The following is a 57,671-nucleotide window of genomic DNA, read 5'->3' on the forward strand; positions in this document are numbered from 1 at the left end:
AAAAGCAGAGACGGTAGATGGCCGCTGGTATCCTGAGTTCTTCCGCATCAACTTCTCACGCTGCATCTTCTGTGGTCTGTGTGAAGAAGCGTGCCCAACCACGGCGATTCAGCTGACTCCAGACTTCGAACTGGGTGAGTACAAACGTCAGGATCTGGTGTACGAGAAAGAGGATCTGCTGATTTCCGGTCCGGGCAAATACCCGGAATATAACTTCTACCGGATGGCGGGTATGGCAATCGACGGCAAAGATAAGGGCGAAGCAGAGAACGAAGCTAAGCCTATCGACGTCAAGAGCCTGTTACCGTAAGGAGAGGGCAATGGAATTCGCTTTTTATATCTGTGGCCTTATCGCCATCCTGGCTACGCTGCGAGTGATCACGCACACCAACCCGGTGCATGCGCTGCTGTACTTAATCATTTCGCTGCTGGCCATTTCCGGGGTGTTCTTTGCATTGGGCGCGCACTTCGCCGGTGCACTGGAAATCATCGTCTACGCCGGGGCCATTATGGTTCTGTTCGTGTTCGTGGTGATGATGCTGAACCTGGGCGGCTCTGAAATTGAGCAGGAACGTCAGTGGTTAAAACCGCAGGTGTGGATTGGCCCGGCAATTTTGTCGGCCATCATGCTGGTGGTGATTGTTTACGCCATTCTGGGTGTTAACGATCAGGGCATCGACGGCACGCCGATCAGCGCGAAAGAGGTCGGCATTACACTCTTTGGCCCATACGTTCTGGCGGTGGAACTGGCGTCGATGCTGCTGCTGGCTGGTCTGGTTGTTGCCTTCCACGTTGGCCGCGAAGAGCGTGCTGGCGAGGTGCTGAGCAACCGCACTGACGACCGCGCGAAAAGAAAAACGGAGGAGCGCGCATGATCCCCTTAACACATGGACTGATCCTCGCTGCGATTTTATTCGTTCTGGGTCTGACCGGTCTGGTTATCCGCCGCAATCTGCTGTTTATGCTGATCGGCCTGGAAATCATGATTAACGCCTCCGCGCTGGCCTTCGTGGTCGCCGGAAGCTACTGGGGCCAGACCGATGGTCAGGTGATGTACATTCTCGCCATCAGCCTCGCGGCTGCCGAAGCGAGTATTGGCCTGGCGCTGTTACTGCAGCTCCATCGTCGCCGCCAGAACCTGAACATCGATTCAGTAAGTGAGTTGCGTGGATGAACATGCTTGCCTTAACCATTATTTTTCCGCTGATTGGCTTCGTGCTGCTGGCGTTTTCTCGTGGCCGCTGGTCTGAGAATCTGTCTGCGACCGTAGGCATTGGCTCTATCGGTCTGGCTGCGCTGGTGACGGCGTACGCGGGTATCGACTTCTTCAATAACGGACGTCAGCCTTTCAGCGTACCGCTGTGGACCTGGATGTCGGTCGGTGATTTCAACATCGGTTTCAACCTGGTGCTGGATGGTCTCTCGCTGACCATGCTCTCCGTGGTGACCGGTGTGGGCTTCCTGATCCACATGTTCGCCTCCTGGTATATGCGCGGTGAAGAGGGTTACTCCCGCTTCTTCGCCTACACCAACCTGTTTATCGCCAGCATGGTGGTTCTGGTGCTGGCCGATAACCTGCTGCTGATGTATCTGGGCTGGGAAGGTGTGGGTCTGTGTTCTTACCTGCTGATCGGTTTCTACTACACCGATCCGAAGAATGGCGCAGCGGCGATGAAAGCGTTCATCGTGACCCGTGTGGGTGACGTGTTCCTCGCTTTCGCGCTGTTCATTCTTTACAACGAATTGGGCACGCTGAACTTCCGCGAAATGGTGGAACTGGCGCCGGCGCACTTCGCTGCAGGCAACAACATGCTGTGGTGGGCAACGCTGATGCTGCTGGGTGGTGCTGTAGGTAAATCCGCACAGCTGCCGTTGCAAACATGGCTGGCCGACGCGATGGCGGGTCCAACCCCTGTCTCCGCGCTGATCCACGCTGCGACCATGGTTACCGCTGGTGTTTACCTGATTGCACGTACCCACGGCCTGTTCCTGATGACCCCGGAAATTCTGCATCTGGTGGGTATCGTCGGTGCGGTTACGCTGGTGCTGGCAGGCTTTGCCGCGCTGGTGCAGACCGACATCAAACGCGTTCTCGCGTACTCCACCATGAGCCAGATTGGTTACATGTTCCTGGCGCTGGGTGTTCAGGCGTGGGACGCAGCCATTTTCCACCTGATGACGCACGCGTTCTTTAAAGCGCTGCTGTTCCTCTCATCCGGTTCCGTGATCCTGGCCTGCCACCACGAGCAGAACATCTTCAAGATGGGCGGACTGCGTAAGTCCATCCCGCTGGTATATGTTTGCTTCCTGGTGGGCGGCGCGGCGCTGGCGGCACTGCCGCTGATCACCGCGGGCTTCTTCAGTAAGGACGAAATCCTTGCGGGTGCCATGGCGAATGGTCATATCAATCTGATGGTTGCAGGTCTGGTCGGTGCGTTCATGACCTCCCTGTATACCTTCCGTATGATTTTCATCGTATTCCACGGTAAAGAACAAATTCACGCTCACGCAGGGAAGGGGATTACCCATCACCTGCCGCTGATTGTGCTGCTGGTACTCTCCACCTTCGTTGGCGCAATGATTGTGCCACCGCTGCAGGGCGTACTGCCGGACACCACCGAGCTTGAGCACGGTCGCGTTCTGACGCTTGAAATCACCTCCGGTGTGGTCGCTATCGCGGGCATCCTGATCGCTGCATGGCTGTGGCTGGGTAAACGTACGCTGGTGACGTCTGTTGCCAACAGTGCGCCTGGCCGTCTGCTGGGCACCTGGTGGTACAACGCATGGGGCTTCGACTGGCTGTACGATATGATTTTCGTCAAACCGTTCCTGGGTGTTGCGTGGCTGGTGAAACGCGATCCACTGAACAGCATGATGAATATCCCGGCGATCCTTTCCCGCTTTGCAGGTAAAGGCCTGCTGTTCAGCGAGAACGGTTACCTGCGCTGGTATGTGGCGTCCATGAGCATCGGTGCGGTTGTCGTGCTGGCGCTGCTGATGGTGTTGCGTTGATCGTTAAGTGAATTTTATTCGAATTCGTTGAAAATCAGGCCCCTGCTGGGGGCCTTTAAAAGGAATGTAAATCGCCATGTTACTACCCTGGCTAATATTAATTCCCTTCATCGGCGGCTTCCTGTGCTGGCAGACTGAACGCTTTGGCGTGAAGATGCCGCGCTGGATCGCGCTGATCACCATGGGATTGACGCTCGCGCTTGGTCTGCAACTGTGGTTGCAGGGTGGCTACTCTCTGACCCAGTCTGCGGGTATTCCGCAGTGGCAGTCTGAGTTTATCCTGCCGTGGATCCCACGTTTCGGCATTACGATCCACCTGGCCATCGACGGTTTGTCGCTGCTGATGGTGGTGCTGACCGGTCTGCTCGGCGTTCTGGCGGTACTTTGCTCCTGGCGAGAAATTGAAAAATACCAGGGCTTCTTCCACCTGAACCTGATGTGGATCCTGGGCGGCGTTATCGGCGTGTTCCTTGCCATCGACATGTTCCTGTTCTTCTTCTTCTGGGAGATGATGCTGGTGCCGATGTACTTCCTGATCGCGCTGTGGGGCCACAAGGCGTCCGACGGTAAAACGCGTATCACGGCGGCAACCAAGTTCTTCATCTATACCCAGGCGAGTGGTCTGGTGATGTTGATTGCCATTCTGGCGCTGGTGTTTGTTCACCACGATGCGACCGGGGTCTGGACGTTCAACTATGAAGACCTGCTGAAGACGCCAATGTCTCACGGCGTTGAATACCTGCTGATGCTGGGCTTCTTCATCGCCTTCGCGGTAAAAATGCCTGTGGTTCCGCTGCACGGCTGGCTGCCAGACGCGCACTCCCAGGCACCAACGGCGGGTTCCGTTGACCTGGCGGGCATCTTGCTGAAAACCGCAGCCTACGGTCTGCTGCGTTTCGCGCTGCCGCTGTTCCCGAATGCGTCCGCTGAGTTCGCGCCAATTGCCATGTGGCTGGGTGTGATCGGTATCTTCTACGGTGCCTGGATGGCCTTCACGCAGTACGACATTAAGCGTCTGATTGCTTACACCTCCGTTTCCCACATGGGCTTCGTTCTGATTGCTATCTACACTGGCAGCCAGCTCGCATACCAGGGTGCGGTGATCCAGATGATTGCGCACGGTCTGTCCGCAGCCGGCCTCTTCATCCTGTGTGGTCAGCTGTACGAACGTCTGCACACTCGCGATATGCGTATGATGGGCGGTCTGTGGAGCAAAATTAAATGGCTGCCAGCGCTGTCCATGTTCTTCGCGGTGGCTACTCTGGGTATGCCTGGCACCGGTAACTTCGTCGGCGAATTTATGATTCTGTTCGGCAGCTTCAAAGTGGTTCCGGTCATTACCGTGGTTTCGACTTTCGGTCTGGTGTTCGCTTCCGTTTACTCGCTGGCGATGCTGCACCGTGCCTACTTCGGTAAAGCGAAGAGCGAAATTGCTGCACAAGAACTGCCGGGGATGTCGCTGCGTGAGCTGTTCATCATCCTGCTGCTGGTCGTACTGCTGGTGCTGTTGGGCTTCTATCCGCAGCCGATTCTGGATACCTCGCACTCCGCGATGGGCAATATCCAGCAGTGGTTTGTTAATTCTGCTTCTACTACAAGGCCGTAATTCGCCATGACAATAACTCCACAACAACTGATCGCGCTGCTACCGCTGCTGATCGTCGGATTGACGGTGGTGGTTGTGATGCTCTCCATTGCGTGGCGACGCAATCACTTCCTGAATGCGACCCTGTCCGTTCTGGGTCTGAACGCTGCGTTGGTTTCCCTCTGGTTTGTTGGCCAGGCGGGCGCGATGGATGTCACCCCGCTGATGCGCGTTGACGGCTATGCCATGCTGTACACGGGTCTGGTTCTGCTGGCGAGCCTGGCAACCTGTACCTTTGCGTATCCGTGGCTTGAAGGCTACAACGACAACAAAGAAGAGTTTTACCTGCTGGTACTGATTGCCGCACTGGGCGGTATTCTGCTGGCGAATGCGAACCACCTGGCCGCGTTGTTCCTCGGTATTGAGCTGATCTCTCTGCCGCTGTTCGGTCTGATTGGTTATGCCTTCCGCCAGAAGCGCTCACTGGAAGCGAGTATCAAGTACACCATTCTGTCTGCTGCTGCATCGTCCTTCCTGCTGTTCGGTATCGCGCTGCTGTATGCACAGTCTGGTAACCTCTCCTTCGTTGCGCTCGGTAAGAGCCTCGGCGACGGCATGCTGCATGAGCCGCTGCTGCTGGCGGGTCTGGGCATGATGATTGTGGGCCTCGGCTTCAAACTGTCTCTGGTTCCGTTCCACCTGTGGACGCCAGACGTATACCAGGGTGCTCCGGCACCGGTTTCCACCTTCCTGGCGACAGCGAGTAAAATCGCTATCTTCGGTGTGGTCATGCGTCTGTTCCTGTATGCACCGGTGGGTGATAGTGAAGCGGTTCGCGTTGTGCTCGGCATTATCGCGTTCGTATCCATCATCTTCGGTAACCTGATGGCACTGAGCCAGACCAATATCAAACGTCTGCTGGGCTACTCGTCTATCTCCCATCTGGGTTACCTGCTGGTGGCACTGATTGCGCTGCAGAGCGGTGAGATGTCGATGGAAACCGTGGGCGTGTATCTGGCAGGTTACCTGTTCAGCAGCCTCGGCGCGTTCGGTGTGGTGAGCCTGATGTCCAGCCCATACCGTGGCCCGGATGCGGATTCACTGTTCTCCTACCGTGGTCTGTTCTGGCACCGTCCGATTCTCTCTGCCGTGATGACAGTGATGATGCTCTCTCTGGCGGGTATCCCGATGACACTGGGCTTTATCGGTAAGTTCTACGTGCTGGCCGTCGGTGTGCAGGCGCACCTGTGGTGGCTGACTGCGGGTGTGGTTATCGGCTCTGCAATCGGTCTGTATTACTACCTGCGTGTGGCGGTGAGTCTGTATCTGAGTGCACCTCAGCAACTCAACCGTGATGCCCCAACCAACTGGCAGTACAGTGCCGGTGGTATTGTGGTACTCATCTCCGCGCTGCTGGTGCTGATCTTCGGTATCTATCCGCAGCCGCTGATTGATATCGTGCAGCATGCGATGCCACTGATGTAAAAACAAAAAACCCGCCTCGGCGGGTTTTTTTATGGTTTCTCCCTCTCCCCGTGGGAGAGGGCTGGGGTGAGGGCACCAGCCCGCACCATGCTTAAGCCAACTGCTTCCGGCTAATCAATGGCCCATCAATCTTCTTCATCGAACGATCCAGCACTTCCTCAATCACCGACGACAGCTCGTTCAGTTCAAATTTCGCCACATACCCGTCAGCTTTCACTTTACGAATATGATCTTCGTTGGCGTTACCAGAAAGTGACGAGTGGATCACCACCGGAATATCTTTCAGTACCGGGTCGGTTTTGATTTTGCGCGTCAGCGTAAAACCGTCCATCTCTGGCATTTCGAGGTCGGTCAGCACCAGGGCAATTTTATCAGTGATCGGGACCCCTTCTGCCTGCGCCTGAGCAGCGAGAACGCCAATTTTTTCCCACGCATCTTTACCGGTGATATGTAGCTGCGCCGGGATCTCCATCGCCTGCAAACCTTTTTCCAGCATGGAGCGTGCGACTTTGGAATCTTCCGCGACAATTGCGACAGCACCCGGCTTGATATGGAATTTTGTGGTTTGCAGATTAGTGGCGTGCAGATCGTGGTTAGCTGGGGTGATGTCATACAGAATCTGCTCAACATCAAGTACCATCGCCAGTTCGTTGGTATCAGTCTTCTCGTCCAGACAGGCGATACTGGTGATGTAACGTCCGCTGACGGCGGTTTCCGCCGCGTGTACCTGTTTCCAGTCGAGGCGCATGATGTTCTCAACGGATTCCACGGCAAACGCCTGCACGCTGCGGGCATATTCTGTGATCAGCAGGATGTTGAGCCCCGTTGTCGGTTTACAACCCGCTACGGCGGCCAGGTCAATCACCGGAATCACCTGATCGCGAATATTTACCATACCCATCAGCGGTGATTTCATCCCGGCGGGTTTCGTGAACTCTGGCATCGGCACAATTTCACGCAACTTGAAAACGTTAATGCCAAAAAGCTCTGATTTGTTTTCGTTCAGAGACGTGCCCAGCCGGAATAACAACAGTTCAAAACGGTTCGACAGGGTCAGATTCGCCCTGTCATCAATATCTTTCTGGAAATTATCCATTCTACCCTCGAGAGAAATGCTGACCTTTTAATCGTTATCGGCATCCTGAGGGAAAAATGAAGGACTAAACGCTGACTTGAGTGAAATCTTCTGCCAGCTCACATTTCGCGAACACTGCGCGGCACTCTGCCAGCAGGCCTTCACATCCCCGAGCATCGTAACGCGAGCTGACATGGGTAACGATCAGTTTCCCGACGCCCGCGTCACGGGCAAGTTGTGCCGCCTGACGCGTTGAGCTATGCCCGCGGCTGTTGGCTTTCTCTTCCATGGCCGTTTCAAGCGTTGCTTCATGTACCATGACATCCACGCCCTGAGCCAGTCTCAATGCTGTCGGGCACGGGGCGGTGTCGCCAAAAATCGCCAGTTTTTTGCCGGGCTGGGGTGCCGCGAGATAATCCTGACCGTTAATCACACGCCCATCCTCCAGCGTGACCGTCTCTCCCTGCTTCAGACGCTGGAACAGCGGCCCGGCCTTTACCCCCGCGGCAATTAACGCGGCGGCATCCAGTGCACCGGGTTTGTCATGCGCTTCAATGCGGTAACCATAGCACTCTACCGGGTGGTTAAGAGGGTGAGCGGTGACGACATAATCCTCATCATCGAAAACCAGCCCGCCTGTGATCTCAACGACCTCCAGCGGATAATCAGTCCAGGACCCACTGAGGCGTAGCGTGGTTTCAACAAACTCATGGATACCCGCTGGCCCGTAAATCGTCAGCGGGTTAGCGTTCCCGGCCATTGAACGGCTGCACAGCAGACCAGGCAGGCCAAACAGATGGTCACCATGCAGATGAGTGATAAAAATTTTATCCAGCTTGCCTGGGTGATAAGCAGTATGTAACAGCTGATGCTGTGTCCCTTCACCGCAGTCAAACAGCCATAGCCCACCCCGGGTTGGGTGTTTAAGATCCAGCAGAATCGCGGTCACATTTCGTGAGCGAGTTGGTACGCCAGCGGACGTACCCAGAAAAATCAGTTCCATAACGCAATCAGCCCTTTGCCGAACGGGGAGGGGTTTAGTATAACGTGATGAACCCCAGGAAGGAGACTGACATGATCCAGTGGCAAGATTTACACCATAGCGAGCTCACCGTTAATTCACTGTATGCACTGCTCAAACTGCGTTGCGAAGTGTTTGTGGTAGAACAGACCTGCCCGTATCAGGATATTGATGGTGATGACCTGGTAGGAGAAAACCGCCACATCCTCGGCTGGCGTAATAATGAACTGGTGGCGTATGCGAGGATTCTGAAAAGCGAAGACGATTTCGAGCCTGTGGTGATTGGTCGCGTCATCATAAGTGGTAACGCGCGCGGTGAAAAACTGGGCTATCAGCTGATGGAAAAAACGCTGGAGGCGTGCCAGAAACAGTGGCCGGACAAGGCGTTATACCTGGGCGCGCAGGCGCACCTGCAATCTTTCTACGGCTATTTTGGCTTCACGCCGGTCACTGACGTATATGACGAAGACGGTATTCCGCACATTGGCATGGCGCGGGAGGTGAAGCAGGCGTAATGAGGCGTCGTTGGCTATAGTTAGCGGACTGGTGTACTAACATGGAGAAAAATATGTCATTTCAATCCTGGGATACCCGTATCGATGACGACCTGACGTTATTGAGAGAAACGCTGGAAGAAGTATTACGTTCGTCGGGCGACCCTGCCGATCAGAAATATATTGAGCTGAAAGAACGTGCAGAACAGGCGCTAAATGACGTTAAAAACCGCGTCAGCCATGCGTCCGACACGTACTACTACCGCGCCAAAAAGGCGGTTTATCGTGCCGATGACTACGTTCACGAAAAACCGTGGAGAGGCATTGGTGTGGGCGCAGCTGTCGGGTTAGTGTTTGGGTTGCTGCTGGCTCGGCGTTAATTTTATGTTTAACGCTTAACCACTCCCTATACGTGGGTACTGCTATTTATAACCAGTACCCCGTATAATATGAGGTTTCAACAGGGAGAGGTTCGCGTGAATTCGATTTTCCTCGCGCTGGAGCATCTGCGTAGTCAGCTTACGCAAGCGTTACCCGCAACACCCGGTTTACGTCATTTCGACGTCACTTTCCCGTTAAACGACGCTTTCGATCCGCTTGCCTGGCTTGGCGCGCAGCAGTGCTATCCCCAGTTTTACTGGCAACAGCGTAATGGTGATGAGGAACTGGCTGCTCTGGGGGCTGTCACCCAATTCTCTTCGCTGGCGTTAGCCTCGCAGTTTTTGCGTGAGCAGAATGCGGCAAATGATACCCGTATTTGCGGCCTGAATGCGTTTAACCCGGAGCAGGGCTGTCTCTTTTTACCTCGTCTGCTCTGGCGACGTTCCGCCGGAAATGCCACGTTGCGCCTGCAACTGTGGAGCGATGTCTCTCTTCAGAACGATGCCCGCATCGCGTTGGATTTTCTGCAGCAACTCCATGCCGCCAGACTTATCCGCCCGCTGTCTGTGCAGGTTGAGCGCGAAACCCATCATCCGCAAAAGCAGGAATGGCTGGAGCTTATCCGCAAGGCAACAGAGACTATCGCGCGCGGTGAATTTGAAAAGGTAGTTCTCGCCAGGGCAACTGATCTGCAGTTTAAACAGCGCGTTAACCCTGTCGCACTGATGGCCGCCAGCCGCGCCCTGAATTTAAATTGCTATCATTTCTGCATGGTTTTCGACGCCAGCAATGCGTTTCTCGGCTCAACGCCCGAGCGTCTCTGGCGGCGGCGGGGAAAATTGCTTCGTACCGAAGCGCTGGCGGGTACGGTCGCCAGTCATGTTGATGATAAACAAGCCCAGCATCTGGGCGAATGGCTGCTGAATGATGATAAAAACCAACGCGAAAATATGTTGGTAGTGGAAGATATCTGTCAGCGCCTTCAGCACTTTACCCAGACGCTTGATGTGTTGCCTGCTCAGGTTGTGCGCCTGCGCAAAGTGCAACATTTGCGCCGCTGTATCTGGACCGAGCTGAAACAGGCCAGTGATGAGCAGTGTTTGCATATTCTGCAGCCTACGGCGGCCGTTGCCGGGTTGCCGCGTCAACCTGCGCGAGCGTTTATCGAGAATGTAGAACCCTTTAACCGCGAGTGGTACGCCGGGTCGGCCGGGTATTTATCACCCGAACAAAGCGAGTTCTGCGTGGCGTTGCGCTCTGCACGTGTCCAGGATGAGGCCCTGCGGCTGTACGCCGGAGCCGGAATTGTCAGCGGGTCTGACCCGGAGCAGGAGTGGCAGGAGATAGAAAACAAAGCCGCAGGGTTGCGTTCTCTGCTCCTTAGGGATTAATACTGATTCGTGCATTCCCGATTCATATCAAAATTCCAAATTTTTCTATTATTTATACTGTGTCGTATTCTTGATTCCGGACAATCTCATGTCAGTAAGTTCTTTTAACCGGCGCTGGGCGGCGGTGATCCTTGAAGCCCTGACGCGCCATGGCGTCAGGCACGTGTGTATTGCGCCGGGTTCTCGCTCAACGCCGCTGACACTGGCGGCCGCTGAAAACCGGGCTTTCATTCACCATACCCATTTTGATGAACGTGGTCTTGGCCATCTGGCACTGGGGCTGGCGAAGGTCAGCAAAGAGCCTGTAGCGGTGATTGTCACCTCCGGTACTGCCGTGGCGAACCTCTATCCGGCACTGATTGAAGCCGGTTTAACCGGTGAAAAACTGATCCTGCTGACGGCCGACCGCCCACCTGAGCTTATCGACTGTGGCGCCAATCAGGCTATTCGTCAGCCGGGACTCTTTTCCTCGCATCCTTCGCAGACAATCTCGTTGCCTCGTCCCACGCAGGATATCCCGGCAAGCTGGCTGGTATCCACCGTCGATCACGCCATGGAGACATTGCGCAGTGGGGCGTTGCATATCAACTGCCCGTTTGCCGAACCCTTGTACGGCGAACTGGACAACACCGGTCTTGAGTGGCAGCACGCCCTCGGTGATTGGTGGGAAAGCGAAAAACCGTGGCTGAGTGAGCAGACACAGCTTGAGAGTGCTAAACAACGCGACTGGTTCTTCTGGCGGCAAAAACGCGGCGTGGTTATCGCCGGGCGCATGAGCGCTGCCGAAGGCAAATTGGTTGCTGAATGGGCGCAAACACTTGGCTGGCCGCTGATTGGTGACGTGCTCTCCCAGACCGGTCAGCCGCTACCTTGTGCCGATCTCTGGTTGGGGAATGCGAAAGCCGTCACTGAGCTTTCACAGGCGCAGATTGTTGTCCAGCTTGGTTCAAGTTTAACCGGTAAGCGATTACTGCAATGGCAAGCAACGTGCACCCCGGAAGAATACTGGCTGGTGGATCCGCTGGAAGGACGGCTCGACCCGGCACACCATCGCGGGCGTCGTCTGGTCAGCAGTATCGACACCTGGCTTACGCTCCATCCGGCGGAAAAACGCAAGCCCTGGGCCGTTGAAATACCGGAGCTTTCGCGTCAGGCGTGGGAGCTCACCAAAGCGCACTGTGAAGCATTGAGTGAAGCCGGGCTGGCGCACCGTATTCGCCAGTATCTGCCTGAGCAGGGACAACTGTTTGTCGGGAATAGCCTCGTTGTACGCCTGATTGACGCGTTTTCGAAGCTGCCTGCGGGTTACCCGGTTTACAGCAACCGTGGTGCGAGCGGCATTGATGGGCTGATCTCAACGGCAGCTGGCGTGCAGCGTGCCAGCGCGAAATCGACGCTGGCAATCGTGGGCGATCTCTCCGCACTCTACGATCTCAACGCGCTGGCGCTGCTACGACAGGCGTCGGCCCCGTTTGTGCTGATAGTGGTCAACAACAACGGTGGGCAGATCTTCTCTCTCTTGCCAACGCCGCAAAGCGAGCGTGAGCGCTTTTACCTGATGCCGCAGAATGTCCAGTTTGAACACGCCGCGGCGATGTTCAGCCTGAAATACCATCGCCCGGAAAACTGGGAACAGCTTGATATGGCGCTGAGCAACGCCTGGAAACAGCCGGGAGCAACGCTGATTGAGCTGGTGGTGAATGATGCTGACGGCGCGAAGATGCTGCAAAGCCTGCTGGCACAGGTGAGCCAGCTGTGATCCTCTCGGGTGTGCAAAAGGCTGGAAATCCAGGTTATCCCTGGCTGGTCTTTTTGCACGGTTTCTCCGGGGATTGCCACGAGTGGCTGGTGGTTGGCGAGAAACTCAGCAATTATCCCCGGCTGTACCTGGATCTTCCGGGGCACGGTGGATCCGGGAATATTGGCGTGACCGGGTTTAACGAGATGAGCACAATGCTCACCCGAACCTTGCTTAGTTACAACATACTTAACTTCTGGCTTATCGGGTACTCCCTCGGCGGCCGCATTGCGATGTTCCATGCCTGCCAGCAGCCACAGGGGCTGCAGGGGGTGATTGTGGAAGGTGGGCATCCGGGTCTGCAGGATGACGAAGAGCGCAACACGCGGCGGGTATCTGATCACCGCTGGGCACTGCGTTTTCGTACTGAACCGCTGGATAAAGTCTTTACTGACTGGTATCAACAGCCCGTCTTTGCCTCCCTGACGGATAGCCAGCGTAAAGCGCTGATTACTTTGCGCAGCCTGAACAATGGCCTGAATCTGGCGATGATGCTGGAGGCGACGTCGCTGGCCGTGCAGCCTGATTTGCGTGCCGCGCTCAGCGCCCGCAATTTCCCATTTGAATATTTATATGGTGAACATGATGAGAAGTTTGCGGCCCTTGCCGCGGAACTGAACGCCGTTCGCCATGCAATTCCCAACGCCGGACACAACGCCCACCGGGAAAACCCGGGTGCAGTTGCTGCGTGTCTGGCTCAGATACTGCGTCTTCGAATAAAGGACTCTCTATGATCTATCCTGATGAACACATGCTCTATGCTCCGGTTGAATGGCAAGACTGCTCCGAAGGTTATACCGATATCCGTTACCACAAATCCGCAGACGGCATTGCCAAAATCACCATCAACCGTCCACAGGTGCGTAACGCCTTTCGTCCGCTGACCGTGAAAGAGATGATCCAGGCGCTGGCAGATGCGCGCTATGACGACAACATCGGTGTGATTGTTCTGACCGGCGAAGGTGACAAAGCGTTTTGCTCCGGTGGCGATCAGAAAGTGCGCGGTGACTACGGCGGATACCAGGATGATGCGGGTACACACCATCTGAACGTGCTCGATTTCCAGCGTCAAATCCGTACCTGTCCAAAACCGGTCGTGGCGATGGTGGCAGGCTATTCCATCGGTGGCGGTCATGTGCTGCACATGATGTGCGATCTGACTATTGCCGCAGAGAACGCGATCTTCGGTCAGACTGGTCCAAAAGTGGGTTCTTTCGACGGTGGTTGGGGTGCCTCTTACATGGCGCGCATTGTCGGGCAGAAAAAAGCCCGCGAAATCTGGTTCCTGTGCCGTCAGTACAATGCTCAGGAAGCGCTGGACATGGGGCTGGTCAACACAGTCGTACCGATTGCCGATCTCGAAAAAGAGACCGTGCGTTGGTGTCGTGAAATGCTGCAAAACAGCCCAATGGCACTGCGCTGCCTGAAAGCAGCCCTGAACGCTGACTGTGACGGTCAGGCGGGTCTGCAGGAGCTGGCGGGCAACGCCACGATGCTGTTCTACATGACCGAAGAGGGTCAGGAAGGGCGCAACGCGTTTAACGAAAAACGCCAGCCAGATTTCAGCAAATACAAACGGAACCCGTAATGCGTCGCGCGCAGGTTTACCGCTGGCAGATACCGATGGACGCGGGTGTGGTACTGCGTGAACGGCGGTTAAAAACCCGTGACGGCTTCTTCGTTCATCTGCAGCAGGGTGAGCGGGAAGGCTGGGGGGAGATTTCACCTCTGCCAGGCTTTAGCCTTGAGTCGCTGGATGACGCGCAGTCTGCAATACTTGCGTGGGCCGGAGAGTGGCGTGATGGGGCAGATCCGGCGTTGCCGGACGTTCCTTCCGTGGCTTTTGGCATTAGCTGTGCGCTGGCTGAGCTCGACGGTAGTTTGCCTCAAGAGGCTAATTACCGCGCGGCACCGCTTTGCACCGGCGATCCGGACGAACTGTTCGCCCTGCTTTCCGCTATGCCCGGTGAGAAAGTGGCGAAAATCAAAGTTGGCCTGTACGAAGCGGTGCGAGATGGAATGGTCGCTAACCTCCTGCTGGAAGCGATCCCGGATCTGCATCTGCGTCTGGATGCTAACCGCGCGTGGACGCCACTTAAGGCGCAGCAATTCGCGAAGTACGTCAATCCGGCTTACCGCAGTCGCATTGCCTTCCTGGAAGAACCGTGTAAAACCCGCGATGATTCGCGTGCGTTTGCCCGGGAAACGGGGATTGCTATCGCCTGGGATGAAAGCCTGCGCGAAGCGGATTTCGAATTTGTCGCCGAGCCCGGCGTCAGCGCGGTAGTGATTAAGCCAACGTTGACTGGCACTCTGGCGAAAGTGCGTGAGCAGGTCGCAGCAGCACATGCGTTGGGGTTGACGGCGGTGATCAGCTCCTCCATAGAAACCAGCCTTGGGTTGACCCAACTGGCACGCATCTCTGCCTGGTTAACGCCAGACACGATCCCGGGTCTCGACACGCTAAACCTGATGCAGGCTCAGCTTATTCGCCAATGGCCGGACAGTTCGCTGCCGTGTCTTGATATTGAGGCGCTGGAGCCATTGCTATGAGTTTTACCGACTGGCCCTGGCGGCACTGGTGTGCGCAGGCTGCCGATAAGCCGGCGCTGAGGCTGAACGATGAGGTGCTTACCTGGCAACAGCTATGTGCACGTGTCGACCGCCTTGCGGCAGGTTTTCAGCAGCAGGGCGTCGGAGAGGGCGACGGTGTGCTGCTGCTGGCCCATAATCATCCGCAAACCTTGATGGCGTGGTTGGCACTGCTCCAGTGCGGGGCACGTATTCTTCCCGTTAACCCGCAGTTGCCGCGTCATCTGCTGGAGGTGTTGTTTCCGCAGATGACACTGCGCTTTGCGCTGGTGTTGAATGGCACCTACGATGGTCTTCCTGCCCTGAACATGCGCGAGCACGCTGGTGAATATCGTGTTACGTGGCAGCCCACACGGCTGGCCTCCATGACGCTGACCTCCGGCTCTACCGGGCTGCCTAAGGCTGCGGTTCATACCTGCGCCGCCCATCTTGCCAGTGCGCGAGGCGTCCTGTCACTTATGCCCTACGGTGATGACGATGACTGGCTACTTTCGCTACCGCTGTTTCATGTTTCCGGTCAGGGAATTTTATGGCGCTGGTTGCTGACCGGGGCACGTTTAACCGTTCGCGAAAAGCAGCCGCTTGAGCAGGCACTGCAGGGCTGTACCCACGCATCTCTGGTACCGACACAGCTCTGGCGTCTGCTTAACACTCAGCAACATATTGCGCTGAAAGCCGTTCTGCTCGGTGGAGCGGCAATTCCTGTTGAACTGACAGAGGAAGCACGAAAACAGGGCGTTCGCACCTTCTGTGGCTATGGCCTGACGGAGTTTGCTTCAACTGTCTGTGCGAAAGAGGCTGACGGCGAGCCGGATGTAGGCCGTGTGTTGCCGGGCAGAGAAGTGCAGGTGGTTGATGGTGAAGTCTGGATCAAAGCGCAAAGCATGGCCTCAGGCTACTGGCGTGACGGGGCGTTGATCCCGCTGACGAATGAGCAGGGCTGGTTCGCTACCCGCGATCGCGGTGAATGGCATGATGACCGGCTGACAATTCTGGGGCGTATGGACAACCTCTTTTTTAGCGGTGGAGAAGGGATCCAGCCTGAAAGTCTTGAACGGGTTATCGCCCGTCATCCGCAAATTAACCAGGTGTTTATCGTCCCGCTGGACGATGCTGAGTTTGGGCAGCGCCCGGTGGCAGTGGTGGAGTGCAAACCGGGAACGGATATTACCCATTTCCCTAACTGGGTACAGGACAAACTGGCTCGCTTTGAGCAGCCAGCTCACTGGCTGGTGTTGCCGACAGCGCTAAAAAATGGCGGGATTAAGATCTCCCGCCAGGCGTTGAAACAGTGGGTCACGACGTTGTTAAAAGGATAATCAACCGATATCCGACGCAGGTTTACGCTGGCGGCGACGCAGCAGGCGTAATACCGGTGGTACGACAATGACCATGATAGCCATCGCTAACAGGACCTTCGCCACGCTGCTGCCCCACAGGATGGACATATTGCCATTACTGATGGACAGGGCGCGGCGCAGGTTCTGCTCCAGCATCTCTCCCAGCACAAAGCCTAAAATCAGCGGCGACATCGGGAAGTGCATTTTACGTAAGATGTAGCCGAACACCCCCAGTACCACCATCAGAATCAGGTCGAAGGTGGTGCTGTGTACCGCATACACCCCAACCGCCGAGACGGCCGCAATGGCAGGTACCAGGAACCAAAGCGGGATCGTCAGCATGCGGGTGAAGAGCCCAATCAGCGGGATATTCATCACCAGCAACATCACGTTGGCGATCAACAGCGCTGCAATCAGCCCCCAGACGATGTCAGGCTGCTCGGTAAACATGGCCGGCCCCGGAGTGATGTTATAGAGCGTCAGAGCCCCCATCATCACCGCCGTGGTACCGGAGCCGGGAACACCGAGCGTCAGCATGGGAATAAACGAGCCGCAGGCCGAAGCGTTATTGGCTGCCTCAGGCGCAGCAACGCCGCGAATATCCCCTTTGCCGAAGCTGTCGCTGTTGCCACTGAGCTTTTTCTCGGTCATGTAGGTAATGGCGCTGGCAATCGTGGCACCGGCCCCCGGCAGAATACCGACAAAGAAGCCAATTACTGAGGAGCGCAGCGTGGTGCCGATACACTGTGCACCTTCTTTGGCACTAAAGAGCATGCGGCCGGTTTTACGCACCAGCGTCTGTCCGCTGCTGGTATGTTCCAGCATCAGTAAGATCTCAGAGACAGAGAACAGGCCAATAACGACCACGATAAACTGCACGCCGTCGGACAGGTGAACACTATCGAAGGTAAAGCGATACACCCCGGTGTTGGCATCCACGCCGACAGTGGCTAACCCTAAGCCAATCAGCGCAGACAAAAACGACTTCAGCGGATTTTGCGCCATCATGCTGCCGAGGCAGGCGATAGCAAACACCATCAGGGCAAAATATTCTGCCGGGCCAAACGCCAGCGACCATTGCGCCAGTGCAGGGGCGAACAGAATGATGCCGCCAATGGCAATCAGCGAGCCAAAGAACGAACTGACCGCAGAGATAGAAAGCGCCACACCACCGCGCCCTTGTCGCGCCATCGGGTAACCATCCAGTGCGGTCATAATCGCCGCAGCATCTCCGGGCACGTTGAGCAATATTGACGAAATACGTCCGCCATATTCGCAGCCAATATAGACCGTCGCGAGCAGGATCAGTGCTGATTCCGCAGGTAAATGAAGGGCAAATGCCAGCGGGAGTAAAATGGCTACACCGTTGATCGGCCCAAGACCAGGAAGCAGGCCGACAATGGTCCCGACGAAGCAGCCGATCAGGGCGATCACCAGGTTTTCCGGGGTCATCGCCACGGCGAACCCCTGTGAGAGATAAATCCAGGTATCCATAGCGTGCTCCGTTAATTAAGCCATGCACCGAGGGGTAACGTCACGTCCAGCAGGCGGTCAAAGGCGTACCACAGTAAAATCCCCATCACGGCGCCTGAGATCCCCGCAGCGGGGAGGGTGGCGTTGAACAGCATGCCAATCACCATTGTCAGGATGGCGGTGGCAACCGGGAAACCGAGCCACTCAAAACCCCAGGCATACATCAGCAGCACTATTACCATCACCAGCAGACGTTGAAGAATGCGGCGTGGTGGCCACTCCACCGTATCCGGGTGGCGGAGCAGCAGGGCCACTGAGCAGAGTAGCATCAGGCCGACAATGCCCATTGGAAAAGGGCGTGGCCCCACGGGTTCATAACTGTATTCGCTGTGGATCTGCCAGGCGACGAACAGTCCGCCAATGCAGAGCAGCAGCCATATTCCGGCAAAAATACGATCGCTCATATCCCCTCCGGTTATTTGGCAAGGCCAAAGGCTTTCGCCTGTTCGCGATAGTCATTGACCTGTTTTTTGACATACTCGTCCAGCGGTTTACCTGTCAGGTTGAACTCAAACAGTCCGCGCAGATCGCGCTGCTTTTTAAACTCTTCGGTCTGCTGGAGTTTGTTGAAGCTTTCGACCCACCACTGATATTCCGCGTCGGTCACTTTTGGCCCGACGAAGAATCCACGGATAATCGGCCAGACCAGGTTATAACCCTGTTCTTTGGCGGTTGGGACGTTCGCCAGCTGCCCCGGCAGACGGTTTTCGGAGAAGACCGCCAGCACGCGAATTTTATCCCCGCTCAGATACGGCACCATTTCGCTGAGATCACCGGAAACCGCCTGAACGTGATTCCCCATCAGCGCCGTGACCGGCTCACCGCCACCTTCAAAGGCCACGTAACGCATCTTGTGCGGATCCACTTTGGCCTGCTGCGCCAGCAGGGCGGCTTTCATCCAGTCCTGGCTGCCGATAGACGCACCTGCGCCAATTACCACGCTGTTTGGATCTTTTTCCATGGCGGTCAGCAGATCTTTCAGGGATTTCCATGGGGAGTCCGCGCGCACGGCAATCATGCCGTAGTCGGTACCGACGGTGGCCAGCCAGCGCACATCATCCACGCCGTAGCGGCCAAATTTACCCTGAGACAAATTCAGCAGTGAGCCACCAGAGAAGGCCACCACCGTGCCCGCTTCCGCAGGACGTTGCGCCACGATGGCGTTATAAGCCACAGCGCCCACACCGCCAGGCATGTAGGTCACGCGCATCGGTTTCTCGATGGCCTTTGTCTCCAGCAGACTGACCTGAATCAGTTTACAGGTGAGATCAAAGCCGCCGCCCGGCTTGGCTGGTGCGATGCACTCGGTGCGGGATGGCGCATCCTGCGCCTGAACGACAGAGGCACTCATCATCAACACGCTTACAGCAAGGGTCGAAAGTAATTGTTTTTTCATTGTTTATCCTCACGCCGGGGTACGGGTATCGGTTTTTTTCTGATTATGTGAACCACCTTGTAGCGGTTCCGTTGCGTGATTGTTAAAACAATAACCTTTCATTTCCCTTTCAATGGGACACCAACTTTACAGGATGTGACATGCGTCTCTTACTGGCGGAAGATAACCGTGAGCTGGCTCACTGGCTGGAGAAGGCGCTGGTGCAGGAAGGCTTTGCCGTGGACTGCGTCTCCGACGGGCGTGCCGCCGACCATCTGCTGCAGAGTGAAAACTACGCGGTTGCTATTCTGGATATCGGCATGCCCGGCTTTGATGGTCTCGAAGTGGTCCACCGCCTCAGAAAGCGGGGGCAGACGCTACCAGTCCTGTTCCTCACCGCGCGCAGCAATGTGGCGGACCGGGTAAAGGGCCTGAACGCCGGGGCGGATGACTATCTGCCAAAACCGTTTGAGCTGGAGGAGCTTGACGCTCGACTACGCGCTCTGCTGCGCAGAAGCGAGGGGCGCACCCAGGAGCGTCAGCGTCTGGGGGAGCTGGAGTATGATGATGAGGGCTTTTTTCTGCTGCGCGATGAGCCGCTTTCGCTCACTCCGCGTGAACTTTCGCTGCTGAAGGTGCTAATGCTTCGCCGAACCCGTCCTGTCTCACGGCAGCAGCTTTTCGACCAGGTGTTCAGTCTGAACGATGATGTCAGCCCGGAGAGCATCGATCTCTACATCCATCGTCTGCGCAAAAAGCTGAGCGGCAGCGGCGTGCGGGTAACGACCCTGCGGGGACTCGGTTATGTGCTGGAGAGCGGTGATGAAGTGGGCTAAACCGCAGTCGCTTTACCTGCAACTCTTGCTTTTTCTCGGTCTGCCACTGCTGTTACTGTGGGGGCTCTCAGCCTTTAACAGCTATGTCAGCGCATTGCAGGCGGCTACGCAGGCTTACGACCGCACGCTGTTGTCCTCTGCCCGCACCATATCGGAACGGCTGGTCGTTCATGACGGTAAGCTGGGGGTAAATGTGCCCTGGGTGGTTCTCGACAGCTTTGAACTCAATATGAACGATCGGCTCTACTATAAAGTGGTCGACCCTGACGGACGGGTGATCTCAGGTTATGACGATCTGCCGAAGATGCCGCCAGCGACATCACGTACTACGCTCTACCCGGCACTGGCATGGTTTTACCATACCGAATATCGTGGGCAGGCGATTCGGGTGGCGCGTCTGCTGCAGCCCGTCAATGAAGGTAATATCATGGGTATGGCCGAGATTTACGTCGCGGAGACGCTCCAGTCCCGCCGTTATCTTGCCAGCCAGTTGCTTTTTTCATCATGGGTTTCCCAGGGGCTGCTGGTGCTGCTGACCCTGGTGCTAACTGCGTGGATGTTGCGTCGCGTACTGCGCCCGATGCGCCAGCTTTCGTCGCTGATGGTACGCCGTGAGCCGGGCTTGCTCACGCCGCTACCGGAATTATTACCCTGGTCTGAGACCCGGCTGTTGATCGTGGCCTTTAACCGCTATATCGACAGGCTGCGTGGTGTGCTTTCGCGTCAGGAACGCTTCAATGCGGATGCTTCGCATCAGCTCAAAACCCCGTTGGCGGTACTCAAAACCCAGGTCTCTGTCGCCTTGACTCGCCAGGATCCTGCGCTGTGGCAGGAGAGTCTGCGGGCGATGAATGCGACTCTGGATGACACTATTGTACTCACAGAGCGGTTGTTACAGCTTTCGGCAGTGAAACGTAAAGAGCAGGGGGAGCGTCATTTTACGCCTGTGGATTTGGTGCAGGTGGTACAAAGTTGCTGTTTCTCACGGCTGGCCCAGGCGCGCAGCAAGGCGATCGATCTGGGTTATGAGGGTGTACAACAGGCGGTAATGGTTGAAGGCGATGAGGTTCTGCTGGGAGAACTGTGTGCCAATCTGCTGGAGAACGCGATTAAATATACCCCGTCGGGAGGGATGGTGACCGTTTCCCTGCGAATAGATGCGGGCACCGTTGAGCTGAGCGTGGAAGACAGTGGCCCCGGTATTGAAGAGGATCAGATCCACCAGGCGATGCTGCCGTTCCATCGGCTGGATAATGTCGGAGAGGCTGCCGGGTCCGGGATCGGTCTGGCGCTGGTGAGCGATATCGCCCGGCTGCACCGCAGCCCCCTTCAACTAACCCGCAGCGAAACATTAGGCGGACTGAGCGTAAAAATGCGCTTTCCGCTGCTCACGTAAAAAAACCGCGGTATTAATTCGTTACAATCTACCTGTCCGCCGCACGCAGAGTGCTTGATCCCCGGGAGACTCCGGTTAAAATCTCGCGTTTTTGGGACTTCTCTATAAATTGTGCGGGATCACGACAATGAAAAAAGTGGCATTACTGGGCTTCGGCCTGATGGTTGTTTCTGCGGCGGCAAACGCCATTAGCATTAACGGCTCGGCGGGTGAGGATTACACCCACCTGGGCTTTGGCGTAGGCACCGAGACGTCCGGTCTGGCAATGACCGGTGGCTGGACGCATAACGATGACGACGGCGACGCAGCCAGCCTTGGCCTGGGTCTGAACATTCCTCTTGGTCCATTCCTGGCCACTGTCGGCGGTAAAGGTATTTATACCAACCCGAATGACGGTGATGAAGGTTACGCGGCCGCGGTGGGTGGTGGCCTGCAGTGGAAAATTGGCGACAGCTTCGGTCTGTTTGGTGAGTATTACTATTCCCCGGACTCGCTCTCCAGCGGTATTGAAAGCTATGAAGAAGCCAACGCCGGCGCGCGCTGGACCATCATGCGTCCAATTACCATCGAAGCAGGCTATCGCTATCTGAACCTGGCTGGTAAAGACGGCAACCGCGACAACGCGCTGGCCGACGGCCCGTACGTGGGCGTCAGCGCAGGTTTCTAATCACTCCGGTGCGGCATTCTGTCGCGCCAGTTTCTCTCTTCTCCATCCCGCGTTTGCGTTATAGTGTTTTGACTATTTAAGCGGGAGAACATAATGATTAACGTGGAGATGTTATCCACCGGCGACGAAGTGCTGCATGGACAGATTATCGACACCAATGCTGCCTGGCTTGCCGATCTTTTCTTTGAGCAAGGATTACCGTTAACGCGACGCAACACGGTGGGCGACAATCTTGAGTCACTGGTCAATATCCTGCGTGAGCGCAGCGAACAGTGTGACGTGCTGATTGTGAATGGCGGACTTGGCCCCACCAGTGACGATCTCAGCGCACTGGCCGCCGCCACAGCAAAAGGTGAAGGGCTGGTATTGCATGAGGCGTGGTTGGCGCAGATGGAACGCTTTTTCTCCGAACGCGGCCGTGTCATGGCACCCAGCAACCGCAAACAAGCTGAAATTCCCGCCAGCGCTGAGTTGGTTGATAACCCGGTCGGCACCGCATGTGGATTTGCCATGCAACTGAACCGCTGTCTGATGTTCTTCACGCCAGGCGTACCCTCAGAATTCAAAGTGATGGTTGAGCAGCAGATCCTGCCGCGCCTTCGCGACCGTTTTACCCTGCCTGAACCCCCGATTTGCCTACGGTTGACTACTTTTGGCCGCTCTGAAAGCGATCTGGCCCAGAGTCTTGATCACCTTCAACTGCCGCCAGACGTATCAATGGGGTATCGGTCCTCCATGCCGATCATTGAACTCAAGCTGACGGGGCCTGCAGAGCAGAAAGCGGCGATGCTGGCACTCTGGCCTGAGGTGCAGCGTGTGGCGGGTGAAAGCCTGATCTTTGAAGGAACGGAGGGGCTGCCTGCACAAATTGCGAAGCATCTGCAGTCTCGCCAGTTGAGTGTGACCTTAAGCGAGCAATTCACCGGCGGCCTGCTGGCGCTGCAGTTATCGCGCGTCAATGCACCGTTGCTGGCCAGCGAAGTGGTACCGTTCCAGCAGGAGACGCTGGCACAGACTGCCCGTTGGGCTTCTGAGCGTAGGGTGAAACATTTTGCCGGGCTGGCACTGTTTGTCGGTGGGCTGGATGAGGAATACCTTAACTTTGCGCTGGCGACACCGGAAGGCACGTATGCCCTGAGGGTAAAAATGAGTATCACCCGACACAGTCTGGCGATACGGCAGGAAGTTTGCGCCATGATGGCGCTGAACATGCTACGCCGCTGGTTGAATGGCAAAGAGGTTGCCAGCGAGCACGGCTGGATAAACGTTGTCGAGTCGCTGTTCGTTGAGTAAAACGTTGGCCGGGGCTTCTCGCCCCGGTCATGTTCAGCCCAGAGCCTTCGCCAGTAAGGTGATGGGATGTTCACAGCGCTTGCTGGTGGACATCTCTATTTGCCACTTGCAGGTTTCGCAGTCGGTTACCACAATATCCGCGCCGCTTTCCTCAATCTGACGGAACAGTGGGGCGCCAATCGCCTGTGACGTTTCGTAGTTTTCACTTTTGAAACCGTAGGTTCCCGCAATACCGCAGCAGCGGGAATCCAGCACCGTCAGCTCAAGCCCTGGAATTAAGCGTAGCAGTTCAAGCGTATAGAGCGACCAGCCCATTTTTTCCATGTGGCAGGGCGTGTGATACACCACTTTCAGCGGCAATTTCCCCAGCGGTAACGTCTGCCCGCTATCCAGTTTGCGCCACAGGAAGCGTGTTGCCAGTTCAATGTGCTCACGCAGCCCGGTGTTATCCACGTCCAGCAGATGCGGGTACTCATCGCGCAGGGTGAAGGTACAGGTAGACGAGGTGGCCAGCACCGGAATCCCCTTGTCGACGATGGCTTCACGCAGTGAGGTGACATTGCTTTTGGCCTGCTTGCGCGCTTTATCCGTAAATCCGTTAGCGATCAGTGGTACGCCGCAGCATTTTTCCTTACTGAGCAACTGAACGCCCGTCCCCATCGCATTCAGCACTTTAAGCAGATCTTTACCCAGTTGCGGGTGGTTGTAATTCACATAGCAGCCATGGAAGAACGCCACCTGTTCGGCATACTGCGCCTGTTGCGCCGCGACGGATTTATACCAGCGACGGAAGGTACCGTGAGAATATTTCGGCAGGCTGCGGTGATGGTCTATTTTAAGCGTCGTATCCAGCAACTGGCGCACCGGTTTGAGCGCGGTAGCGGCATTCACCAGCGGGGCGAACGGTGTCGAGATGCTCCCCATTAAATCGGTGTGACTCAGAATGGCATCCCGCAATGATGGCTTTTGCGTGCTATAACGCGCCCGGGCGCGCTGGATAATGTCGCCAATGTTGACATCCGACGGGCAGGCAACTTCACAGCGTTTGCAGTTGATGCAGTACTTCAGTGCCTCATCATACAACTTGCCGTCTTTCAGTCGCAGACGCTCACCGTCTGGCCCGGCCTGTTTCGGACCAGGATAGCGTGGATTTACGCCGCTGACCGGGCAGACGGTAGTACACACTGTGCATTTAATGCAGCTTTCGAAACGGGTATCGTTCATTGTTCAGCCTCCATGCGCTGGCTAATCTGCTCGGCCACATACAGCGCCGTGACGGCGCAGACCCCGCCACCGCAGCCCTGGGCTATAGGATCATATCCGCCAAGAAGCGAGCCGATAGCAAAGAGATTCCTGACAGACTTACCCGAAAGTTGCGGGTGCAGGTGGTTATCGACAATGACGCCGAACTGTTGCCAGGGTTGTGGCGTGAAGAAATCACTCTGATACCAGTCCGCGCGGGAGGCGCTTTGCCGGACATCCAGCCCCATTATTGCCTCGCGGATGCCGTCCCGACTGCTCAACAGCCCGTTACTGAAGAAACTGCCGCTTGCCAGCACCGTAAAGCGGGCGCGAAGCGGAATATCATCGTGGTTGCGCGTCCATATTTCGCTCACTTCCCCGTCAGTCAGGGTGATTTTTTTCACCTCATCACCCGCCATCCAGACGCCACCCTGCGCAACAAATTTGCGCTGGAGCTGGGTATGCAGGCGAATACCGGGAACCGAAGGGGGAAGCGTCGGCAGTAAACCGAGTGTGCAGGGCAGTCGATCGGACAGCCAGCGCCAGAGTCGATTGTCGTTTAAGCCAAAGCAGGCGGGCATAAACAGCGCATCGCACCCTTCTGCAAGCGGTTTGAGCGCCTCATACAGCAGCGGCCATCTCTCTTCATTATCGAGAAAACGGGCAATATTCACCGCGCGAAACTCGCTTGGGTTGTCGCGCAGGACATCAAGCTCAGGCAGCTCTATTTCTGCCGTTTCAGCGTTTACCCCCTGGCGACAAAGTGATGCCGCCGCGAGATGGGGCTGAAAATCCAGAAAACCGCTAATACCCACCACCCGCACACGCGCTGAGTTGAACGGTGCGACGGGCACCTCCTCCGGGCTGAGCCAGGCGGAGCGTAGGGTGCCGAGTGGTGTAACGCGCTGATGATTTTGCCTGGCGCTTCCCTGCAGACGTGCGCCGCAATCTCCCAATAACGCTTCGGTTTCCAGGGCAAAGCGATCAATATGCTGCGCGCCAGTCAGGTGATAAGGATGCTCTGGCGGAAGTTTTTCTCGGTACGTTTCGTCCACCAGATCCAGCGAGCCCGACGAGAAGTGCAGAGCGCTCTGGCCCCGGGTGATAATGGCGCAGCGTAGCCCCTGCTTCGTGAGTTTGATGCCACAGAGCAGACCCGCCAACCCGCCGCCGACGATCACGGTATCAAATTTCATCGTGTTGCTCCTTCTCAAGTCCGCAAAGCCCCTGGTAGACCCAGCGGGTAAATTCACTTTCACGCAGAGCATCGCCCCAGGCGACAGGCTGAATGCCTTTCCAGCGCTCATTTAAAAAAGCACTGAGTTGATCGAGCGACTGGGTCGCGGTGGTGGTATGAAAGCGTTGCAATAACCCGGCGGCACGGCAGGCACACAATTCACCCTGACACGTGCCCATTCCAACCCGGGTGCGGCGGCGGAGGTCGAGCAGAGAATTGACGGTCAGATTTTCCACCGCATACTGTACTTCTCCCGCGGTTACGGCTTCGCACTCGCAGACCAGGCTGCGACTAAGGCGGCCTTCACCCAGCCAGACCGGCGTCCTGTCACCATGACGATAGATAGCCGAACCGCGCAGGGGAGCGGGCAGGGAGATAATTTTTTGCAATGTCTTCTCGGTAGACTGGCGTGAGCCGGGCAGGGGTTGTTCTGCCGTTTTGCACGGCTCGGTATTGCCCAGTTTGCGGCAGACGGCATCGGTTGCCCATTCGGCCATCAGACGATAGGTCATCAGTTTGCCACCTGTGATGGTAATAAACCCTTCCATGCCGTCGCGTTCAGCGTGATCGAGCAGCACAATGCCCCTGCTGACGTTGCGCCCGCTTGGGTCGTTATCACTGGCAACCAACGGACGCACACCCGCGTAGGCGCGCAGGATACGGGTCTGCGCCATCACCGGAGCCAGTTTTTCCCCTTCGCGCAGCAGAATATCCACCTCTTCGGCGGTTACACGGTTGTAATCAATCTCGCTGTAGTCCACGTGGGTTGAGGTGGTACCGATTAACGAAATGGTATCGCCCGGAACCAGAATATCGGCATCAGACGGTTTGCGGCAGCGGTTGATCACATGGTTATTGATGCGATGGTCGAGGATCAGCAGCGAGCCTTTTGCCGGAAACATGCGAACAGACAAGTCGGCATACTCCGCAATCCGCTGCCCCCAGATCCCCGCCGCGTTGACGACCACGGAAGCATACAGTTCGCTGTGTTCGTTATATTGCGTATTAAAAAGCCGCACGCCACAGACGCGGTTCCCTTCCCGGATAAGCCCGGTCACTTCATGCCCGGTCAGGATGCGTGCGCTATGTTCGCGGGCATCAAGCATGTTGGCGGCCGTGAGGCGGAAGGGATCAACCGTGCCATCTGGCACTTTTACCGCCCCTGTCAGGATCGGGTTGACGGAGGGCTCAATGCGCCGCGCCAGGTCCGGGTCAATGGCCTCGGCCTGAATCCCCGCCGCGCGACAGGCGGTAATAAAGGTAGCCTGAAAGGCGAGATCGTCTTCGGGAAGCGTGATAAACAAGCCGTCTGTTGGTTCAATGCAGTGCCGAGCAATCCGCCGCAGGATCTGGTTTTCGGCAATACATTCACGAGCCGATTCGCCATCGGTAACGGCGTAGCGGGCACCGCTGTGAAGCAGGCCATGATTGCGCCCGGTGGCACCTGTCGCAATATCATGGCGCTCCAGAAGCGTGACGCTCAACCCTCTGAGTGCGCAATCACGTGCGATGCCGGCACCGGTCGCACCACCGCCAATGATAATCACATCGCTGTAGCGTGGATCGTGAATTGTCATTGTCATCCCTCTGTGTTCGTTTTTTTACCATTTAGCCACATGAAAACTATGGTTTGTTTGATTTCGAACACAAACGAGCGAAATTCGAAAGTGAAACGTGATTTCATGCGCTTTTTTGCGCATTCTGTCATATTTCTGTAACAATCTGTGCGTTGATTCACAGTAACAATCACCGTGATTTCTTAACATCGCCGCCTCTCTGGAGTATGGGGCAGTAAAACCCCTGTAAATTCAATACCTGGCCACGGAGGCTGTCATGCTCAGTATCTTCAAACCCGCGCCGCATCGTGCGCGTCTGCCTGAGGCAGAAATTGATCCGCTATACCGTCGTCTGCGTTGGCAAATTTTCCTGGGGATCTTCTTCGGGTACGCGGCGTACTACCTGGTGCGTAAAAACTTCGCTCTCGCCATGCCTTATCTGGTGGAGCAGGGTTTTTCGCGTGGTGATTTGGGGTTCGCGCTGTCGGGAATTTCCATTGCCTACGGTTTTTCCAAATTCATCATGGGTTCCGTGTCAGATCGCTCGAATCCGCGTGTGTTTCTGCCAGCCGGTCTGATCCTGGCGGCAGCGGTGATGTTGTTTATGGGCTTTGTGCCGTGGGCAACCTCCAGTATTGCCATCATGTTCGTGCTGCTGTTCCTCTGTGGCTGGTTCCAGGGGATGGGATGGCCGCCATGCGGACGCACCATGGTGCACTGGTGGTCGCAGAAGGAACGTGGCGGCATCGTGTCAGTGTGGAACTGTGCGCATAACGTGGGGGGCGGTATTCCACCGCTGCTGTTCCTGTTGGGGATGGCCTGGTTCAACGACTGGCACGCGGCGCTCTATATGCCTGCCTTTGGCGCTATTCTGGTGGCGATTATTGCCTTCGCCCTGATGCGCGATACACCGCAATCCTGTGGTCTGCCGCCGATCGAAGAGTACAAAAACGACTACCCGGATGATTACAGCGAGAAGCACGAAGAAGAGCTGACTGCGAAACAGATTTTCATGAAGTACGTGCTGCCAAACAAACTGCTGTGGTACATCGCGGTGGCGAACGTGTTCGTTTACCTGTTGCGCTACGGCATTCTGGACTGGTCTCCGACCTACCTGAAAGAGGTGAAGCACTTCGCGCTGGATAAATCCTCCTGGGCTTACTTCCTGTACGAATATGCGGGGATCCCGGGCACGCTGATTTGCGGCTGGATGTCGGACAAGGTGTTTAAAGGCAACCGTGGCGCAACGGGCGTCTTCTTTATGACCCTGGTGACCATCGCCACCGTAGTGTACTGGCTTAACCCGCCGGGCAACCCGGGTGTGGACATGGCTTGTATGATTGTCATCGGCTTCCTGATTTACGGCCCGGTAATGCTGATTGGTCTGCACGCCCTGGAACTGGCGCCGAAAAAAGCGGCGGGCACGGCGGCGGGCTTTACCGGTCTGTTTGGCTACCTCGGCGGTTCGGTCGCGGCAAGCGCCATTGTGGGCTATACCGTTGACTTCTTCGGCTGGGACGGCGGTTTTATGGTGATGATTGGCGGTAGCGTGCTGGCGGTTCTGCTGCTGATTGTTGTGATGATCGGCGAAAAACGTCACCACGCTGAAGTGCTGGCGCGTCGTCAATAAGGAGCATTGCGATGAAATTAACTCAGTTAGCCACCGGTCTGCTGCTAGCCGGTTTGATGACAGGCTCCGCGCTGGCGGCAGATAAAATCGTTATTGCCCACCGCGGCGCAAGCGGCTATCTGCCGGAGCATACGCTCCCGGCAAAAGCGATGGCCTATGCGCAGGGCGCGGATTACCTGGAGCAGGATCTGGTGATGACGAAGGACGACCAGTTGGTCGTTCTGCATGACCACTATCTTGACCGCGTGACGGACGTGGCGGAGCGTTTCCCGGACCGTGCCCGCAAAGATGGCCGTTTCTACGCCATTGATTTCTCGCTGGCGGAAATTCGCTCGCTGAAATTTACCGAAGGCTTTGAGATCGAAAACGGCAAGAAGGTGCAGGTCTATCCGGGACGCTTCCCGATGGGCAAATCTGACTTCCGGATCCATACCTTCCAGGAAGAGATTGAGTTTGTTCAGGGGCTGAACCACTCAACCGGTAAAAACATCGGCATCTACCCGGAAATCAAAGCGCCGTGGTTCCACCACCAGGAAGGGAAAGACATTGCGGCCAAAACGCTGGACGTACTGAAGCAGTACGGATACACCAGCAAAAAGGACAAGGTGTATCTGCAGTGTTTTGACGCCGCTGAGTTGAAGCGCATCAAAACCGAACTGGAGCCGAAGAGGGGGATGGATCTCAATCTGGTACAGCTGATTGCCTATACCGACTGGAACGAAACCCAGGAGAAGCAACCGGACGGGAAGTGGGTGAACTACAATTACGACTGGATGTTTAAGCCGGGTGCGATGAAGCAGATAGCGCAGTACGCCGATGGCATCGGGCCGGATTATCACATGCTGGTGGCGGAAGGCTCAACGCCGGGGCACGTGAAGTTGACGGCGATGGTGAAAGAGGCGCATGCCAGCAAGATGCAGGTCCATCCGTACACGGTGCGTGCAGACCAGTTGCCACCGTATGCCACGGACGTGAATCAGCTTTACGACGTGCTGTATAACCAGGCGGGTGTGGACGGACTGTTTACGGATTTCCCGGATAAAGCGGTGACGTTCTTAAAATAGAAAAAGGGCCGTAAGGCCCTTTTTTTACATCTCGATCTCGATATCGCCTTTTGCCCGGCAGCAGCAGGGCAAAATTTCCCCTTCACTGATAAAGGCCAGCGGCTCGGTCAGCCAGTCCACCTGGCCGGTCACCAGACGGCAGCGACAGGAGCCGCAATAACCTTCACGACACTGATACTCAACCTCCACCTGGTTCGCCTCAAGCGCCACCAGCAGAGAAGGGTGCTCTTCCTGACACAGCACTTCGGTGCCAGAAAGACGTAGCGTTACGCGTGTCATCAGAGCTGGAAGTTGCTCAGGTCGTCAGTATCAACTTCGGAGTCAATCTGACCGACCAGGTAAGAACTCACTTCCACTTCCTGCGGCGCAACCTGCACGTTATCGGATACCAGCCAGGTGTTGATCCATGGGATTGGGTTGGAGCGCGTCTGGAACGGCAGATCGAGACCGACAGCCTGCATACGGATGTTGGTGATGTACTCAACATACTGGCACAGAATGTCTTTGTTCAGGCCAATCATGGAGCCGTCGCGGAACAGGTAATCTGCCCACTCTTTCTCCTGCTGAGCCGCCAGCACGAACAGGTCATAGCACTCCTGTTTGCACTCTTCGGCGATTTCCGCCATTTCCGGGTCGTCCACGCCGCTGCGCAGCAAGTTCAGCATGTGCTGGGTGCCGGTCAGGTGCAGGGCTTCGTCACGGGCGATCAGACGGATGATTTTGGCATTACCTTCCATCAACTTGCGTTCGGCAAAGGCGAAAGAGCAGGCAAAGCTCACGTAGAAGCGAATGGCTTCCAGCGCGTTGACGCTCATCAGGCACAGATACAGCTGTTTTTTCAGCGCACGCAGGTTCACGGTAACGGTTTTGCCGTTCACGTTATGGGGGCCTTCGCCAAGCAGATGCCAGTAACTGGTCATCTCGATCAGCTCGTCGTAGTAGTGAGCAATGCCTTCTGCGCGCTTCTGGATCTGCTCGTTGGTGACGATATCGTCAAACACCACCGCTGGATCGTTAACGATATTGCGGATGATATGGGTGTAAGAACGGGAGTGGATCGTCTCAGAGAACGCCCAGGTTTCCACCCAGGTTTCCAGTTCCGGAATGGAGATCAGCGGCAGCAGAGCCACGTTCGGGCTGCGGCCCTGAATGGAGTCCAGCAGTGTCTGGTACTTCAGGTTGCTGATGAAGATATGCTTCTCATGCTCCGGCAGCGCCTGGAAATCAATGCGATCGCGGGAAACATCAACCTCTTCCGGGCGCCAGAAGAAGGAGAGTTGCTTTTCAATCAGCTTTTCGAAGATGTCATATTTTTGCTGATCGTAGCGTGCCACGTTGACTGGCTGGCCGAAGAACATCGGCTCTTTGAGCTGGTCGTTTTTCGTCTGTGAAAAGGTGGTGTATGCCATGAATTGGAGTCCTGTCTTACGAAATAAAGGCGGGGAAATCCCCGCCCTTTATTAGATCTTACATGCGCCGCTTTCGCAGCCATCGTCCTGAATTGACGGTACAAGGTCGTCCTGCGCGTCTTCTGCACCATCACGGGTGTTGTGATAGTACAGGGTTTTCACGCCAAATTTATAGGCAGTGAGCAGGTCTTTCAGCAGTTGCTGCATCGGTACCTTACCTGACGGGAAGCGCGTTGGGTCGTAGTTGGTGTTTGCAGAGATCGACTGGTCGATAAACTTCTGCATGATCCCAACCAGTTGCAGGTAGCCATCGTTGTTTGGCATTTCCCACAGCAGCTCGTAGTTGTTACCCAGCGTCTCGTAATCCGGCACCACCTGGCGCAGAACACCGTCTTTCGACGCTTTAATGCTGACGTGGCCGCGAGGTGGCTCGATACCGTTGGTGGCGTTAGAGATCTGCGAAGAGGTCTCAGACGGCATCAGGGCAGAGAGCGTAGAGTTACGCAGGCCATAAGTCTTAATGGACTCGCGAAGGCCTTCCCAGTCCAGATGCAACGGCTCGCTGACAATCGCGTCCAGATCTTTCTTGTAGGTATCGATCGGCATAATGCCTTTCGCGTAGGTGGTTTCGTTAAACCACGGGCACGCACCTTGCTCTTTCGCCAGTTCGTTGGACGCTTTCATCAGATAATACTGAATAGCTTCAAACGTCTGGTGGGTCAGGTTATTGGCGCTGCCGTCAGAGTAACGCTTGCCGTTTTTCGCCAGCCAGTAGGCAAAGTTGATCACGCCAATGCCCAGGGTACGACGACCCATTGCACCACGTTTAGCGGCCGGGATTGGGTAATCCTGGTAGTCCAGCAGGGCATCCAGCGCACGAACCGCCAGCACGGCCAGCTCTTCCAGCTCGTCGAGGCTCTTAATCGCACCCAGGTTGAACGCAGACAGCGTACACAGCGCAATTTCACCGTTTTCGTCGTTAACATCGTCCAGCGGCTTGGTCGGCAGGGCGATTTCCAGGCACAGGTTAGACTGGCGCACTGGCGCAACAGCCGGATCAAACGGGCTGTGGGTGTTGCAGTGGTCAACGTTCTGGATGTAGATACGGCCGGTAGAGGCACGTTCCTGCATCATCAGAGAGAACAGATCTACCGCTTTCACACGCTGTTTACGGATGCTGTCGTCTTTCTCATATTTGGTGTACAGACGTTCGAACTCATCCTGATCAGCGAAGAACGCGTCGTACAGGCCAGGGACGTCGGACGGGCTGAACAGGGTGATGTCTTCACCTTTCAGCAGACGGGTGTACATCAGTTTGTTGATCTGTACGCCGTAGTCCATGTGACGCACGCGGTTGCCTTCCACGCCACGGTTGTTTTTCAGTACCAACAGGCTTTCCACTTCCAGGTGCCACATCGGGTAGAACAGGGTTGCTGCACCACCGCGTACGCCGCCCTGAGAGCAGGATTTCACTGCCGTCTGGAAGTGCTTATAGAACGGGATACAGCCGGTGTGGAACGCTTCACCGCCGCGAATTGGGCTGCCCAGGGCGCGAATACGACCGGCGTTGATACCGATACCAGCACGCTGGGAAACGTATTTCACAATGGCGCTGGAGGTGGCGTTGATAGAATCCAGGCTGTCACCACACTCGATCAGTACGCAGGAGCTGAACTGACGGGTAGGGGTGCGCACGCCAGACATGATTGGCGTAGGCAGAGAAATTTTGAACGTTGAAACCGCATCATAGAAACGCTTCACGTATTCCAGACGGGTGTCACGTGGGTAATTAGAGAACAGGCAGGCGGCCACCAGAATATAGAGGAACTGGGCGCTTTCGTAGATCTCACCGGTCACACGGTTTTGAACCAGGTATTTGCCTTCGAGCTGCTTCACCGCCGCGTAGGAGAAGTTCATGTCGCGCCAGTGATCGATAAACCCGTTCATCTGCTCGAACTCTTCTTCCGTATAGTCTTCCAGCAGATGCGTGTCGTATTTGCCCAGCTCAACCATTTTCACTACGTGATCGTAAAGCGCAGGCGGCTCAAACTGGCCGTAGGCTTTTTTGCGCAGGTGGAAAATAGCCAGACGTGCAGCGAGGTACTGATAATCCGGTGCTTCGCGGGAGATCAGATCGGCTGCCGCTTTGATGATGGTTTCGTGGATATCAGACGTTTTGATGCCGTCGTAGAACTGAATGTGAGATTTCAGTTCGACCTGGGAGATAGATACGTTGTTCAGTCCTTCTGCTGCCCAGTCGAGAACTCGATGGATTTTGTCCAGATTGATACGCTCGGTAGTACCGTCGCGCTTTGTCACCAGCAGACTCTGATTCATGTGGGTTTTACCTGTCCGTGAAATAAAAAATATCCCCCGTTTATCCACAGATCCGTCTTGTGACTAACTCTGTGGATAAATACTACATATAGGGGGTTTGCGATAAGAAAAACGCTATATGGTGAGTATTCTAGTATCGATTCTTTTCAGCACAAGGGTTGATTTTGACGTTAAATTGAGGTTGTGAAAGGGTAAAAAAGCGTAAGTCCTCGTACCGTAAGGCCTGGAAGACATGTCAATAATTAAGAAAAAAAATTCAAAATTTGATCGAGTGCTGATTTCTTCAACGAGAGGTCAGAATTGCGCAACATGATGTCGCGCAATCTTTATAAGAATTACAGATGACGTTAGTCGTTTTTGGCGGTTGTATGCAACATATAGTTAACATCCACGCCCGGTGCGAGTTTGAATTTATCGGTCAATGGATTGAAATGCAGACCGGTGATGTGTTGCTCTTTAAGCCACGTCTGGTCAACCCAGCTCAGTAACTCAGCAGGCTTAATGAATTTCTTCACGTCGTGTGTCCCTTTCGGCACCATGCGCAGCACATACTCTGCGCCGACGACGGCCATCAGCCAGGCTTTACCATTACGGTTGATGGTCGAGAAGAAGACTTGTCCACCGGGTTTCACCAGTTTTGCGCAGGCGTGCACCACGGACTGTGGATTGGGAACGTGTTCCAGCATCTCCATGCAGGTCACCACATCGTACTGATGCGCATGTTTGGCCGCGTGTTCTTCCACGGTTTCCTGCACGTATTCCACCTTTATGCCGGACTCAAGTGCATGAAGACGGGCAACCTGTAGCGGTTCAAAGCCCATGTCCAGACCCGTGACAGTCGCCCCTTCGCGCGCCATGCTCTCTGCCAGGATACCGCCACCGCAACCGACATCGAGCACTTTCTTACCGAACAGACCGCCGGAACGCTCCGCGATATAGCCCAGACGCAGCGGGTTAATACGGTGCAGAGGTTTGAACTCACCCTCGAGATCCCACCAGCGGGACGCCACCGCTTCAAATTTGGCAATCTCTTCATGGTCAACGTTGTGAGACACCGGGGATTTTTCGGCATTCATGGGCGCTTTTACTCCTTATTTAGCAAGACGAATGAGTATATCAGGCAATCCCTGTGAATAAAGCGTATAGGTTTACCTCAATCACCTCGGCTGTGTTATAATTTGCGACCTTTGAATCCGGGATACAGTAGAGGGATAGCGGTTAGATGAGCGACCTTGCGAGAGAAATTACACCGGTTAACATCGAGGAAGAGCTGAAGAGCTCCTATCTGGACTATGCGATGTCGGTCATTGTTGGCCGTGCGCTGCCGGACGTCCGCGATGGCCTGAAGCCGGTACACCGTCGCGTACTATACGCCATGAACGTATTGGGCAATGACTGGAATAAAGCCTACAAAAAATCTGCCCGTGTCGTTGGTGACGTAATCGGTAAATACCATCCTCATGGTGATTCCGCGGTGTACGACACTATCGTCCGTATGGCGCAGCCATTCTCGCTGCGTTACATGCTGGTAGATGGTCAGGGTAACTTTGGTTCTATCGACGGCGACTCCGCCGCGGCAATGCGTTATACGGAAATCCGTCTGGCGAAGATTGCCCATGAGCTGATGGCCGACCTGGAAAAAGAGACGGTTGATTTCGTTGATAACTACGACGGCACGGAAAAAATTCCTGACGTTATGCCAACGAAAATCCCTAACCTGCTGGTGAACGGTTCGTCCGGTATCGCCGTCGGTATGGCAACCAACATTCCGCCGCACAACATCACGGAAGTGATCAACGGTTGCCTGGCTTATATTGACGATGAAGACATCAGCATTGAAGGGCTGATGGAACACATCCCGGGCCCGGACTTCCCGACGGCGGCGATCATCAACGGTCGTCGTGGTATTGAAGAAGCGTACCGCACCGGTCGCGGCAAGATTTACATCCGTGCCCGCGCTGAAGTGGAAGCGGACGCCAAAACCGGCCGTGAAACGATCATTGTTCACGAGATCCCGTATCAGGTGAACAAAGCGCGTCTGATTGAAAAAATCGCCGAGCTGGTAAAAGAAAAACGTGTTGAAGGTATCAGCGCGCTGCGTGATGAGTCTGATAAAGACGGCATGCGCATCGTGATTGAAATCAAACGTGACGCGGTGGGTGAAGTTGTTCTGAACAACCTGTACTCCCAGACTCAGCTCCAGGTTTCCTTCGGTATCAACATGGTTGCACTGCACCATGGTCAGCCGAAGATCATGAACCTGAAAGAGATCCTGAGCGCGTTCGTGCGTCACCGCCGTGAAGTGGTGACACGTCGTACCATCTTTGAACTGCGCAAAGCGCGCGACCGTGCGCACATCCTTGAAGCGCTGGCGGTTGCCCTGGCTAACATCGACCCGATCATCGAACTGATCCGTCGTGCGCCAACCCCGGCAGAAGCGAAAGCCGCACTGATTTCCCGTCCGTGGGATCTGGGTAACGTTGCAGCGATGCTGGAACGTGCGGGTGATGATGCTGCGCGTCCTGAGTGGCTGGAACCTGAGTTCGGCGTGCGTGACGGTCAATACTATCTGACTGAACAGCAGGCCCAGGCGATTCTGGATCTGCGTCTGCAGAAACTGACCGGCCTTGAGCATGAAAAACTGCTCGACGAATACAAAGAACTGCTGGAACAGATTGCTGAGCTGCTGCACATCCTGGGTAGCGCAGAGCGTCTGATGGAAGTGATTCGTGAAGAGCTGGAGCTGGTTCGTGATCAGTTCGGCGATGAGCGTCGCACCGAAATCACCGCGAACACCGCGGACATCAACATCGAAGACCTGATCAACCAGGAAGACGTTGTTGTGACTCTGTCTCACCAGGGCTACGTGAAGTATCAGCCGTTAACCGACTACGAAGCACAACGTCGTGGTGGTAAAGGCAAGTCTGCGGCACGTATTAAAGAAGAAGACTTTATTGACCGTCTGCTGGTGGCGAACACCCATGACACGATCCTCTGCTTCTCAAGCCGTGGTCGTCTGTACTGGATGAAGGTCTACCAGTTGCCGGAAGCGAGCCGTGGCGCACGTGGTCGTCCAATCGTTAACCTGCTGCCGCTGGAAGCGAACGAACGTATCACCGCCATCCTGCCGGTACGCGAGTACGAAGAGGGCGTGAACGTCTTTATGGCGACCGCCAGCGGTACCGTGAAGAAAACCGCGCTCACCGAGTTCAGCCGCCCACGTTCTGCGGGTATCATCGCGGTGAACCTGAACGAAGGCGATGAGCTGATTGGCGTGGATCTGACCTCCGGTTCGGATGAAGTGATGCTGTTCTCTGCGGCCGGTAAAGTGGTGCGCTTTAAAGAGAACGCTGTCCGTGCAATGGGTCGTACCGCTACGGGCGTTCGTGGCATCAAACTGGCTGGTGAAGACTCTGTGGTTTCCCTGATTATTCCGCGCGGTGAAGGGGCTATCCTGACCGTGACGCAGAATGGTTACGGTAAACGTACAGCGGAAGGGGAATACCCAACCAAGTCTCGCGGTACACAGGGCGTTATCTCTATCAAAGTCACCGAGCGCAACGGTTCCGTTGTTGGCGCGGTACAGGTAGACGATGCTGACCAGATCATGATGATCACCGATGCCGGTACGCTGGTGCGTACACGCGTATCTGAGATCAGCGTGGTGGGTCGTAACACCCAGGGCGTGATCCTCATCCGTACTGCGGAAGATGAAAACGTTGTGGGTCTGCAGCGTGTTGCTGAGCCGGTGGACGACGAAGAACTCGATTCCATCGACGGCAGCGTCGCAGAAGGTGATGATGATATCGCACCGGAAACCGACACCGACGACGATGCAGCGGATGACGCTGACGAGTAATATTGCATGATGCAAAAAAGGGCCGGATTCCGGCCCTTTTCTTTTGCAGAAGCAGATAAGTCAACGTTGCGACCTGGCGCGTTTACCGCTACCTTAACCACATTCTTTTGACCCCGACGGCGGAGCCTCGCCCCTTTGAAATACCTCGTCTCCTTTCGTACTACGCTGAAAGTTTCTCGCTATCTGTTTCGGGCGCTGGCGCTCTTGCTTTGGCTACTGGTGGCATTGTTCTCGGTGTTTTACATCGTTAACGCGCTGCATCAGAAAGAAGCGGAGATCCGCCAGGAGTTTAATTTAAGCTCCGACCAGGCCCAGCGCTACATTCAGCGAACATCTGATGTGATGAAGGAGTTGAAGTACATTGCTGAAAATCGTCTGACGGCGGAAAACGGTATTCTTGCCCTCCGCGGTCGTAACGACAAAACTGAAGTCCCGGATTTCCAGCCGCTGTTCCCAGATTCCGATTGTTCCACCATGAGCAATACCTGGCGTGGGTCACTGGAATCTCTTGCCTGGTTTATGCGCTACTGGCGCGACAATTTTTCTGCTGCCTATGACCTCAATCGCGTATTTCTGATTGGCAGTGAAAATCTCTGCGTGGCGGATTTTGGCCTGCGCGATCTTCCCGTCGAGCGTGATGATGCGCTGAAAAGCCTGCACGAACGCATTGTGAAATACCGCAACGCACCGCAGGATGAACGCGGGAATAACATTTTCTGGATAAGCCAGGGTCCGCGCACGGGTGTGGGTTATTTCTACGCCCTGACACCAGTGTATCTGGGTAATCGCCTGCAGGCGCTGCTGGGAATTGAACAGACCATTCGCATGGAAAACTTCTTCACCCCGGGCAGTCTGCCAATGGGTGTGACTATTCTTGATGAAAATGGACATCAGCTTATCTCCCTTACCGGGCCAGACAACCGTTTAAACGTCGATCCGCACTGGATGCAGGAGCGATCGTGGTTTGGCTATACCTCCGGCTTCCGTGAGCTGGTGCTGAAAAAGAACCTGCCGCCTTCGTCGCTGAGCATTGTCTATTCGCTGCCGGTGGATATGGTGCTTGAACGCATTCGTATCCTGATCCTCAACGCCATTTTGTTGAATATCGCGGTGGGCGTGGCGCTGTTTATGCTGGCACGCATGTATGAACGTCGGATATTTATTCCGGCAGAGGTGGATGCTCAACGCCTTGAAGAACATGAGCAATTTAACCGTAAAATTGTCGCCTCGGCACCGGTGGGGATCTGTATCCTGCGTACCCAGGACGGAACCAATATCCTGAGTAATGAGCTGGCACATAATTACCTGAACATGCTGACGCATGAGGATCGGCAAAGGCTGACGCAAATTATTTGTGGTCAGCAGGTTAACTTTGTCGACGTGCTGACCAGCACGCACACTAACCTGCAAATCAGCTTTGTTCATTCCCGCTATCGCAATGAAAACGTGGCGATTTGCGTGCTGGTGGATGTCTCTGCACGCGTGAAGATGGAAGAGTCGTTGCAGGAGATGGCGCAGGCGGCAGAGCAGGCCAGTCAGTCGAAATCGATGTTCCTTGCGACAGTCAGCCACGAGTTGCGTACGCCGTTGTACGGGATTATCGGTAACCTCGACCTGCTGCAGACGAAAGAGCTGCCGAAAGGGGTCGACAGGCTGGTGACGGCGATGAACAACTCCTCCAGCCTGTTGCTGAAAATCATCAGTGATATTCTCGACTTCTCCAAAATTGAGTCTGAGCAGCTGAAAATCGAACCGCGGGAGTTCTCTCCGCGTGAGGTGATGAACCACATCAGCGCCAATTATCTGCCGCTGGTGGTGCGTAAACAGCTGGGGCTTTACTGTTTTATCGAACCGGATGTGCCGCTGACATTGCACGGCGATCCCATGCGCCTGCAGCAGGTCATTTCTAACTTGCTCAGTAATGCCATTAAATTCACCGACGTCGGTTGTATTGTATTACACGTTTGCCGGGCCGGTGATTACCTGAGTATCCGCGTGCGGGATACGGGGGTGGGCATTCCGGCGAAAGAAGTGGTTCGTCTGTTTGACCCGTTCTTCCAGGTGGGGACCGGCGTGCAGCGTAACTTCCAGGGTACCGGGTTGGGGCTGGCGATCTGTGAGAAACTCGTCAGCATGATGGACGGTGATATCTCCGTTGATACCGAGCCCGGTATGGGTAGCCAGTTTACCATCCGCATTCCGCTCTATTCGGCTCAGTATCCGGCAAAAACGACGGTTGATGGTCTGAGCAATAAACGCTGCTGGCTGGCGGTGCATAATGCCTCACTGAATGACTATCTCACTGCGCTGCTCACTCATAGCGGCGTGAGGGTGTCCCGCTATGAAGGTCAAACACCGGATGTGGACGATGTGCTGATTACCGACGATATGCCGGAACAGCCGTGGCAGGGAAGAGGGACGGTACTCTTCTGCCGTCGTCACATCGGTATCCCGGTTGAGCGTGCACCGGGAGAATGGGTACACAGTGTAGCAACGCCGCATGAGCTGATGAGCCTGCTGGCACGCATCTACAAAGTGCATCTGGAAGAGAGTGACGGCGCTGGTGGATTACCGTCAACGGAGTCTCTGGCGTCAGTGAATGACGATATGATGATTCTGGTGGTGGATGACCATCCGATTAACCGCCGCCTGCTGGCCGACCAGCTTGGTTCGCTTGGTTATCAGTGTAAAACGGCTAATGATGGCGTGGATGCGCTGAACGTACTGAGTAAAAATCATATTGATATTGTTCTCAGTGACGTAAACATGCCTAACATGGATGGCTACCGTCTGACGCAGCGCATCCGCCAGCTTGGCCTGACGTTACCGGTTGTGGGTGTGACGGCGAACGCGCTGGCGGAAGAGAAGCAGCGCTGTCTGGAGTCGGGAATGGACAGTTGTTTGTCGAAACCGGTGACGCTGGATGTGCTGAAGCAGACATTGTCTGTTTATGCGGATCGCGTGAGAAAAACGAGAACATAAAAAAGGCCCGCAAGGGCCTTTTACGTTTTTCATCCTTCCCTGTGGGAGAGAGACCCCCGAAGGGAATCAATCCTTATCCGTTGCGCTCAGCGTGACGGAGGAGAGATAGTTCAGCAGGGCAATATCGTTGTCCACACCCAGTTTCATCATCGCTGATTTTTTCTGGCTGCTGATGGTTTTAATACTGCGGTTCAGCTTCTTGGCAATCTCGGTCACCAGGAAACCTTCAGCGAACAGGCGCAGAACTTCGCTCTCTTTCGGTGACAGGCGTTTGTCACCGTAACCACCTGCGCTGATTTTTTCCAGCAGGCGAGAGACGCTCTCAGGCGTGAATTTCTTGCCTTTCTGCAGCGCAGCGAGTGCTTTTGGCAGATCGGTCGGTGCGCCTTGTTTCAGCACAATGCCTTCGATATCCAGATCCAACACGGCGCTAAGAATCGCCGGGTTGTTGTTCATGGTCAGAACGATAATCGAGATATCCGGGAAGTGACGTTTAATATATTTGATGAGCGTGATCCCATCACCGTACTTGTCCCCAGGCATGGAGAGATCGGTAATGAGCACGTGTGCATCAAGCTTTGGGAGGTTATTGATCAGAGCTGTAGAGTCTTCAAATTCACCGACCACATTCACCCACTCGATCTGTTCAAGTGATTTGCGAATACCGAACAGTACAATCGGATGGTCATCGGCAATAATTACGTTCATATTGTTCATGTATTAGGCTACCTTGCTACAGCAAGCTTTTGACGTAGGCGTCAATGTCGCTGATGTATTTTTCAATGCCAGAGGCATCTTTCTCACGAATTAGATGTTCCAGCGTTTCACATAACTGCTTGCCGGGAACCAGATTAAGCATGGCAAACACCCCTTTAAGCCGGTGTGCTGTCTGTGCCAGCGCTGCAAAATCATTCGCAGCGGACTCAGTATACAACCGCTTAACATCATCTGGTACTGTATCAACAAAGAGTGAATAGTATCCGCTGGCGTGAAGCTCGGCATTTTCATTGCCGCCTAACGGGGATTCCGCTATCTCTTCCTGCGCCAGCTGCTCTTCTATTAGTTGTAGTACAGCTTCCTGCATCGCATTGCTTATATTAAAATTGACGCGCAGCTGGCCAGGGCCGATTTTCCGCACGCCTGACTCATCATCGCTTAAAAGCAAGCCGGAGGCAGTAAGATTAGACGGATTATCAGTTAAAAATAGATCAAATTCTTGACTTGCCAGCCTTTCATCCGGCGTGATGCAGGCCGCACCCCAGTTTTCTAACTGACGAACCACAATATTGCGGATCTCGTTTGAGGTCACATCGACCATCACCACAACATCATCCAGCAGACGTTCTTCATCTTCTTCCTGTGGATTGGCGGCCATTTTAACGTGCAGAGAGTACCGGGTGCCGAGGGATTCACGGGCCTTGATATTCAGATGACCACCAAGCTTACGCGCCAGTTGATCGCACAACCAGAAGGTCAGCGCATTGGCTTTGCCGTAATGATCGCTCTGGGTGTCATTCAGGAACGGGAAGTGCAGATTATCAATTTCGCTCGTCGTGACGCCTTCCCCGGTGTCCAGGATGCGGAACGTCAGACGATCTTCAGCAGACTCGTCCGTGCTCACCTCCAGGGTGATCTTGCCAATCTGCGTGGTGGTCACCGCATACTGAATAAGCATCAGCAGAATGCGACGCAGTGCTTCGCGATCGCCGTGACGTTCATCATTCGCGGATAAATGGTTATTGATCAGCAGTTGCAGTCCTTTGCGCTTAATCACAGGCAGGACTTCCGGAACCACTTCATCGATCAGATTCTGAATGGAGAAGAGGGTAGGTGTTCCTTTCCAGAAATCATTCTCCAGCATGTTCGCTAACTGGATCTCATCAACCATACGAACCAGTGAGTCGGCCTGGCTGGCAAGCTGGTGGCTTTCTGACGTATCTAACGCCGCCGCCTGGGTTGCCAGCGTTTTTAATGGCTGTTTGAAGGCATCACCAATATTCTGCATAAATGCCGCGCGACCCTGCTGGTTTTTCTCATACAGCCTTTGCGCCTGCTTCAGCTTTTTATTTACCAGCACTTCTCTATCCTGATCGCGGATAATGAAAATTTGCGTGCGCGGGGCGACCTGACTGCGGAACTGACGGATCTCATACAGTTCATTGTTAATGGTGGCCTGAATAACCCCCTGGTGCTGATCCGCCATGGTGGTGATGTTTTGCAGGTTGAGATGTGGCAGCAGATGGTCAGCAATTTTATTGCTCATCACCGTACGATTCGCTTCCTGATCGTGAACCAGCACGCCAAGCGGTAGCACGGAAATAATCTCTTCATTTAATGCACGTAATACGCGCAGCTCATTAGTGGTTCCAGCCGAAACCGCAGAGGTGTCGCTTTGACGACCCGGCTGGAAACGGAACGTACTGTAGCCAAACAGAGCAAGCGCCAGCAGTCCGATATTCAGCAGCAGAGGCAACAGGATATTTTGCAGGGTATCGAGCAGCAGTGTGCCAAACGGTACCTGCCACACCAGACGCATGCCGGTTGAGTTCAGCGAAGAGGCAATTTCAATTTTCGAGCCGTTAAAAGAGATCGATACGCTCTCTGCGGCCTCTTTGTCAGACGCCGCACGCATGTTCTGGGTGCTGCTGTCTGGCTCCAGGCGGAAGCTGTCGAGCGGCATATCCGGCGGGATTAAATCATTAATCGGTAAATCGAAGGCCACCACCGTCGCCAGATGTCCTGGCTGGTTGAACGTGGTGCGCAGGGTAAAATAATGGCCATTTTGCCAGGCCAACCGCCGCAGTGATGAGAAGCTCTCACGTTCATCGAGAGCATTTGCCTGCTGTAGCATTTCTGCCCGGCGGGAATCGACAATGCTGCCCACGGTTGTCTCTTTAAACCCGGAAGAGAGATCTTTCAACGGCAGCGTCGAGATCAGGATCATGCTGTTGTCCTGACCATTCAGATAGTACATCGACCACGGCACTGTTTCGGCTCCCCAAAGGGTATCCAGATAGGTCGAAATACGTTGCGTCATCTCCAGCGTCGCACTGTCGTGAGAGCCAAAGATAAGTGCCTCCGTTTTGCGCTGTGGTTTTTCGAGATAATAGACGTCCTGCTTAAGACGCGTCTCCTGTAGTCCATCTCCGGATGGGGTTGCGGGCGCAGCCGCAATATTGTCGTAAATCTGCCAGGTGGCGTAGCGCCAGGTATCAATGCGCTTGTGCACGGCATGGGTGATATCAACAACCTGATAGCTTTTGTCCTTCAGCCAGGCGTTCACCGCGCTCTGTACCATAACCCCCATGGTGACTAACAGCACAACGATCAAAAGAAGAAAGAAACGGGTGATGCTCCCGGGGAGGAGGGAGAATTTGCTCGGGGCGGTAGTTTCAGTCTGACTCATTGATATCTCTAACCTGTGATGGTCGTGCTCTGTCGCGATAGGGCAGTATAAAGGGTAATAACTGAATTTCCAGCGCCACTGGTCTGGAAGATGCGTCTTTTTCATCGGGCATTATCAACGGCGGAGAGTACATCAAACATGTACAAACTCGCCGGGGGTGTACAAATAAATAACGCCATTAACCGGGAAATAGCACGAATTAACAAGAAATTAAGTTCTGCATCATTTCCCCCTCATCAGGGGACTCATGGCGAGAATTTAGTTAATAGTCGTTACAATTTCGGGGCGGTAGCACAAAAAAAGAAAGGTTACGTAAAGAAAGGTAAAAAAAAAACCGAATGCGAAGCATCCGGTTGAATTAGGGATAAACAGACATTCAAAACTGAATGACGGTAATAAATAAAGTTAATGATGATAGCGAGAGTTATTTTAGAGATTAGGTGTGATCTTGTTTTGTCATTCAGTGCTGTAATGCTTTTTTATTGTAACTTATTGATAATTATGTGGTGATTTTTTCGTTTGATTATAAGTGCTAAATTTTTAAGCTATTTGTGCTTTGTAAAAGTTCCTTTATATTTACAAATTGAAACATGTTGATGCATAAATGAAACACCTTCAAAGTTTTAGTATCATATTCGCATTGGATTATTCTGTAATTTTGAGGAGAATGAAATTGCCGACTGGTTAATGAGGGTTAACCAGTAAGCAGTGGTAATTATAAGGCATATAACAGAGGGTTAATAAAATGAAAGTTAAAGTACTGTCCCTCCTGGTACCAGCACTGCTGGTAGCAGGCGCAGCAAATGCGGCTGAAATTTATAACAAAGATGGCAACAAATTAGATCTGTACGGCAAAGTTGATGGTCTGCACTATTTCTCTGATGATGACAGCGTTGATGGTGACCAGACCTACATGCGTCTTGGCTTCAAAGGCGAAACGCAAATTAACGATCAACTGACCGGATACGGCCAGTGGGAATACCAGATTCAGGGTAACACTGCTGAAAGTGAAAACCAGTCCTGGACCCGTGTGGCGTTTGCCGGTCTGAAATTTGGTGATGCGGGTTCTTTCGACTACGGTCGTAACTACGGTGTTGTTTACGATGTTACTTCATGGACCGACGTTCTGCCGGAATTCGGCGGCGACACCTACGGTTCTGACAACTTCATGCAGCAGCGTGGTAATGGTTTCGCGACCTACCGTAACAGCGATTTCTTCGGGTTGGTTGATGGCCTGAACTTCGCGGTTCAGTATCAGGGTAAAAACGGTAGCGTAAGTGGTGAAGACCAGACCGCCAATGGCCGTGGGCCGCTGCGTCAGAACGGTGATGGTGTCGGTGGTTCTATCACTTATAACCTGGGCGAAGGGTTCGGTATCGGTACTGCAGTAACCAGTTCTAAACGTACCAACTCCCAGAATGATATGGACTTCGGTAATGGCGATCGCGCTGAAACTTACACTGGTGGTCTGAAATACGACGCAAACAACCTCTACCTGGCGACTCAATATACTCAGACCTACAACGCGACTCGCGTAGGTGATCTGGGTTGGGCGAACAAAGCGCAGAACTTCGAAGTTGTTGCTCAATACCAGTTCGACTTCGGTCTGCGTCCGTCCGTAGCTTACCTGCAGTCTAAAGGTAAGGACCTGGAAAACGGCTACGGCGACCAGGATATCCTGAAATATGTTGATGTTGGTGCGACTTACTACTTCAACAAAAACATGTCTACCTACGTGGACTACAAAATCAACCTGCTGGATGAAAACGACTTCACCCGTAGTGCAGGTATCAGCACTGACGATGTCGTAGCACTGGGTCTGGTTTACCAGTTCTAATCGCTTCGCAATTTGACAAAGGGGCCTGATGGCCCCTTTTTAGTCTGTTTTTTTAGGATCTCACAAACCACCCGTTTTGGTGTACTCTTGCCGCCCTGGCATGAGGATAATAATGAATGGACATGACTTTTTTACGCGCCAGCTTTCTGGCTACTTTTTTTTTCCTGACCGCTTGTGACTCTTCCACGCAGCCGGTGGCGAAAGCCGATGCACCTGCGGCGACGGTGCTTGAAGGTAAAACGATGGGCACTTTCTGGCGTGTCAGCGTGATGAACCTTGATAAAACGCGCGCAGACGAACTCCGTGGCAAAATTCAGTCACAGCTGGACGCTGACGATCAACTTCTTTCAACGTATAAAAATGACTCGGCGCTGATGCGCTTTAATCTCTCAAGCAGTACTTCCCTGTGGCCGGTTAGTGAAGCGATGGCCGATATCGTGACGGAGTCACTCCGCGTGGGTTACAAAACCGGCGGAGCGATGGACGTCACCGTTGGACCGCTGGTAAATCTCTGGGGTTTTGGCCCCAACAAGCAGCCGGTCACCACGCCCGATCAGGCAGCCATTGATGACGCCCGTGCCAGGACTGGTCTACAACATCTGACGGTGATCAATCAGTACGGTCAACAGTACCTGCAAAAAGATATCCCCGATCTGTTTGTCGACCTGTCAACGGTTGGGGAAGGTTATGCGGCAGATCACCTGGCAGCGTTGATGACCCAGGAAGGGATTTCGCGTTATCTGGTGTCTGTGGGGGGCGCCTTAGTGAGCCGCGGCATGAACGCCAGTGATAAGCCCTGGCGGGTGGCCATCCAAAAGCCGACCGATCAGCAAAACGCCGTGCAGGCGATGGTGGATATCAACGGGCACGGCATCAGCACATCCGGAAGCTACCGTAACTATTACGAACTTGACGGTAAACGCATTTCGCACGTCATTGACCCACAGACCGGGCGCCCAATCACACATAACCTGGTTTCGGTGACGGTCATTGCCCCCACTGCGCTGGAAGCCGATGCCTGGGATACCGGGTTAATGGTACTCGGACCGGAGAAAGCCAAAGAGGTGGTTCGTCAGGAAGGGCTGGCGGTTTATATGATCATCAAAGAGGCTGACGGATTTAAAACCTGGCATTCGCCGCAGTTCAACAGCTTCCTGGTGAGTGACAAAAATTAAAAAGCAAGGTTGCGGGTTTTTTATCAGTGGCACTCAGGCACGCTGTATGTATGCTTGTAAGAGGAGTTGATGATGAAAAACCCGACCTTTATTACCGATGAAGATCGCTGGCAGGCCGTGCTGGCCCGCGATCCACGCGCTGACGAACAGTTTGTCTTTGCCGTGCAGACCACGGGGATCGTGTGTCGTCCGTCCTGCCGTGCCCGCCACGCGCTGCGTAAAAATGTCTGCTTTTATGCTGATGTCCACCATGCCATTCAGGCAGGGTTTCGCCCATGCAAGCGTTGTATGCCGGACAAAGGCAATCCGCAGGAACTGAAGCTGGCAAAAATAGAGCACGCCTGTCGCCTTCTGGAGCAGGATCCCACCCTGACACTGGAAAAGCTGGCGAACCAGGTTGCCATGAGTCCTTTCCATTTCCATCGTCTGTTTAAATCCGTGACGGGTATGACGCCAAAAGCCTGGCAGCAGGCGGCACGGGGGCAGCGCTTGCGCACGGCACTTGCGCAGGGAGACAACATTACCGACGCCGTGCTGGCGGCAGGGTTTCCTGATAGCAGTAGTTATTATCGTAAAGCCAATGATACGCTGGGGATGACAGCGAAGCAGTACCGTAAAGGCGATGTGGCTGTGCGTTATGCCATCGATGACTGTTCGTTAGGACGCTGTCTGGTTGCTGAAAGTGAGCGAGGGATCTGCGCGATACTGCTGGGGGACAACGATACAGAATTAACCGAAGAGCTTGCTACGCTGTTTCCAAAAGCGGAGCGCGTACCGCTGGAAGATGCTTTTGCGCTGCGAGCCCATCAGGTTATCGCCAGTATTGATAACCGTGCAGTGCCGCTGTCACTGCCGCTGGATATACGTGGAACCGCTTTCCAGCAGCGCGTCTGGCAGGCCCTTCGCGACATTCCCTGCGGTGAAACGGCAAGTTATCAGCAGGTGGCAAAAGCAATTGGTAAACCCAATGCCGTACGTGCCGTTGCCGGAGCCTGTGCTGCAAACAAACTGGCGATAGTGATCCCCTGCCATCGCGTTGTTCGCAATGATGGTGCGCTATCGGGTTACCGATGGGGAACGGAACGAAAAGCGTTATTACTGAAACGTGAGGCGGAACACCAGGAGGGATGATGCTCGATCTTTTTGCGGATGCTGAACCCTGGCAGGAACCATTTGCTCCGGGCGCGGTGATCCTCCGCCGCTTTGCACTTTCACGTGCGGCGGCGCTGCTTGCTGGTATCGAAGAGGTCACGACCATTTCACCGTTTCGCCATATGGTGACGCCGGGAGGCTACACCATGTCGGTGGCAATGGCCAACTGCGGAGAACTCGGTTGGGCGACGAACGAACGGGGCTATTTGTATGCCCCTGTCGATCCTTTAACCGGTCAGCCGTGGCCTCCCATACCTGCTGTTTTTCAGTCTCTCTGCCACGAGGCCGCCGTGGCTGCGAATTATGCAGACTTCCGTCCGGATGCCTGTCTGATCAACCGCTACGCCGCAGGTGCGAAACTCTCGTTGCATCAGGACAAGGATGAGCCTGACTTGCGCGCGCCTATCGTATCCGTCTCTCTGGGGCTACCTGCCGTCTTCCAGTTCGGCGGGTTACGCCGCAACGACCCGCTCAAGCGCCTGATGCTGGAGCATGGCGATGTGGTGGTGTGGGGCAGGGAGTCGCGGCTCTATTATCACGGCATTCAGCCTCTGAAACCCGGGGTCCACCCATTGACTGGCGAGTACCGATATAACCTGACTTTTCGCCAGGCTGGCGTGAGTAAATAAAAATAAGAATTATTCTTGATGTACACGCAGGGCAGTTTACACTGCTGGCTGATTTTTATTGTCCGGATTGCCTGCATGCAACTACTTCTTCTTGTCTGGCGTCAGTATCGCTGGCCCTTCATTGCAGTAATGGCGTTAAGCCTTGCCAGTGCCGCATTGGGTATTGGCCTGATCGCGTTTATTAACGTACGTCTGATTGAAATGGTCGACACGTCCCTCTCCGTTTTGCCGGAGTTTCTTGGTCTGTTGCTGTTGTTGATGGCGGTCACTCTCGGTTCTCAGTTGGCGCTGACTGCGCTTGGGCACCATTTCGTTTTTCGTTTACGCAGTGAATTTATCAAGCGGATCCTCGACACCCAGGTCGAGCGTGTTGAACAGCTCGGAAGTGCTTCTCTGCTAGCGGGACTGACCAGCGATGTGCGTGCCATCACTATTGCATTCGTCCGTTTACCGGAACTGGTCCAGGGGATCATTCTGACCTTTGGCTCTGCGGCCTATCTCGCCTGGCTCTCCAGCAAAATGCTGGCAGTGACCGCTCTGTGGATAGCCATTACCATCTGGGGTGGTTTTGTGCTGGTGTCACGCGTCTATAAACACATGGCGGTACTGCGCGAAACCGAAGATAAGCTCTATAACGATTACCAGACGGTGCTGGAAGGGCGTAAAGAGCTGACGCTGAACCGCGAGCGCGCCGAGCATATCTTTAACCATCTCTACATCCCGGATGCGCGCGAATACCGGCATCACATCATTCGCGCCGATACCTTCCACCTGAGTGCGGTGAACTGGTCAAACATTATGATGCTGGGCGCCATTGGCCTGGTATTCTGGATGGCGAACAGCCTGGGCTGGGCGGACACCAACGTGGCGGCAACCTATTCATTAACGTTACTGTTTTTACGCACACCGCTGCTCTCCGCTGTCGGCGCACTGCCTACCTTGCTGAGTGCGCAAGTTGCGTTTAATAAACTCAAAAAATTCGACCTTACACCGTTCAAAGCTGAATTCCCGCGCCCGCAGGCGTTCCCCAACTGGCAAACGCTGGAGCTGCGTAACGTTACGTTCCGCTATCAGGACAACGCCTTCTCCATAGGGCCGGTCAACCTGACGATTCACCGTGGCGAGCTGCTGTTCCTGATTGGCGGCAATGGCAGTGGTAAATCGACGCTGGCAATGTTGCTGACCGGGCTCTATCAGCCGCAATCGGGTGAGATCTTGCTGGACGGTAGGGCGCTGAGCGCAGAGAAACCGGAAGATTACCGCCAGCTTTTCTCGGCGGTGTTCACCGATGTCTGGTTGTTTGAACAACTGCTTGGGCCTGAAGGGCAACAGGCCAATCCTGCGCTGGTGGAGAAATGGCTGGCGCAGTTGCAGATGTCGCACAAGCTGGAGCTACAGGACGGGAAGATCCTCAACCTGAAACTCTCTAAAGGGCAGAAAAAACGTGTGGCGCTGCTGCTGGCACTGGCGGAAGAGCGCGACATTATCCTGCTGGATGAGTGGGCAGCGGATCAGGATCCGCACTTCCGCCGCGAGTTTTATCAGGTGCTGCTGCCGCTGATGCAGGAGATGGGCAAAACCATTTTCGCCATCAGCCACGACGATCACTACTTCATTCATGCCGACCGTCTGCTGGAGATGCGCGACGGCAAGCTGAGCGAGCTGACCGGTGAAGAGCGAGATGCGGCATCGCGTGACGCGGTGGCGCGCACGGCCTGAGTGTGATTGTGCCGGGTGGCGGCTTCGCCTTACCCGGCCTACTTTTTTAACCACCCTCGCTGTTTTTTTACCCGTCCCGCCCCGTTGTTTATTCTTATTTACATATCCCCGCGCTATGCTTAATACCAACTTATTTCATGGATTTATGATTGATGTCGGTATTAACGAAAAACAGCGCCAGACAGCGTGACCAGGAACGCGCGCGACTGATCTGGCTTCTCACGACCGATAAAGCGGTCACTTCTGCGTTATTGGGCAAACTGACCCTGGCTGAGCAATATGATGTCGGCACCTTAGCCGACGATATTGCTGAGGTAGGTGCGCTGGTCGCCCACTTACCCCCGCCTGACCTGGCCGATACTCTTGAAGCGCTCCCTTCGGAAGAGCGCCATGCGTTGTGGCGTTTGGTGCAGGATCACGAGCGTGGCCAGGTGCTGCTTGAAGCCTCGGAAAACGTCTGGGATGACCTTATCGATGAGATGAGCGACCGGGATATTCTTGATGCGCTGAAAACACTGGATATCGACGAACAGATTTACCTTGTCCAACACCTGCCGCGTAACCTGACCGGCCGCCTGCTGGCCTCTCTGCCAGCCGAAGAGCGGGCACGTGTGCGTCAGGTGATGCACTACGAGAAACACAGCGTTGGCGCGATCATGGAGTTTGGCGTTATCACGGTACGCCCGGACGTTACGCTTGGTACCGTCCAGCGCTACCTGCGCCGCCTAGGTAGTATGCCGGACAACACCGATAAACTGTTTGTGACCTCGCGGGATAAAACGTTGCTCGGTGAGCTGGAGCTGAAAACGATCCTGCTCAACAGTACTCAACGGCGGGTGAGTGAAGTGATGGAGACCGAGCCGATGGTCTTCTCTCCGGAAGACGATGCTGAAAAAGCGGCGCGTACCTTCGAACGTGACGACCTTGTGAGTGCGGCGGTAGTTGATTCTGTCGGCAAGCTGATGGGGCGTCTGACTATTGATGAGATCGTTGATGTGGTTTACGAAGAAACTGATAACGATTTACGTGCTCTGGGCGGGATCAGCGCGGAAGACGACGTCCATGCATCCGTTGGCAAGGCCGTCAAAACCCGCTGGGCGTGGCTTGCCATTAATCTGTGTACTGCGTTTATCGCTTCCCGCGTGATTGATGGTTTTGAACACACTATTTCTCAGTTAGTCGCGCTAGCGTCGCTGATGCCGATTGTGGCCGGGATTGGCGGCAACACCGGAAACCAGACTATTACCATGATCGTCCGCGCGCTGGCGCTGGAGAACATTCAGCCTGGCAATTTTACTTTCCTGATCTTAAGAGAAATGGGTGTTGCGCTGATTAACGGCCTGGTATGGGGCGGCATTATGGGCGGTATTACCTGGTGGCTGTACGACGATATGGCGTTAGGCGGTGTGATGATGCTGGCGATGGTATTAAACCTGCTGGTGGCATCAATGATGGGGGTGATTATCCCTCTGACGATGACCAAACTGGGGCGCGACCCCGCAGTGGGGTCGAGCGTGATGATCACCGCTATCACCGATACCGGTGGCTTCTTTATTTTTCTTGGGCTGGCGACGATTTTTCTTCTTTAATCCGACCCTTAATACGGGCAGGAAGCAGTGCCATGATGATAATCCCGCCCAGTACACCAACCGCCAGGTTACCGGTTGAAACCGTTGCCGCAACGGTCACCAGCATTACTACCGTTTCTGCAATGGGGGCATTTTTTACGGTTGCGGGTTGAAGGCTATGCCAGCTGAAGGTTTTGAAGGCGACAATCGCCATGATCCCGGCCAGCACCACCATCGGGATTTTGGCCATCACTTCGCTGAGGGCCGTTACGAGGATCAGCAGCACGATCCCCGCCGCAATGGTTGAAATACGGCTTCGTCCTTTCCCCATCTCAACGTTAACAATGGTTTGTCCGATCATTGCGCAGCCCGCAATACCACCATAAAAGCCAGACAGAATATTACCCACACCCAGCCCGATGCTCTCACGGCGTTTGCTCGACGGTGTTGCGGTCAGCTCATCCACCAGTTTTGCCGTCAGCAGAGATTCCAGCAGGCCGACGAAGGCGATGCTCAAGGCACACGGCCAGATAATACTCAGCGTTTGCAAATTCATCGGTACCAGCAGCTCGGTAAGCCCCGGCAAACCGCCATTCATGGAGCCTTCATCGCCGACCGTCGGCAGGATCTGTCCGGTGGTCACGGTAAACAGGGTTAGCACGACAATGGCAATCAGTGGGGAAGGGACACTTTTGATATAGCGTGGCACCCACAGCACTATCAGCAGCGTCAGCACGAACAGGCTGACAATCAGCGGGCTGCGGCTCCAGAAGTGGGGAACCTGGGCGAAGAAAATCAATATACCGAGCGCGTTAACAAACCCGGTCATCACGGCCTGAGGAATAAAGCGCATCAGACGCGCCATGCCCGATACTCCAAACAGGATCTGAATCACGCCAGCCATCAGCACTGCCGGCAAAATGTACTGCACGCCGTGCTGATGCACCATCGGACCAATGACCAGTGCGACGGAACCGGCCGCCGCCGTCACCATCGCCGGACGACCGCCCAGCACGGACAGGGCAAGACACAGCACCACAGAGGCAAACAGGCTGACTTTCGGGTCAACACCTGCGACCACGGAAAACGAAATGACTTCAGGGATCAGTGCCAGAGCGGTAATCACGCCCGCTAGCGTTTCACGCATCAAAAGCTTAGGCGAACCGAGGACCGCGGTGACATGGACTTCGCGGGGCAAAGCAGAATGGGGTAAGGACATAACAATTCGCTGGTTGGGGCAGGCTTCCGTGCGCGCGATCACAAAGTTCGGCATAGTAGCCAGAAAATCCCGCTATTACCAGCAGCCTGCGTAATTCCCCACAAACAATCCATCATTAAATTTCACAATTACAATAATTTCGTAACCTTTAAACAATATTTAAAAGTTGTTACCGTTCCCCCGCAGCTTTTTTCACCTGCAATTTCCACGCATCAAGCACTTTTACACTAAGGCATAAATTATGAAAAAAATGACTGCCATGCTCTTTTCTCTGGCCGTGGGGCTTAACACCGTCTCAATGGCGGCGAAAGCTGACGCACCAAAAGAGCAGGAAACGGACGTCCTTTTAATTGGTGGCGGTATCATGAGCGCCACGCTGGGAACCTATCTGCAGGAACTGCAGCCAGACTGGTCAATGACCATGGTCGAACGCCTCGATGGCGTGGCACAGGAGAGCTCGAACGGCTGGAACAACGCCGGCACGGGACATTCGGCACTCATGGAACTGAACTATACGCCGCAGAAAAAGGACGGTTCCATTAGTATCGAGAAGGCGGTAGAGATCAACGAAGCATTCCAGATTTCACGCCAGTTCTGGTCTCACCAGGTCAACAGCGGTGTGATGCATGACCCGCACTCCTTCATTAACACCGTGCCGCATATGAGCTTTGTGTGGGGCGAGCAGAACGTCAACTTCCTGCGCGCGCGTTACGCTGCTCTGCAGCAGAGCACGCTGTTCCGCGGTATGAAATACTCTGAAGACCACGCTCAGATCAAAGAGTGGGCCCCGCTGGTTATGGAAGGTCGTGACCCGAACCAGAAAGTGGCGGCAACCCGTACTGAAATTGGTACTGACGTTAACTACGGTGAAATTACCCGCCAGCTGGTGACGTCTCTGAAGAAAAAAGAGAACTTCAATCTGCAACTCAGCACCGAAGTGCGTGGCTTTAAGCGCAACGCGGATAACAGCTGGAGCGTGACCGTTGCTGACCTGAAAAACAACGAAGCCGAGCACGTCATCAAGGCGAAGTTTGTCTTTATTGGTGCGGGTGGCGCGGCGCTGAAACTGCTGCAGGAATCCGGTATTCCTGAAGCTGACGATTATGCCGGTTTCCCGGTCGGCGGCCAGTTCCTGGTGTCCGAAAACCCGGAAGTGGTGAATCGCCATCTGGCGAAAGTCTACGGTCAGGCTTCTGTTGGTGCGCCGCCAATGTCAGTTCCGCACATCGACACCCGTATGCTTGATGGTAAACGCGTGGTGCTGTTCGGGCCGTTCGCGACCTTCTCCACTAAGTTCCTGAAAAACGGCTCTCTGTGGGATCTGCTCAGTGCAACCACCACCTCTAACGTTAAGCCAATGATGGATGTGGGGCTGGATAACTTCGACCTGGTGAAATACCTGATTAGCCAGGTGATGCTCTCTGACGACGATCGTTTCGAAGCGTTGAAAGAGTACTACCCGGAGGCGAAGAAAGAAGACTGGCGTCTGTGGCAGGCGGGTCAGCGTGTGCAGATCATCAAGCGCGACCCGAAAGAGGGTGGTGTGCTGCGCCTGGGTACCGAAGTGGTGAGCGATAAGGATGGCACAATTGCTGCGCTGCTGGGTGCGTCACCAGGTGCATCTACCGCTGCGCCAATCATGCTGCACCTGATGGAAAAAGTGTTTAAAGATAAAGTGTCCAGCCCGGAATGGCAGGCTAAGCTGAAAACCATTATTCCATCCTACGGTACAAAGCTGAACGGTAACGTGGAGGCAACGGAGCAGGAGCTGGAATACACCAGCCGTGTACTGCAACTGCAATACGTCAAGCCGCAGACTGCTGATGCTGCGCCAAAAGCGGAGCTTAAACCTCAGGCGGAAAACAAACCAGTTGCGGATATCGCGCTGTAAATAAAAAAGCTGGGTGGCGCTAACGCTTACCCGGCCTACGTTCGGCGTTGTTTTATAGGTCGGGTAAGGCGAAGCCGTTACCCGACTTTTTTCAACGTGCTACCGCTTGTCCGACATTCTCATCTGCCTTCCAGACGCGATACTTCACTTCCACGTTTTCCGGCGTATAGATCACGATTGGCAGCTTGCTGTTGTAGCGCAGCAGACTGTTGTCGCCCAGATACGCCGTCACAAATTTCTTCTCTTTCTTGCCATCCGGGCAGGCCATCATGGTAGAGACCGGAGAGGTGACTTTGTCGAAGACGTAATAGTCATAACCCCAGCCTTCAAGCGTTTTACTTTCCAGTTGACCGCCCAGACGGTGCTGGTTGCAATCCACTTCCAGCGTTTTGCCAATTAACAGCTCCACTTTGAAATTTGCTTCATCCTGCTGAGCCGGTAATTGAATCACCTGGCGCTTCATCCCTTTGTCCGCTTTCGGATATGGGGCAACTTTTTCCAGCGGCTGCTCTTTTGGGGTTTCGCTGGCAAAAGCGCTGGTGCTGACGCACGCGGCGGCGATCAGAGCGATGGCAAATTTAGGTGCGTTTTTCATTGTCATTCCTTTATGTCAAAACGATCCTGAACAGATTAGCATAGCGCTCATGAATGATTGGCTTGATTTACTTACATTTTCAATATTCTTAGTGATATAAACTTTATTTTTGCTGTTTTAATGGTTGTTTGTACTGGTGTGGAGTCTGGTGATAGTTCGTGTTATTTTAAGTGCCCTATAATGTTATTCATCTGTAAAGGGAAGTGAGATGGTTCGTGCAAAACTTAAAACACCTGAAGGCCGTAAGTTCCTCCTGGCGCTACTGGTAGTGTTTATGATTGCTGCCGCGTGCGTTGGGCGGGCAACCATTGTTGGCGTTATCGAACAGTACAACATCCCCCTCTCAGCCTGGACGACCAGCATGTATGTCCTGCAATCAGCGATGATCTTTGTCTACAGCCTAGTGTTCACCGTGCTGCTGGCCATCCCGCTGGGTATTTTCTTCCTGGGTGGACGCGAAAAGCACTAAGCCTTCATGAGCCAGCCTGAGGGTTGGCTTTTTTTTGGTCCCTTAATTCCCCCTCAGGTTTTTTAATCCGCCATATCCTATTCTGTAAACATTCAGGCAACTGTTTTTAAAGCAGGAGTCGCGCATGCTTTCCAGATTTCCAGTACTCAGCCAGATCCCAAAAGGTGTCTGGGTTGTGGGAGGCGTCAGTATGCTGATGGACATCTCTTCAGAGAGTATTCACAGCCTGCTCCCTCTTTTTATGATGACCACGCTCGGGACCAGCGTGCTATTCATCGGTCTGATTGAAGGGCTGGCGGAGGCAACCGCTCTCTTTATTAAGGTCTTTTCGGGGGCGATAAGCGATTATCTTGGTCAGCGTAAAGGTCTGGCACTGTTGGGATATGGCCTGGGCGCGCTAAGCAAACCCCTTTTCGCATTGGCCTCTTCCTCAGGTATGGTTTTAGGTGCACGTCTGATGGACCGAACGGGGAAGGGGATCCGGGGAGCACCACGTGACGCACTGGTTGCAGACGTCACACCACCGGAAATGCGTGGTGCGGCATATGGCCTGCGTCAGTCGATGGATACCACAGGAGCTTTTCTCGGACCATTACTGGCGGTGAGTTTGATGTTATTGCTGGACAATGACTTTCGGACCGTTTTCTGGATAGCGCTCATCCCCGGTCTGCTTTCAGTTGCACTGCTTTATTTTGGACTGCAGGAACCGAAAACCCCTGTCGAGCACAAACGTACTAACCCCATTAAAAGAGCGAATTTAAAGCGTCTGGGGAAAGGGTGCTGGTGGGTGATTGGCCTTGGCGCGGTGTTTACTCTGGCCCGGTTCAGCGAGGCTTTTCTTGTGCTTCGCGCGCAACAGTCGGGTGTTCCCCTGGCGTTTATTCCGCTGGTGATGGTGGTAATGAACGTTCTCTATTCACTCTCGGCCTATCCCTTTGGCAAACTTTCTGATGGCATGAGCCACACCCGACTGCTGCAGTGGGGGTTAATGGTGTTGATTAGCTCAGATGTCGTTCTGGCGCTGAGTAGCCACTGGATCGGTATTATTCTCGGTGTCGCATTGTGGGGCGTTCATATGGGAATGACTCAAGGGCTGCTGGCGGCAATGGTTGCTAAAACCGCTCCGGCCGATCTGCGAGGTACGGCTTTTGGTATTTTTAGCCTGGTCAGTGGCGTGGGATTGTTAATCGCCAGCGTGAGCGCCGGAGCGATCTGGGAAATGTTTGGCGCACAATACACGTTTTATGCCGGGGCGGTAATTTGTCTGGTTACGCTGGCGTATCTGCATAAAACACCGGGCGAGGCGCAATAAAAAACCAGCTATCAGGTGCTGACACTACCACCAGGAAGATAAAAGGGAAATCAGGCCGAAGAAATCAAAATACTCTTTAAAACAATGCTGGTCACCTTAGGTGACTGGC

At 54.5% G+C, this 57,671-nt stretch carries 48 protein-coding genes (1 of these 48 cut by a window edge); 32 read left to right on the forward strand and 16 right to left on the reverse strand.

The window, feature by feature from the left end:
* The 6 genes from nuoI to nuoN form a co-directional block, all read left to right on the forward strand.
* Positions 1-310 carry the 3' portion of an NADH-quinone oxidoreductase subunit NuoI gene (gene nuoI / locus HED65_RS04825; RefSeq protein ID WP_003861491.1) on the forward strand. It extends 233 nt beyond the left edge of the window, so 310 of the gene's 543 nt are visible here — the last part of the coding sequence; the start codon falls outside the window, past its left edge; it ends in the stop codon at positions 308-310.
* A gap of 10 nt (positions 311-320) precedes the next feature.
* Positions 321-875: an NADH-quinone oxidoreductase subunit J gene (nuoJ, locus tag HED65_RS04830; protein WP_047346614.1), complete on the forward strand. Its 555-nt coding sequence runs from the start codon at positions 321-323 to the stop codon at positions 873-875.
* On the forward strand, positions 872-1,174 hold the full coding sequence (gene nuoK, locus HED65_RS04835) for an NADH-quinone oxidoreductase subunit NuoK (protein ID WP_003861496.1): 303 nt from the start codon (positions 872-874) through the stop codon (positions 1,172-1,174). Before nuoJ ends, nuoK begins: the two co-directional genes overlap by 4 nt.
* Positions 1,171-3,012: an NADH-quinone oxidoreductase subunit L gene (gene nuoL, locus HED65_RS04840; RefSeq protein ID WP_028016247.1), complete on the forward strand. Its 1,842-nt coding sequence runs from the start codon at positions 1,171-1,173 to the stop codon at positions 3,010-3,012. The genes nuoK and nuoL overlap by 4 nt, the downstream gene beginning before the upstream one ends.
* Positions 3,013-3,088: 76 nt before the next feature.
* Positions 3,089-4,618 (forward strand): NADH-quinone oxidoreductase subunit M, encoded by a 1,530-nt coding sequence (gene nuoM, locus HED65_RS04845; RefSeq protein WP_028016248.1) that lies wholly within the window; start codon positions 3,089-3,091, stop codon positions 4,616-4,618.
* Between the two features lie 6 nt (positions 4,619-4,624).
* Entirely contained in the window at positions 4,625-6,082 is a 1,458-nt protein-coding gene (gene nuoN, locus HED65_RS04850; protein ID WP_114977649.1) for an NADH-quinone oxidoreductase subunit NuoN, read from the forward strand.
* Between the two features lie 91 nt (positions 6,083-6,173).
* Here the strand turns inward: nuoN and HED65_RS04855 are convergent, their stop codons facing one another.
* Positions 6,174-7,178, reverse strand: a complete 1,005-nt coding sequence (locus tag HED65_RS04855; RefSeq protein WP_108090827.1) for a chemotaxis protein — start codon at positions 7,176-7,178, stop codon at positions 6,174-6,176.
* 64 nt (positions 7,179-7,242) lie between these two features.
* Complete coding sequence (gene rnz, locus HED65_RS04860; RefSeq protein WP_114977650.1) at positions 7,243-8,160, reverse strand: ribonuclease Z; 918 nt, start codon at positions 8,158-8,160, stop codon at positions 7,243-7,245.
* Between the two features lie 71 nt (positions 8,161-8,231).
* On the opposite strand from rnz, the gene HED65_RS04865 reads away from it, so the two are divergent.
* The 8 genes from HED65_RS04865 (at position 8,232) to menE (ending at position 16,153) form a co-directional block, all read left to right on the forward strand.
* Positions 8,232-8,693, forward strand: a complete 462-nt coding sequence (locus HED65_RS04865) for a GNAT family N-acetyltransferase (RefSeq protein WP_114977651.1) — start codon at positions 8,232-8,234, stop codon at positions 8,691-8,693.
* A gap of 53 nt (positions 8,694-8,746) precedes the next feature.
* Positions 8,747-9,052: a stress response protein ElaB gene (gene elaB / locus HED65_RS04870; protein ID WP_028016253.1), complete on the forward strand. Its 306-nt coding sequence runs from the start codon at positions 8,747-8,749 to the stop codon at positions 9,050-9,052.
* Positions 9,053-9,148: 96 nt separating this feature from the next.
* Positions 9,149-10,444 (forward strand): isochorismate synthase MenF, encoded by a 1,296-nt coding sequence (gene menF / locus HED65_RS04875; protein WP_114977652.1) that lies wholly within the window; start codon positions 9,149-9,151, stop codon positions 10,442-10,444.
* An 88-nt stretch (positions 10,445-10,532) separates the two neighbouring features.
* Complete coding sequence (gene menD / locus HED65_RS04880; protein ID WP_114977653.1) at positions 10,533-12,203, forward strand: 2-succinyl-5-enolpyruvyl-6-hydroxy-3-cyclohexene-1-carboxylic-acid synthase; 1,671 nt, start codon at positions 10,533-10,535, stop codon at positions 12,201-12,203.
* A complete protein-coding gene (gene menH / locus HED65_RS04885; protein WP_114977654.1) occupies positions 12,200-12,976 on the forward strand; it encodes a 2-succinyl-6-hydroxy-2,4-cyclohexadiene-1-carboxylate synthase in 777 nt (258 codons plus the stop codon). Before menD ends, menH begins: the two co-directional genes overlap by 4 nt.
* Positions 12,973-13,830, forward strand: a complete 858-nt coding sequence (gene menB, locus HED65_RS04890) for a 1,4-dihydroxy-2-naphthoyl-CoA synthase (RefSeq protein ID WP_080328564.1) — start codon at positions 12,973-12,975, stop codon at positions 13,828-13,830. Before menH ends, menB begins: the two co-directional genes overlap by 4 nt.
* Positions 13,830-14,795 carry an o-succinylbenzoate synthase gene (gene menC / locus HED65_RS04895; RefSeq protein ID WP_114977655.1) on the forward strand — a complete coding sequence of 322 codons (966 nt, stop codon included), beginning with the start codon at positions 13,830-13,832 and terminating at the stop codon, positions 14,793-14,795. Before menB ends, menC begins: the two co-directional genes overlap by 1 nt.
* The gene (gene menE / locus HED65_RS04900) at positions 14,792-16,153 is read left to right on the forward strand and encodes an o-succinylbenzoate--CoA ligase (protein ID WP_114977656.1); all 1,362 of its coding nucleotides are present in this window, start codon (positions 14,792-14,794) and stop codon (positions 16,151-16,153) included. Before menC ends, menE begins: the two co-directional genes overlap by 4 nt.
* On the opposite strand, the gene HED65_RS04905 is transcribed toward menE, so the two are convergent.
* The 3 genes from HED65_RS04905 to HED65_RS04915 are packed head-to-tail and all read right to left on the reverse strand — an operon-like array spanning position 16,154 to position 19,103.
* A complete protein-coding gene (locus HED65_RS04905; protein ID WP_114977657.1) occupies positions 16,154-17,668 on the reverse strand; it encodes a tripartite tricarboxylate transporter permease in 1,515 nt (504 codons plus the stop codon).
* A gap of 11 nt (positions 17,669-17,679) precedes the next feature.
* Entirely contained in the window at positions 17,680-18,111 is a 432-nt protein-coding gene (locus HED65_RS04910) for a tripartite tricarboxylate transporter TctB family protein (RefSeq protein ID WP_114977658.1), read from the reverse strand.
* An 11-nt stretch (positions 18,112-18,122) separates the two neighbouring features.
* On the reverse strand, positions 18,123-19,103 hold the full coding sequence (locus HED65_RS04915) for a Bug family tripartite tricarboxylate transporter substrate binding protein (protein WP_114977659.1): 981 nt from the start codon (positions 19,101-19,103) through the stop codon (positions 18,123-18,125).
* A gap of 140 nt (positions 19,104-19,243) precedes the next feature.
* Between HED65_RS04915 and tctD the strand changes: the two genes are divergently transcribed.
* The 4 genes from tctD (at position 19,244) to HED65_RS04935 (ending at position 23,274) form a co-directional block, all read left to right on the forward strand.
* Positions 19,244-19,918 (forward strand): transcriptional regulator TctD, encoded by a 675-nt coding sequence (tctD, locus tag HED65_RS04920; protein WP_114977660.1) that lies wholly within the window; start codon positions 19,244-19,246, stop codon positions 19,916-19,918.
* Positions 19,905-21,314, forward strand: a complete 1,410-nt coding sequence (locus HED65_RS04925) for a sensor histidine kinase (RefSeq protein ID WP_114977661.1) — start codon at positions 19,905-19,907, stop codon at positions 21,312-21,314. The genes tctD and HED65_RS04925 overlap by 14 nt, the downstream gene beginning before the upstream one ends.
* 127 nt (positions 21,315-21,441) lie before the next feature.
* On the forward strand, positions 21,442-21,981 hold the full coding sequence (locus HED65_RS04930; protein WP_114977662.1) for a YfaZ family outer membrane protein: 540 nt from the start codon (positions 21,442-21,444) through the stop codon (positions 21,979-21,981).
* Between the two features lie 93 nt (positions 21,982-22,074).
* Positions 22,075-23,274 carry a nicotinamide mononucleotide deamidase-related protein YfaY gene (locus HED65_RS04935; RefSeq protein WP_114977663.1) on the forward strand — a complete coding sequence of 400 codons (1,200 nt, stop codon included), beginning with the start codon at positions 22,075-22,077 and terminating at the stop codon, positions 23,272-23,274.
* A 33-nt stretch (positions 23,275-23,307) separates the two neighbouring features.
* On the opposite strand, the gene glpC is transcribed toward HED65_RS04935, so the two are convergent.
* The 3 genes from glpC to glpA are packed head-to-tail and all read right to left on the reverse strand — an operon-like array spanning position 23,308 to position 27,330.
* Complete coding sequence (gene glpC / locus HED65_RS04940) at positions 23,308-24,498, reverse strand: anaerobic glycerol-3-phosphate dehydrogenase subunit GlpC (protein ID WP_114977664.1); 1,191 nt, start codon at positions 24,496-24,498, stop codon at positions 23,308-23,310.
* Positions 24,495-25,712, reverse strand: coding sequence for a glycerol-3-phosphate dehydrogenase subunit GlpB (glpB, locus tag HED65_RS04945; protein ID WP_114977665.1), 1,218 nt, complete (start codon positions 25,710-25,712; stop codon positions 24,495-24,497). Before glpB ends, glpC begins: the two co-directional genes overlap by 4 nt.
* Complete coding sequence (gene glpA / locus HED65_RS04950) at positions 25,702-27,330, reverse strand: anaerobic glycerol-3-phosphate dehydrogenase subunit A (RefSeq protein WP_114977666.1); 1,629 nt, start codon at positions 27,328-27,330, stop codon at positions 25,702-25,704. The genes glpB and glpA overlap by 11 nt, the downstream gene beginning before the upstream one ends.
* A gap of 256 nt (positions 27,331-27,586) precedes the next feature.
* Here glpA and glpT point away from each other — a divergent pair, with 256 nt between their 5' ends.
* Together glpT and glpQ are read left to right on the forward strand one after the other, a co-directional pair.
* On the forward strand, positions 27,587-28,939 hold the full coding sequence (gene glpT / locus HED65_RS04955) for a glycerol-3-phosphate transporter (protein WP_008500232.1): 1,353 nt from the start codon (positions 27,587-27,589) through the stop codon (positions 28,937-28,939).
* A gap of 11 nt (positions 28,940-28,950) precedes the next feature.
* Positions 28,951-30,003, forward strand: a complete 1,053-nt coding sequence (glpQ, locus tag HED65_RS04960; protein WP_114977667.1) for a glycerophosphodiester phosphodiesterase — start codon at positions 28,951-28,953, stop codon at positions 30,001-30,003.
* 24 nt (positions 30,004-30,027) lie between these two features.
* Here glpQ and yfaE read toward each other — a convergent pair whose 3' ends face one another.
* From yfaE to ubiG, 4 genes are all read right to left on the reverse strand, one after another.
* Positions 30,028-30,282, reverse strand: a complete 255-nt coding sequence (gene yfaE / locus HED65_RS04965) for a class I ribonucleotide reductase maintenance protein YfaE (RefSeq protein ID WP_114977668.1) — start codon at positions 30,280-30,282, stop codon at positions 30,028-30,030.
* Positions 30,282-31,412 (reverse strand): class Ia ribonucleoside-diphosphate reductase subunit beta, encoded by a 1,131-nt coding sequence (gene nrdB / locus HED65_RS04970; protein ID WP_114977669.1) that lies wholly within the window; start codon positions 31,410-31,412, stop codon positions 30,282-30,284. The genes yfaE and nrdB overlap by 1 nt, the downstream gene beginning before the upstream one ends.
* 51 nt (positions 31,413-31,463) lie before the next feature.
* Entirely contained in the window at positions 31,464-33,749 is a 2,286-nt protein-coding gene (gene nrdA / locus HED65_RS04975) for a class 1a ribonucleoside-diphosphate reductase subunit alpha (protein ID WP_114977670.1), read from the reverse strand.
* A 347-nt stretch (positions 33,750-34,096) separates the two neighbouring features.
* Positions 34,097-34,825, reverse strand: coding sequence for a bifunctional 2-polyprenyl-6-hydroxyphenol methylase/3-demethylubiquinol 3-O-methyltransferase UbiG (ubiG, locus tag HED65_RS04980; RefSeq protein ID WP_114977671.1), 729 nt, complete (start codon positions 34,823-34,825; stop codon positions 34,097-34,099).
* Between the two features lie 146 nt (positions 34,826-34,971).
* Between ubiG and gyrA the strand changes: the two genes are divergently transcribed.
* Both gyrA and rcsC read left to right on the forward strand, forming a co-directional pair.
* Positions 34,972-37,608, forward strand: a complete 2,637-nt coding sequence (gyrA, locus tag HED65_RS04985) for a DNA topoisomerase (ATP-hydrolyzing) subunit A (protein ID WP_114977672.1) — start codon at positions 34,972-34,974, stop codon at positions 37,606-37,608.
* Between the two features lie 135 nt (positions 37,609-37,743).
* The gene (gene rcsC, locus HED65_RS04990; protein ID WP_114977673.1) at positions 37,744-40,590 is read left to right on the forward strand and encodes a two-component system sensor histidine kinase RcsC; all 2,847 of its coding nucleotides are present in this window, start codon (positions 37,744-37,746) and stop codon (positions 40,588-40,590) included.
* 66 nt (positions 40,591-40,656) lie between these two features.
* Here rcsC and rcsB read toward each other — a convergent pair whose 3' ends face one another.
* Together rcsB and rcsD are read right to left on the reverse strand one after the other, a co-directional pair.
* The gene (gene rcsB, locus HED65_RS04995) at positions 40,657-41,307 is read right to left on the reverse strand and encodes a response regulator transcription factor RcsB (protein ID WP_003859405.1); all 651 of its coding nucleotides are present in this window, start codon (positions 41,305-41,307) and stop codon (positions 40,657-40,659) included.
* Positions 41,308-41,323: 16 nt separating this feature from the next.
* Entirely contained in the window at positions 41,324-43,996 is a 2,673-nt protein-coding gene (gene rcsD, locus HED65_RS05000; RefSeq protein ID WP_114977674.1) for a phosphotransferase RcsD, read from the reverse strand.
* A 138-nt stretch (positions 43,997-44,134) separates the two neighbouring features.
* On the opposite strand from rcsD, the gene HED65_RS05005 reads away from it, so the two are divergent.
* The 7 genes from HED65_RS05005 (at position 44,135) to mgtE (ending at position 52,097) form a co-directional block, all read left to right on the forward strand.
* The gene (locus HED65_RS05005; protein ID WP_147279783.1) at positions 44,135-44,353 is read left to right on the forward strand and encodes a hypothetical protein; all 219 of its coding nucleotides are present in this window, start codon (positions 44,135-44,137) and stop codon (positions 44,351-44,353) included.
* Positions 44,354-44,741: 388 nt separating this feature from the next.
* Complete coding sequence (locus HED65_RS05010; protein ID WP_114977675.1) at positions 44,742-45,833, forward strand: porin OmpC; 1,092 nt, start codon at positions 44,742-44,744, stop codon at positions 45,831-45,833.
* Positions 45,834-45,949: 116 nt separating this feature from the next.
* Positions 45,950-47,008, forward strand: a complete 1,059-nt coding sequence (gene apbE / locus HED65_RS05015) for an FAD:protein FMN transferase ApbE (RefSeq protein WP_114977676.1) — start codon at positions 45,950-45,952, stop codon at positions 47,006-47,008.
* 72 nt (positions 47,009-47,080) lie between these two features.
* Positions 47,081-48,139 carry a bifunctional DNA-binding transcriptional regulator/O6-methylguanine-DNA methyltransferase Ada gene (ada, locus tag HED65_RS05020; RefSeq protein WP_114977677.1) on the forward strand — a complete coding sequence of 353 codons (1,059 nt, stop codon included), beginning with the start codon at positions 47,081-47,083 and terminating at the stop codon, positions 48,137-48,139.
* The gene (alkB, locus tag HED65_RS05025; RefSeq protein ID WP_114977678.1) at positions 48,139-48,789 is read left to right on the forward strand and encodes a DNA oxidative demethylase AlkB; all 651 of its coding nucleotides are present in this window, start codon (positions 48,139-48,141) and stop codon (positions 48,787-48,789) included. Before ada ends, alkB begins: the two co-directional genes overlap by 1 nt.
* Before the next feature lie 75 nt (positions 48,790-48,864).
* Complete coding sequence (locus tag HED65_RS05030) at positions 48,865-50,508, forward strand: multidrug ABC transporter permease/ATP-binding protein (protein WP_114977817.1); 1,644 nt, start codon at positions 48,865-48,867, stop codon at positions 50,506-50,508.
* Between the two features lie 152 nt (positions 50,509-50,660).
* Positions 50,661-52,097, forward strand: coding sequence for a magnesium transporter (mgtE, locus tag HED65_RS05035; RefSeq protein WP_028021368.1), 1,437 nt, complete (start codon positions 50,661-50,663; stop codon positions 52,095-52,097).
* Here mgtE and HED65_RS05040 read toward each other — a convergent pair.
* Complete coding sequence (locus tag HED65_RS05040; protein WP_114977679.1) at positions 52,060-53,349, reverse strand: SulP family inorganic anion transporter; 1,290 nt, start codon at positions 53,347-53,349, stop codon at positions 52,060-52,062. The two genes, mgtE and HED65_RS05040, sit on opposite strands and share 38 nt — an antisense overlap.
* 187 nt (positions 53,350-53,536) lie before the next feature.
* Between HED65_RS05040 and mqo the strand changes: the two genes are divergently transcribed.
* Positions 53,537-55,186 (forward strand): malate dehydrogenase (quinone), encoded by a 1,650-nt coding sequence (gene mqo, locus HED65_RS05045; RefSeq protein ID WP_114977680.1) that lies wholly within the window; start codon positions 53,537-53,539, stop codon positions 55,184-55,186.
* A gap of 91 nt (positions 55,187-55,277) precedes the next feature.
* Here the strand turns inward: mqo and eco are convergent, their stop codons facing one another.
* Entirely contained in the window at positions 55,278-55,781 is a 504-nt protein-coding gene (gene eco, locus HED65_RS05050) for a serine protease inhibitor ecotin (protein ID WP_114977681.1), read from the reverse strand.
* Positions 55,782-55,989: 208 nt separating this feature from the next.
* Between eco and HED65_RS05055 the strand changes: the two genes are divergently transcribed.
* Both HED65_RS05055 and HED65_RS05060 read left to right on the forward strand, forming a co-directional pair.
* Positions 55,990-56,250, forward strand: a complete 261-nt coding sequence (locus HED65_RS05055) for a DUF2534 family protein (protein ID WP_008500962.1) — start codon at positions 55,990-55,992, stop codon at positions 56,248-56,250.
* Positions 56,251-56,374: 124 nt separating this feature from the next.
* Positions 56,375-57,562, forward strand: coding sequence for an MFS transporter (locus tag HED65_RS05060; RefSeq protein WP_114977682.1), 1,188 nt, complete (start codon positions 56,375-56,377; stop codon positions 57,560-57,562).
* Positions 57,563-57,671 lie beyond the last annotated feature (109 nt).

The sequence above is a fragment of the Pantoea sp. LS15 genome, assembly GCF_012241585.1.
Classification (GTDB): Bacteria; Pseudomonadota; Gammaproteobacteria; order Enterobacterales; family Enterobacteriaceae; genus Enterobacter.

Coding starts and splice junctions, on each gene's coding strand:
- glpA (WP_114977666.1), bottom strand. CDS start 27,330: ATGACAATTCACGATCCACGCTACAGCGATGTGATTATCATTGGCGGT.
- nrdA (WP_114977670.1), bottom strand. CDS start 33,749: ATGAATCAGAGTCTGCTGGTGACAAAGCGCGACGGTACTACCGAGCGT.
- nuoN (WP_114977649.1), top strand. CDS start 4,625: ATGACAATAACTCCACAACAACTGATCGCGCTGCTACCGCTGCTGATC.
- nuoM (WP_028016248.1), top strand. CDS start 3,089: ATGTTACTACCCTGGCTAATATTAATTCCCTTCATCGGCGGCTTCCTG.
- nrdB (WP_114977669.1), bottom strand. CDS start 31,412: ATGGCATACACCACCTTTTCACAGACGAAAAACGACCAGCTCAAAGAG.
- HED65_RS05040 (WP_114977679.1), bottom strand. CDS start 53,349: ATGCCGAACTTTGTGATCGCGCGCACGGAAGCCTGCCCCAACCAGCGA.
- HED65_RS05005 (WP_147279783.1), top strand. CDS start 44,135: ATGTACAAACTCGCCGGGGGTGTACAAATAAATAACGCCATTAACCGG.
- eco (WP_114977681.1), bottom strand. CDS start 55,781: ATGAAAAACGCACCTAAATTTGCCATCGCTCTGATCGCCGCCGCGTGC.
- elaB (WP_028016253.1), top strand. CDS start 8,747: ATGTCATTTCAATCCTGGGATACCCGTATCGATGACGACCTGACGTTA.
- HED65_RS04905 (WP_114977657.1), bottom strand. CDS start 17,668: ATGGATACCTGGATTTATCTCTCACAGGGGTTCGCCGTGGCGATGACC.
- nuoJ (WP_047346614.1), top strand. CDS start 321: ATGGAATTCGCTTTTTATATCTGTGGCCTTATCGCCATCCTGGCTACG.
- alkB (WP_114977678.1), top strand. CDS start 48,139: ATGCTCGATCTTTTTGCGGATGCTGAACCCTGGCAGGAACCATTTGCT.
- HED65_RS04915 (WP_114977659.1), bottom strand. CDS start 19,103: ATGAAAAAACAATTACTTTCGACCCTTGCTGTAAGCGTGTTGATGATG.
- yfaE (WP_114977668.1), bottom strand. CDS start 30,282: ATGACACGCGTAACGCTACGTCTTTCTGGCACCGAAGTGCTGTGTCAG.
- apbE (WP_114977676.1), top strand. CDS start 45,950: ATGGACATGACTTTTTTACGCGCCAGCTTTCTGGCTACTTTTTTTTTC.
- HED65_RS05055 (WP_008500962.1), top strand. CDS start 55,990: ATGGTTCGTGCAAAACTTAAAACACCTGAAGGCCGTAAGTTCCTCCTG.
- menC (WP_114977655.1), top strand. CDS start 13,830: ATGCGTCGCGCGCAGGTTTACCGCTGGCAGATACCGATGGACGCGGGT.
- tctD (WP_114977660.1), top strand. CDS start 19,244: ATGCGTCTCTTACTGGCGGAAGATAACCGTGAGCTGGCTCACTGGCTG.
- nuoK (WP_003861496.1), top strand. CDS start 872: ATGATCCCCTTAACACATGGACTGATCCTCGCTGCGATTTTATTCGTT.
- nuoL (WP_028016247.1), top strand. CDS start 1,171: ATGAACATGCTTGCCTTAACCATTATTTTTCCGCTGATTGGCTTCGTG.
- HED65_RS04930 (WP_114977662.1), top strand. CDS start 21,442: ATGAAAAAAGTGGCATTACTGGGCTTCGGCCTGATGGTTGTTTCTGCG.
- glpT (WP_008500232.1), top strand. CDS start 27,587: ATGCTCAGTATCTTCAAACCCGCGCCGCATCGTGCGCGTCTGCCTGAG.
- menE (WP_114977656.1), top strand. CDS start 14,792: ATGAGTTTTACCGACTGGCCCTGGCGGCACTGGTGTGCGCAGGCTGCC.
- HED65_RS05060 (WP_114977682.1), top strand. CDS start 56,375: ATGCTTTCCAGATTTCCAGTACTCAGCCAGATCCCAAAAGGTGTCTGG.
- glpB (WP_114977665.1), bottom strand. CDS start 25,712: ATGAAATTTGATACCGTGATCGTCGGCGGCGGGTTGGCGGGTCTGCTC.
- HED65_RS04910 (WP_114977658.1), bottom strand. CDS start 18,111: ATGAGCGATCGTATTTTTGCCGGAATATGGCTGCTGCTCTGCATTGGC.
- ada (WP_114977677.1), top strand. CDS start 47,081: ATGAAAAACCCGACCTTTATTACCGATGAAGATCGCTGGCAGGCCGTG.
- HED65_RS05030 (WP_114977817.1), top strand. CDS start 48,865: ATGCAACTACTTCTTCTTGTCTGGCGTCAGTATCGCTGGCCCTTCATT.
- menB (WP_080328564.1), top strand. CDS start 12,973: ATGATCTATCCTGATGAACACATGCTCTATGCTCCGGTTGAATGGCAA.
- rcsD (WP_114977674.1), bottom strand. CDS start 43,996: ATGAGTCAGACTGAAACTACCGCCCCGAGCAAATTCTCCCTCCTCCCC.
- rcsB (WP_003859405.1), bottom strand. CDS start 41,307: ATGAACAATATGAACGTAATTATTGCCGATGACCATCCGATTGTACTG.
- gyrA (WP_114977672.1), top strand. CDS start 34,972: ATGAGCGACCTTGCGAGAGAAATTACACCGGTTAACATCGAGGAAGAG.
- HED65_RS04925 (WP_114977661.1), top strand. CDS start 19,905: ATGAAGTGGGCTAAACCGCAGTCGCTTTACCTGCAACTCTTGCTTTTT.
- menD (WP_114977653.1), top strand. CDS start 10,533: ATGTCAGTAAGTTCTTTTAACCGGCGCTGGGCGGCGGTGATCCTTGAA.
- rnz (WP_114977650.1), bottom strand. CDS start 8,160: ATGGAACTGATTTTTCTGGGTACGTCCGCTGGCGTACCAACTCGCTCA.
- mgtE (WP_028021368.1), top strand. CDS start 50,661: ATGTCGGTATTAACGAAAAACAGCGCCAGACAGCGTGACCAGGAACGC.
- HED65_RS05010 (WP_114977675.1), top strand. CDS start 44,742: ATGAAAGTTAAAGTACTGTCCCTCCTGGTACCAGCACTGCTGGTAGCA.
- HED65_RS04935 (WP_114977663.1), top strand. CDS start 22,075: ATGATTAACGTGGAGATGTTATCCACCGGCGACGAAGTGCTGCATGGA.
- mqo (WP_114977680.1), top strand. CDS start 53,537: ATGAAAAAAATGACTGCCATGCTCTTTTCTCTGGCCGTGGGGCTTAAC.
- HED65_RS04855 (WP_108090827.1), bottom strand. CDS start 7,178: ATGGATAATTTCCAGAAAGATATTGATGACAGGGCGAATCTGACCCTG.
- glpQ (WP_114977667.1), top strand. CDS start 28,951: ATGAAATTAACTCAGTTAGCCACCGGTCTGCTGCTAGCCGGTTTGATG.
- ubiG (WP_114977671.1), bottom strand. CDS start 34,825: ATGAATGCCGAAAAATCCCCGGTGTCTCACAACGTTGACCATGAAGAG.
- glpC (WP_114977664.1), bottom strand. CDS start 24,498: ATGAACGATACCCGTTTCGAAAGCTGCATTAAATGCACAGTGTGTACT.
- HED65_RS04865 (WP_114977651.1), top strand. CDS start 8,232: ATGATCCAGTGGCAAGATTTACACCATAGCGAGCTCACCGTTAATTCA.